Raw genomic sequence first — 56,988 nt, forward strand, 5'->3', positions numbered from 1 at the left:
TGGTCCCCGCCATGCAGGCCGGGCCGCTGATCAGTGGCGGCAGACTGGTGGCGCTCGCCCCTGGGCACGACCTGATGATCGATCTTTACTGGCATCACTGGGCGCAGGAGCCCGAGCCGCTCGCGACAATGAGTGAGCTGGTCATGGCAGCGGCGCGGCGGAGCCTGGTTCAGCCGGTGCCATGGGACGCACGCGCCAGTTGACGGAGCGTTGCGACTCGCCGACGTGATGCTTTGCGTCGACTCTTCCGGTCGCCGTGATCCTACCGCTCGTCGCCGGCATTTTTTAGGAGGCAGTAGACGCGATCAGGATGGTCGCGGCGCCGCCTGCGACTCGCGTGATCCAGGCGGTGATCGCGTCACTGTGAAAATTGCGATCACCGGCGACGTTGTGGGCCGCGGCGTAGCAGGCTTGACGACCGTTTGATGGTGCCGGTCGGTTGCTACATGGCTAACACGCAGGAGCACGATCGGGGCGCGTTCGGGTCGCCAGGCGGTTCTACGACCGAGCGCGCCCGAGTAACGGCGCGAACTGCCATGCGACCGGCACACAGGTGGAGGCGAGCAGCCCTGCGGGAAGCGGGAGCCAGCCGGGCAGATTGCCGATACCGGTCCAGTTCATTGCCGAAACGAGCAGGGAAACGATGGCGCCAGACAGCAACATCGCTGATGCACAGCGCGGGGGGATCTGTCGACCACTCTCGTGGAAGAGGAACAGCAACCCGACGGCCGCAACATAGACGATGTTCAGTGAAACGATGGTCGACACAATCGCCTGACCATCAGTCGCGATTGCGCAACCGATGGCGACGATCAGCAGGCGCGACGCATAGCCGTAGCGACCATCGCCGGCATGCAGGCGCTCAAGTGCCGATGACATCGCGCGCGTGATCGCGGTCCCTGATCCGAGAGCAGAAAGCAGGATGACGCCGATGCAAACGGACCCCATCGTCCCACCCGTTTGCAGCATGATCGACGGGATCGCGCCCGCGGTGTCCGTCAGGCCGGACAGCTTGCCGGCATGAAGCGCTGCGACGACTGTTGCGGCCGGGAGAAACCCGGTCACCATGAGGAAGAGGCTCGCAAGTACGCAGCCTAGCCACGCATCTCGTGGTCGGCGCGCTGAGACGACAAACTGTTGATAGTCCGATCCCGTGATGACCAGAAAGCCGACCCCTGCAATGGTGACCAGAGTGTCGGCTCTTGGCGCAGTGCGTATCTCACCAATGAAGGACGGCCATGCATGGAGGTACACGGTCAGGCCGTGCGATGCGACAAGCGCATGCAGAAGCGCAACGTTCATGGCCAGCAGGCAGCACGCGAAGAGCGTTGCAGCCAAGCCGAGTTCGATGGAGGACATGACCAGCAGGGCCGCGGCGATCACCGCGAGTGCATGGGTTGCCGGCAGTCCCGTCGCGACAAGCACGGCAATACCGCCATGGATCTGGGCCGCCAGCACGCCGGACATCCAGACGAGCGAGAGGAGCGCGACGAGCTTGCGCACGACCGGACCATAGCGCTCGCCCAACACGTCCCAGATCAGTTCGCGTCCCCGCCAGAGCGCTGGTGCGGCCAGCGCGAGCGCGAGCATGCCCAGCGCGGTGACGATCGCATAGAGGCTGCCCGCCATACCGGCATGGAGTGCCATTTCGCCGGAACCGAGCAGGAATGCCACACCGTAGCTTGCCGAGACAAGCAGCGCAGCCACGTGGACCGCCCCGAGATTACGCTGCAACATTGTCGCCTCCATGGACTTCCCATTCACGCACGACTGCATCAGGGCCGCGAAAATACGCGTGGCAGACTCTGGCCGCGCCGGCGAAGACAGGCAATGCCAGCAGCTCGCGTTGCGCGTGTGCGAGGCGGTGATAGGGAATCGACGGCATCAGGTGATGCGTGAGGTGGAAGCCGTTGTTGTGCGGGTGAATGATCCGCCGCCATAGACTGCGGGAAGAAACGTCGCGCGTGTAGCTGAAGATCCCGCCTCGCTCCAGACCAAAGTGGTCGCACAGCTCACGAAACGTCGTGATCGCGTGAAAGGCAGTGGCTCTCGCCAGCATCCATATGCCGAAGAAAAGCGCCGCCGGGTAAACGCCCCATACAAGCGTTATGGCACCCAGTACGGCGGCCCACCATCCGGCCATGCCGAAGCGCTGCATCCAGCTGAGCCTCGACAGATGCAGATGCCCGAACGTCGAGCTCGACCAGGCCGCTGGCGCGAGCAGAACCTTGAAAAACGGCTGCCACCAGCGTTCGCCGGGATTCGGACGAACGGCGATGTAGTCAGGATCGCGCGCCGGGTCGCCGAGCCACGCATGATGGCGGGCGTGGAGCTCACGATAGAGCGCAAGGCTGTTGAAGAGCGCCGGTTCGATGAAGAGGCGCGCGAGGGCATCATTGAGGCGAGATGAGCGGGCAAGATTGCGGTGCGCGGCGTCGTGCAGCAGGTTGCCGAGCGCACGCTGCCGGTTACCGACCCATGCAACGATCGCCGGCGCCGACCACCATCCAAGGCGCTGCAGGATCAGCATGGCGGCGGTGATGCTCATCCAGTCGAATACGATATCGACGACGACATGGATTACGTCGGGCGATGTCATGGCACGGTGAATCATGTTCCACTCTGGAAACGCGGAGCGGATCAGATCCTGGTCCTGGATCACGGCGCGACTATTCATGGATACCTCGCATGGGTCAGTTCGCAAGGAAGACAATCACGTCGTCCGCAGCGGACGCGAACTGCGCGGCAGGCGGACGGGCGAAAACACAACTGAGTTTTGATCTTACGAAAGGAGGGGGCCGGTCGGTCACGCGTTGCGCAAATATTCGTACAGTTGCATTTTCGGCAGCGGCATGCGCGATGGGCCTCCTTCCTTGCCGGCTGTTTCCGGCGGCAAGGAAATGAACGGCGCGAGTGTGAACGGGCAGACACCTGTGCGTTACGCTTCAGGGATATTGGGCGTGTGGGTCAATGCCTGGTAGAACTGCGTAACGTCACGCGATAAGACGCAGTGAGCTTTGAAGAAGCACTGAACAGACAGGCGGTCGGGTGGCGTTGTAGCGTCAATTTGCGTGCTGTGTTGTCACGTGCCCTGTATGGAATCCGCGGCGACGCGGTGCTTGCCTATGACGATGGCCGCAGGCAGTGTTACTGGCAACCGTTGTCATGGTGTCAACAGGATTGCGTCGTGGACTTGGCGAATCAAGGCACCATCACGGGGTGATGCCGTATCGTGCGGAGCATTGATCAAGGGGCCGCAGGATTTTCACGAATCAGCGTGCTGGCCAGGCCCAGAGCCAGGAACGGAACGTACACGGCTATGATGGTCCGCCGTCATCGACCGGTTCCGTCGAGAGGTGGATCTGAAACCCGATGGGTACCTGCTGTGCAATGACGAGTTCGAGACGGATATGTATGTCGGGTGCCGACGGGATTTTTGCGGCATGCCCGCCACGCGCAAGCAGGGCATCCTTCTCGATCTCGGTTGCCAGTTGATCGAGTTCCTTGCTGATTTCTTCCCGGCGTCCCATTCCATTCTCCCGACCGATGGCGATATCGCAGGCGTTTTCACGCATGCGCTAAAAGGCGTTACGTCGGAAGATTAATGTTCGCCCGATGTTGACGGGCGCCGTTGCAGAATTGTTCCCGCTGCTGACCTGGGCGCAATCATCGCGTCAGGCGACCGATGCGTGAATCCTTCAGGATCTGCTCGGCGCTCTCGCCCAGCAACTGGCACTGCTCGTAGAGCAGGCCAATGAGTCGCGCCTTTTTCTTCGCATCGAGTGGCGCCTCTAGACGCTGTTCGATCCGTTCGACGGAGACCAGCACGCTGTCGAGCGTCTTCTGGTCGAGCCGGTACCGCACATCCCGGTCGAGAATCATGCTGCCGTCGCCTGACAGCAGCCAGACGGGATCGACTGAAAACCGCTCGTATAGCCCGCGCAGCAGTTCGATCGGGATCGCACGCTCCCCGCGCTCGTAATTGGCATAGGCGCGCAGAGACAGCCCGAGCTGCCGGGCCATCTTGTCCTGCGACAGGCCGAGATGCTCGCGCACCTGTGCAACCCGCTGATGAGAGTCTTCGTGATCAGTGGTGCTTGACATGTCTGTCTCACATTCCTAGAGTGATCGTGTGCCTTGATTATAGGTACATTCGAGTAATAGACAATCCTGGACGTACCCGAACGAAATGAGCTCTCGCTGGACGGGTGGTGCGTCGAGGTGCCGTGGAGGGAAAGTGACAAGCAGGCGCTTCTACACGCTGGAAGAGATTGCGCGGGAGCTGCATATCGCGCCGGCGACAGCACGCAACCGCCTGACGCTCGGGCTGCCGATGCCACCGTCAATTCGCGTGGGGCGCCGGCGTCTTTTTCCGGTCGACCAGTATGAAAAGTGGATCGCCTCGCAACTGACGCACTCCGGTGGAAACGAGGCCGCCGGAGACGTCACCGAGGACGGCAGTCGCGATCCATACGGGCCGTCTCACGATCCGACGTAGCGACCATATTCTTTTTCATTAACTGAATTTCCACTCAAGCGATGACGCTGTACTGGATCTCCCACCGTGCCGGTAGTTATCTCCTTCGTCTCCACCAAAGGCGGCGTCGGTAAGACGACCGTCGCCGCCAATCTTGGCGGCCTGCTCGCAGCCTTCGGCTTGAAGGTTCTCGCGATCGATGCAGATGTCCAGCCGAGTCTAAGTAAGTTCTTTCCCGTCCATTACCGTTCATCGCAAGGTCTGACAGCAGTCGTGACTTCGGGCGGCAATCCGTCGGCCGACTGTATCAGCCGCACGATTTTCTCCAATCTCGATCTGGTCTATTCCGATACGCCCGATGCTGCACTGCAGGCCTGGCTCAATCGCCGTGAGGATCGCCTGATGATCCTGCGCCGGGCGATGCGCAGTCCGCTTGTCGACCCTTATGACGTAGTGCTGATCGACACGCAGGGTGCGGTGGGTGAATTGCAGAAGTCTGCCGCGATGGCGGCAGACGTGATGGTGTCGCCCGTCAAGCCGGATGCGCTGAGTGCCGGTGAGTTCGCCACGGGCACGATCGCGATGCTCGACGAGCTGAACCGGCTGGCCGACCTCGGCGCATCGTTCCGTTCGGGCGACCTGCTTGCGCTGATCAACGCACACGAGCGCACCACCAATGCGCGGGCGCTCGCGGCAGTACTGCGGCAGCGGTTTGCCGGACACGCGAAGGTCAGGGTGCTCGACACCGTGATCCCGTCAGCGGCCGCGTACGCGGCGGCGGCGACCGCACGCGTCCCGGTACACGACTTCGATCGTCGCCGGCGGTTCGGGAATTCCGCGTGGAACGTCATGCACCGTCTCGCATGGGAATTGTTTCCGTCGCTTGCGAACGTCTATGCCGGTGCGCCGCAATGTTCGACGGGCGAGACCGGGGCCGGCGGCATCCGGCAGGGGGCGGTCGCATGAACGTGTCGGACAAGCCGCTCAGTGAGGCGCGCGAAGCGCTCGCTGCCCAGCGCCTGGACGTGTCCCCGCCGGGCGCTCAGACGCCCGATCCGCAACTCACATCGGTGGTCCGGCTGAAGATCACCGATGTGATGGTCTATGAGCGCAATCCGCGGCGCGCGTCGCACGAGCGCATCGTCGAACTCAAGGAGTCGATCCGGGTGAACGGCATCGAGCAGATCGTGACGGTGACCCGCCGTCCAGGCGAGACGCGCTACGTGGTGGCGAAGGGCGGCAATTCGCGCGTGACGGCAGCGACGGCCCTTCACGATGAAACCCGCGACGAACGCTTCCTTTACTACGACTTTATCTACGTGCTGTATCCCGGTGAGGCGAAGCTGCTGGCGGCGCACCTGCGCGAGAATGACCAGCGCGCCGACCTCTGCTTCTGGGACAAGGCGAATGGCTATCTAGCGCTTAAGACCGATCTCGAAGCCGAACGTAGCGAGACGCTGTCGTTACGTGAATTCTCCCGGCTGCTTGAACAGGAAGGGGCACCGGTGAGCCATGTGCTGCTCTCGCTCTTCCAGTTCGCGGTCGACCGTCTCTCCGGGCTTGGACCTGCGACGGCGTATCTGAGCCGGCGCGCGCTCGTCGATGTGATCCAGCCGGGTATCGGCATGCTGCTGCGCCTCACGAGGCGTCTCGGCTTCGACGATCAGTGGTTGCAGGTGCGGGTGATCGATCCGCAACTGACCGGCATCGCCGCCCGCTGCAATCCGGACAACCCGGATGCGGCCGGCACGCTGGCGCAGCCTGCACCATTTGATGCTGCGCAGCTGGTCGACGGATTGAAACAACGGCTGGCAGGCGAGCTCGGCGTGCCGCGCGACGCGATGGACCGGATGTGTCATCTGCTGGAGCGCACACCGAACGCTGCCGGTGATGACTTACGTGAAGTCGGTGGCATGCCGGGTGAGCGACGTGAATCTTCATCGATCGCATCCGATGTCGACGCGAATCGTGCAGCGACCACACCGGATCCTTCGGCCTCGTCGGGACCCGTGAGGTTGACCCGGTTCGACGAACAGCCTCGCGCCACGCCGGCTGCGGATGGAACCGTGCCACGCCCGACCTGTGTCGGGCAACGGCGTGGCGAGTCAGTCGTGTCGACGGCTGCTCCGCAACGCGCACCGGATAACCCATCCACGGTGGTGACTGACGACGTTCGCCGGGACAGCGCGCTGCACGCTGCGTCTTCTTCAAACCAGGGTGAGCTTTTCCGGGAAGCGGTGCTGACTTTCGCACGAACCTGCGGTCTCGATGGCTGCGTACGCGACGCACCCGCATTGCCCTACGGATTCATGGTCGAGCCACCGCCGCCGGAAAGACCGCGCTTCTCGCCCGGTGTCGCGCCTGGGTTGTCGCCCGGCGTCGGCGCGCAGCGTGACGAAGAGATGCTCAACCGGTATCTCGGCTGGTGGTGGCTCGTGAGCCTGTCACGGCAAAACACCGCAACGGGCATCGCACGCGTTCCCTCCGGGAGCCTCTTCGCACAGATGGCCCGCGATGACGAGACGTGGAACCGCACCTGTGACGCGAGCGTCGGCGAGCCGTTGCTCGCCGACCGCATGGACGTGATGTTCGACGTGATGCTCAATCCGGATCACCCGATCGGTCAGTGGTGGGACGACGTCATTCGCGCGGCGCGCGCATTCCGGGCGGCGTACCCCGAGCGCTTTGCACCGGCGCGCTGGCCTGAACCGGGTGCAGACGAGCGGCTTCAGCGGGGAGGGGCGTGATGGACAATGTCTTCCTGCGGCTGGAGAGCGAAGCGCTCGCGCATTTCGTGCTACTCGAGCTGATTGCGTGTGCTTGCATGACAGATCGGTACGTCATCGCAGGACATGAGGATAACGAAGTTTCATGTGGAACAGCGTCGCCGCATCGGACATCGTTGACAGACCGGCTACCGGGCGCGATCAGGCGTGTGCTCAGTGATGCCCGTTCGCCGGCGCTCGTGCGCGATCTGCTGACCTCGGGTGCATTGCGTGTCTTTGCGGATGCCGGCGCGCTGCAGCGTCGCTGCGAGCTGATTGAGCGGCAGTGGCGCGATCAGGACCTGTTGCGCGCCTTTGTGGAGCGGCAGGCCAGTATTCCGATGATCCGAACGTTTTTCCGCACCACCACGCGCGCAACAATTGCACGGCTGCGCGCCGAACTCAATGTCGCCGCGCCGACGAAACCGCGTGCGCTGTCGCGCTCCGGAATGGATCTGCTGTTCGATGCGTGGGCCAGTCTGAAAGACATCGGCGACCTGCGCGAACGCTATCTGGCGCTGCATGAGCAATGCGACGGGCAATGGTCGCTCGCGACGCTTTTCGCGGCACTCGACGCGGACACCGGAGACCTTGCCCCACCTTCTTCCCATCAGGAGTCTGACCATGTATGACATGCGACTTGATCCGCAGGGCAACCTGCTGCCCGGCAAGACCTGGGATGATTCACCCGGACTGCCGCCTGCCGAAGCCGAAATGGTGCTCTCGATGCTCGATGTGCCGATCGCGATAGACCGCTGTTTCGTCGAGATCTGTGGCGACCTCGCCGCGGCCGCCATGCTCACGGAACTGTCGACGGTTGAGAGCGAGACGGGACGTCACCATGACTGGCTTCAGGTCGCGCCCGACGAGTTCGCGCGCAGACTGGCGCTCACCGAGTCGCAGCAGCGCGCCGCGCGGCGACTGCTCCGGTCGAAAGGCCTGATCGCGCATCGTCGGCGCAAGACGCTGCTGGCGGATGAGTTCCGTATCCTCTGGCCGGCTGTGCTCGCGCTGCTTCAGCGCAAAGCGGAGGAGCGGACCGCGCATATTGTCTGGCCCCCTGTACGTCCCGATCAGCCGCAACAGCTGAACCAGCCAGAGGAGGTCCAGTCATGATGTCCGGTTGCCATCCCTATATCACCGAGTTCGAAACGATGTGGACTCTGCTCAGGCCGTACCGTCCCATCGCTTTCGGGACGCGCATGGCCCGCATCACCGGACATCCGAAGCAGGCGCTGCTGCTCTCGCAGCTCGTGTACTGGACGCGACGCGGACGCGACGTGGAGGTCAACGGCGGCTGGATCCACAAGACCCGCGAACACTGGCTGATCGAGACAGGCCTGTCGCGTGAAGAGCAGGAAAATGCGCGGCGGCGCATGCGGGACCTGAACCTGCTGGCCGAATGGCGTGGCGGTCAGCCTGCGCGCATGCATTACCGGCTGGAGGTGGAAGCCATATCGGCCGCGGTTCGTGCGACCTGTCCAATGGCCGTGCAGCTCCCGGCATCGATCGAAGCAATGCGGGCGGACCCGTTCGCGGGTGACGCGTTGCTGGGGCCGACTGTTGCGTACCGACGCGTTTTTGTTGATCTCGTCGGCAACGTGAATGCCGCGCTGCTGCTCTCGCGCATGGTGCAGTTGCAGCGCCGCGAGGCCGACCGGCAATGTACCTGGTTCACGCACACAGCCGGAGAGTGGCAACGCACGCTGGGACTTAACCGGCGTCAGCTCGATAACGCGAGAGCGCGGCTTGTGCGCCAGGGGCTGATTCGCGAGTTCATGCGCCAGTGCACCGGGCGGCGTGTTTTTACACAGGTCAATGCGGGCGAACTGAAGCGCCAGCTCGAGCGCCTGGTGTCGCGCGGCGATATGCGCGAGCGGCTCGCGACGCGCAAGCGCCTGCTCGCGCAGAGTCTGCACGAAGAAGACGCGCGTGCAGCCGCAGCGACGCTGCCGGATGTTACCCCGGGTAACACCCGGCCGTCCGCCATTGACGTTCATGCGCCACACGCGCGTGCCTGGGCGGTGGAGCGCCCGAAGTCGCCAACCGGAAGTCTCCGGCTGTATGTGGAGCCGCCTGCGGTGCCACTGCAGTCGGCGGGTTTGATCCATTACCGATGGCGGGAAACGGGCGTTCAAGACGCGCGCGTATACGGAAGGATTACATACAGGACTACAACGACCGCCGGTGCAGCGATCTTGACCGGCAAGGGGTCAAACGCGGTTGTGGTGGGAATCGATCCTCGCGCCGATTCTGCTTCGCCGAGCTTGCCATTGCCCGCGGCAGACGACACCAGCGCACTCATCTGGCCCACCATGCTGCCGGTCAACGATCGCGCACTCATCGCCTCGCACCTCGCACGGGTTCCTGCGACCGACCGCCAGATGTTGCTCGACGAGATGGCGGCAGGCCACCGGCGCCAGCCGGTGCAGTTGCCCGTCGCGTACATCGCAGGGCTCGTGCGCCGCTACATCGGCGGCGAGTTCATCCCCGCCAGGGCGCACCTCGAGCGCGCGGTACGCAGGCGGGGGATCGGCGGGGCGGCCGGGAGCGCTGGATCAGTGCTTCCAGGTGATGCGATGGAGCCGGGCGCGTCAACGCCTGAGACGGCCCGCCGGAATCTCGCGGCGATTCGCGATGCACTGCGCGAACGGATCGCACATCGCCCTGCGCGTCATTCGGCATGCGGGGCGGCCAGTCAGGCGGGCACCCATGCGTGACCGGATCCATCGCGTTTGCAGAGCACATGCGCGTACCGGGCCCGTGTTTTCCCATCGCGCGCGCTGTCACCCCGGTTAACACGCAACGGTGCGGGGCCGCCTGCTGTTACCCGGGGTAACAGCGCTGGCGTTTCCCTCACTGTCCAACGAACACCTGTTTCAGGGAGTCTGTTATGGGTACACCGTCCGCCGCTTCGTCTCGCACCATTGATCCGTCTGTCGACGCCTTCGCGCGCTCCAAGTCTTCCCCGTTTGCCGACGGTTATGACGTTGATACTGAACGCGCCGTCCTGGCACACCTGATTGCCGACGGTGATCCCGATCCTGCCGATCCGCTGTTCGGCCGCTACCAGTTGCTTCTCGAACGTGAGGAAGCGCTGAATCGCATGCGCGAGACTCACGCGCTGCGACAGGGCAGCGATCCACTGGTGCGCCCGCACGAGGCTCAGGAGATCAGCCGCATGGGTCAGCTTGGGAGCGACGGAGCGGACCGCATGCGGCTGCACACGCGCGACGCGATGCGGCTGTTTCTTGGCCGGGCCGTAGCTCCAGGGGAGTCGGGACATGCGATGGCGGGCGGCCGCCGTGTGGCTGCGTCGCTGCGCGCGTTGTGGTCTCTGTCGGGCAACGACAACCCCTATGCGGACTGGAAGCTCATCGAGATCGCGGATCGCATCTCCGGCATCCGGCGCGCGAACGAGCTCGAGCAGCAGCATGCCCGCCAGTTGCTGGATGCCGCGCACGAAAAAGGCCTCGAGTATTCGGTGCTGCAATCACGCGAACCTGCGCACGTCTCGCTCGAGTTTGGCTCGCCGTACGGTTACATGATCGTCATGCTGCTGGTCGAGCTCGACTATCTGGTGCGCCTCGTGCGTTCCGCGGTGTTGCGCGACCTGATGTCATCGACAGAGGGCTTCCGGCGCATCGGCTCGGCCAGGCACCGGTGCCTGTCCGTGTTCCACTTCGCCGTGCACTGCCAGCGCGTGCTCACGCGCGCCGAACTGCTGCCGCTTTCGCGCGTCGATTTTTTGCCGAATGCGGATGCTGCCGCACGCGAGCGGGTTGAAGCGGCGCGCGCGCTGCTCGGTGTCTTGCCGCGGGATGTCTTTACCGGCGCGCGTGAACCACGTCACAGCCGGCGGCGCGTGAGCCGCCTGTCGGATGCGGAACTGCGTCTGCTCGACAGTGTGCCGCTGTCCGGGGACGACGCGCTCGCGCAGGCTGCAGCAGACGCCCTGGTGCAATGATGCGAGGACTGTGGCAATGACTGACCGACCTTCGGATCTGGATCGACGTTCAAAGGCCTTTAAGGGTAAGGGAGCCGGCAGCCCTGGGCCAGCGATGGCGCTACCTGTATCGCGGATCGCGGGCGACGCCGGAATACGCGTGCTGCTGCGCTCGTACGAGCACTGGCTGGAGGGCACTGTGACGGAAATGCAGACGCTGGCTCTGGAGAGCACGACCACCGGGCTCGACGTGTCGCTGCGCTGCGTGCGCATTGCACTGGCGAGCGGCGCGACGCGCCATCGTCTCGACTGGTTCGTCCGCGGTGAGCCGCATGCAATCGCCTGGCCGCGCGCGAAGCAATGTTTCAATCGCATTCCGGCGCCGCTGCGCGCGTACCTGCAACAGTGCGATGTGCGCGCGAAGGAGCTCAACGCACTGGAGTCGGTTTTCCGGTATGCGGCGAGTCAGCTCGCGATGTACCTGGAGCACGGCACCGTGAAACTTCGACGGACCAGTGACACCTGAGACGGCCGCAGGCGTCTTGTCGTGGCGTGAACAATGGGACATCAGGCTGACGCAGAGCAGCCATCCAAAAAAGCAGGCAATGGACAGCGCGTTCGTATCGCAGGGGGCAATCCTTGATGAACGGAGTCCGCAATGGGCATCTACGCAGAACTGGTCGGCAACGTGCTGGCGTCGCCGACGATGAAGCAGGTCAACACCGCCAGCGGCACGCGGCGCATCGTCGAACTGCGCGTCATGTCTGCCAGCTACCGGCGTCTTGACGACGGGACACTGGAGCAGCGCGAAGGTCGGACCTTTCCGGTCGACGTGACGGTGTGGAATGAGCGCCTGACCGAGCGCGTGATGCAGCACATCCGCACGGGCGCGAGCGTCGTCGTGCGCGGCGACTTCTACGTGAGTCCATGGATCAACCGCGAGAACGAGGCGGACGCGGGCGCCCATGTTGACGCCGAATCCATTGCCCTGAACCTCGTGCGCATCGACCAGGTGGTGTACCGCCCGCGCCAGACGCGCGAGTCCGATGTCCCAGCACAGGACGAAGGCGCCGGCGAGCCAGCCGGCCAGGCCGATGGCGAAGCGGAAGAGTCCACGTCGGGCGAGGAACCAGGAACGCCGCCGGATCATGCAGACTCCGATGCGGCCACCTCTGACCAGCCTGCAGGCCGGCGTTCGCGTCGGGCGGCGCGAGCCACGGCCGAATAGCTTGCACCTTCGTCGATCTCATGCGCGCGCACCGTTCGCCCTGCATGACTTCTACGCTGGAGTATGGCGGAGGACACGAAAATGATGGACGTCAGTTCGCCGGCCATGCCGGACGTTGAGGAACTGCGGATGTTGCGGGCGCTGGTGTATGAGGGCGTAGCGCTCGCGCGCCACGGGCCGTACGTTGCGCGGTTTCACAGATGGATCGTCCAGGTCTCGCGCGAGGGCCGCTGCAGCGCGGGTTGCCTTGCGCCGGTCACGGTCGAGATCCGCCACCCCCATGGCGCATTACTCGAGCGCACCTGTCTGGTAGTTGACGACCGCGCCGACCGCGAGACAGGACGATGAGGGTGCTTGCGTCATCGCTGGATCGATGTCTTTCGCTCTTGTGATTGCCGCGTTGAGGCAGGCGGCCGTGACCGTCCATATGCGACGCTGCGGCTATTGGCTTGCCATATCGAGTCCGTCGAATCGGTAAGAGGGGGCGAGAGAGGGCTTGTGCGGTCAGCTGTCTTCGCGGTACGGTACGCGGATTGGTTTGCTTTGTGGCCGTCCGCGTAGCCGACCACGCCATATCGTGCCGTCTTATTTTTGCATTGACAGAAGGAGAATTCATGAACAAGCAGGAACTGATTGATGCCGTCGCGTCAGTAACGGGCTCGAGCAAGGCCATCGCGGGCGAGGCCATCGATGCTTTTATCGGCGCGATCAAGGGCGCGGTGGTCAAGGGTGATAGCGTGCAACTGATCGGATTTGGCTCGTTCAGTCAGGGCAAGCGTGCGGCGCGCACGGGCCGCAATCCGGCGACCGGTGAGGAGATCAGCATCGCTGCCGCGAAAACGGTGAAGTTCACCGCAGGCAAGGGGTTCAAGGACGCAGTCAACGGCGGCGAGCGGTAGGAGCGTTATCCCATACCAGGTTAGCCGCACGGCGGTTGCTTCGCGGGGTGCTGCTACCGGAGATGCGGCGCGAGCACGTTGCCGACGAATGCGGAGGCTGCAGTCGGCCCGAACTGTTCCCGAAGTCGCGCGTTGAGAGCATCGCGGGAAGCGCCGCTCACGCAGGCCGCGTCGGTGAGCGCCGCATAGGCATCGAGCACATCTGCCGCCGTGATCTCGTATCCAGCGCCGGCGTCTATCCAGCGCAGAGCGGCCACGCTGCAGGTTATCGCGAACGCCGGCTGCCGCTGCACGAACTCCCGTGCTGCCCGAATCAGGGTACGCGGATCGGTCGGGCTGGTCCGGATGAGCGACGTCGCGAGATCGAAGAGTCCCGCGTCCTTCGCGGCCGCAAACCATTTGCCTTCCGAGCCCGGCTCGCTTTCGATCAGGTCCTGCAGGATTGCTGCCTGCGATCTCCCGGGATACTTTCTCGCGATCGCACGGAAGGTCGCGAGGTACGTCCCTGAGCGGTTAGCCGCGATCGCATACCGCCGGTAGGCCTCGTCCGTCATGCCGCAGGCGAGCAGGATCGTCTCGCAGGCGAGGGCGATCGCACTTTCCGGCGCATGGGCGTCACGCGACTGCTCGGCGTAACATAGCGCCTCTTCGGGCCGGCCGAGTGCCACGAGCGCCTTTACACCCCATTGCCGGTACACCCACCATGTCAAGCGCGCCGAGTCGACCAGTGCGAGCAGTTCGTCGAACCGGTGCGCGACGTAAAGCGCACTCATGCACGCGGTAGTACCGACAAAAAATCCACCCTGGCCGTCGGGGCCGATCACATGCGCCGTGATGGGCAACAGCCTGTCCGCCCATGCGGATGCCATATCTGGCGTCGCAGCAAGTTCTCCCCACACATCGGCGAGGCGTTCGATATACGGCATCTGGTCTTCCTGCAACGCCTCAAAGAGACGTTCCAGCCACGCCTGTCTGATTGTGGAATCAACTTTGGCTGCGGCAATCAGGGGAGCCAGTGCATCGATGGCACGATTGACTGCGGTGCCCATCGCGCCGGACGAACTGTCGACCTGTTCCAGTGCCGGAGACAGTCTTTCGAGCAGGAGCACTGCGCCTTCGGCGGGAAGGACGGCATCGGAGCGCGCCACCTGCCGGATCTCGACGACCGCTTCCTTCAGCCGCTGGATCGGCAGCGCTGATTTCCAGCCGAAGGCGTTACGCCGGAAACGGGCGGCAAAGGTCCATCGATGTGAGCTCGTGTGTGACATCCCGGTTTTCAGCATTCAGCGCGTTTTCATGTAGTGCCGGTAGAGCGCATCGTGCAGATCACGCAGATCGCGGCGGCTTTCTATCAATTCGTGGTGACGGCCCCCGCGCTCGAGCGCGAGCAGCCGAAGCACGAGTCTTGCTGCCCGTTCGGGGTCGGTGTCACGGCAGGGTTGCGCCTGCTTCAGCAACGGTGCGAGTCCGGTTTTCTGGATCAGCGCCCAGGCCGGAAACCACGCGAGGTCGGCGATATCGCCGCCTCCCTCAAAGGACGCATCGAATGTCCTGCGCAGCGTGTCCAGCGAGCTGTCCTCGAGATGGCGGAGCAGGCCATCGAAACGGGGGGGTGCAAGCCATGCGAGTTCGGCCAGAAGCGGCCAGGCGGCCTCGAGACCATCGAGCCGGTATCGGCATTCGGCCATCCACATCAGCGGTGCGGGAATGCGTCGCCAGGATTCGAGGCGCGTGACGGCGGCTTCGGCGGCTTTCCAGTCGCCCGCATGCAGGTAGAGCGCGGCGCCGTGTGCATCGGGTTGGGCCGCACGGAACGCCAGACCCGCGGCGCGTTGCGCGAGTTCGTTCCAGAACGGCGCGAGCCAGGCGATGGCGGCCCGTTCGCCCATCAGCTGGTTCGCCGAGGGTCGGACGCGGGTCAGTAGCGTCTCCCGCGCGCCAAGCGCGGCGTCATGGTTCGCAAAGGGTAGGCTGCAACGCGCTTCGAGGGCGGTCACGAGCGTGTCAAGCGCCACGAGCGCCGCATCGTCCGGATATTCATGCCCGAGGATCTGCAGCGCACGACGGGCGCCGGAGGCATCGTGGTGTTGCAATGCCGACAGGACATCGTTGCGCAGCATCACATCACGGCTGTCGTCAAAAATATCGAGTTGCATGGGTCGGACTCAGAAGAGCTGGTCGCCAGGATTCACAAGGTTATGCCACTTCACCACGCTCCTCAACTGGCGTCCGTCTTCAAGGATGGACTCGATAATGGCGCGCTGGCCGCTCGCCTCGGCAACCAGGCGCACCATCCTGTCCCGGTAGCGCATCAGCACACCGATCGGCGGGCAAACGGGGCGCTTTCGTCTTCGGTCGGCATCCGGCATTGCGGCATCAGGACAGCGGGAGCGGGAACGTGGCGGATAATCCCACGCCTGCCCGGACCAACGGCGGCTACCGGTTCACCGCACGAAGCAATGGCACACCGGATAGTCGGGCGATTGCGGCGACACCCTGGCGCTGGATGTGTGCGAGCGGGAGGTCCGCATCGAACCAGCTGTTGGACAGGCTGACGAGCACGTCGGGCGATTGCTGCAGGATGCGCCAGTGCGGCCACCACAATAGGTCTTCGTAGCAGATCGAGAAGGCCACGCTCTTGCCTGCGACCGTGACGTAGGGCTGGCTGAGACTCCCGCGGATCGCGCTGACGGCCGCACTGGGGCGCCACAGCGCCGCCGGCACCGGCTGGCGACTGTCCAGGCGACCGTGGTCCGCGCCGACGACGACCGCGCTGTCGGTGTAACGCAACGGCGTGCGGGACGCGGTCAGGTCCATGCCGACGATCAATGTTCGCCTGGCCGCGGCGAATGCCTGGATATCGTTACGCCACCAGTAGCCCATCGCCGGGCGCCACAGCCCCACGATTTCCTCGGGAAGGACCACAACGGTGGCGCCTTCGCTGAACGCACGCTGTGCGCTCGTCTGGACCTGTTGCGTCCGGGCATAGAGCGACGCATAACTGGACTGATCGAACCGGCCAAGGCGTGTGTCGAGTGCTGTCCACCGGGACGGTACAACTGGCGCGCTCGCCACACCGCGCGCGAGAAGGGATAGGATCACCAGCACCGTTGCAACCTGTCGGGCGAAGCGACCGCGCGAGACGGAGGCCGCGCACGCGATGGCGGTTATGCCGAGCACCAGGCCTGGCGCCTTCCAACCGGGAAAGAGGGTGCTGGCGACATATGCCGGCGATAACCATCCAATGATCCCGAGTGGTGGTACGGTCACGAGCACCGTCGCGACGGCGGCGCACAAGGCGTGGCGTGTGGCGCTCGCGTCCGACTCAGGTTTGAGCACGGCCCACGGTGTCGCCAGCACGCACGCCTGCGCGATCCAGAACGAGACGCCGAGCATCAGCGCTTCTGGTCGCGTCAGATCTCCATAGCCGGAAAAGAAGCGCATGCACACGAGGGGAATATCTCGTGCGCCAGCAAGGTAATAGCCGATCCAGATCGCGACCGCCGAGGCGCGTCCCCGCGCGCGCGACCATACGGCTGGCAGGAGCAACAGGAGCACCTGACAGTGCCCCGGGTACCATGTGGCGAGCGCCACGAGTGCGCCGGTGGCGATCAACGCCACGCATGCGAGGCTGCGCGCGAGAGACCGGACAGGAGCCCGCGTCGATGGAAGAAGTGGAGGCAGCGCAAACATGGGTCCAGAGGGAGGCAGCAGTTAGCGGCACGGTCGATGCCGGCCGGACTTTCCCAGTGATGCGCGCTGCACTGTCAAGCATAGGACAGCTTTTTCGTTCGCGCTACGTCGAGAGATCCGCGTCGAGAGAAAAGACACCAACACAAAAACCTCTTCGCGGAATAGCGGGGAACGCAGAGAGAACTGTCGGCCAGAAAGCGACCTTCGCCCGACGCCTACAACTCGGCGTGCAAGGCTAAAAACTCAATGGGCACTTCTTGCCGAAGATAGCCACCTTTGCCTTTGACCCGAAATCTGAGCTCTACAGTGCCGCGCTTCGGAGGCGGCGGGAGCGGCTCTGCCGTGTAGGACTTGTCAACGAAGCGAATTTCGAGCGCGGGTGGAATTCGCATCGGCACTGCGCACACTATCCGATACTCGCCCCTTGCATTGGGTGAATACAGTATCAAGCTCTGTGTTTGATTGATCTGTTGGTGAAAGCGCGCAAAAGCCGTCGGCTCGTCAAGCAACGGCGTGGAAAACCCCTCTTTGACCGCGCAAGTAGTTACGTGCTGCGCCAACTCTCTAGGTAATTCGATTGCGGGCTCACCGATTTCGACGACAAGTGCAAATAAGTTGTGAAACCGAATCGCGCCGTGATTGACCAGCGGCACATGCTGCCATGGCGTCACACAAAATGAAAACTGCAAACGGCCGTCCGTTTCGAGGTCGAAAACGAAATCGCTCTCGCGAGCTGCCTCCAACATATCCAACTTCTGCACAGACGGAATGATGTAAGCGACAATTGGGTTGACAGTGCACACAGCGCACAACGGCTCACGGTATACGTTCCGATGATCAGCGTTGTGATACCTAATGAGGCCTGATGCATGGTACGAGATTTTTTTCGTCTTTGGTCGCTGTCCTTTGAAATCGACCCTCGTCGGTTCGTCTCGCCCAAGCTCATGCAATAGACTATGGTCGTTAGTACCTTCTCGAACCAAAAATAGGTATAACGATCCATCGTCTCCAAGCGCGTATGACGCAAGATGACGAAGCTCGTCATCGACTTTTAGTACCAGGCGTCCCTCAATCATCGCACCCCACCGCTTGGAATCGGAAGAGTCACAATTATGCCTGCACGCGATGTTGCTGCGCTCATGGTTAATCAGCCGATTGACATATTCGGGGCACAAAAGTCAGCTCCCTGAGTGGAGCGGTCGGTGGAGCGGCCCTCAAAACATGAGAGTCAATGGCTGAATCTGGCCGACTGTACGCGTTCGCTCAAGCCGCCACTAAGCTGCCAGCCGGAAGAATTCGTCTGGCGCCAACGACGGCTCTGTGGCACCGCGTTCAGCGGGTGTAATCGGCCACAACCGGCCATTCAACACAGCGCCTGGATCGTCAGCGATCAGAAAATTTCTCTGAAGAATTTCCGAGCTACCAGCCGAGATTTATAGGACTCGCCGCTAATTTTTTGCATTTACGAAATCCGTTCTTGCACTATGCGGTGCGCGAAAATCGATGCCCCAGTTCGCGCAACCACGTCATAAAGATATTGATGGCCTGATCCTCGATGCGTGAATTGTGGACATAGCTGCAGTAGCGCCACGCCGGCAATGCTGGGCCATCGAGCGGAAACACGAGACGGCCCTCTTCAACATCAAGCGCTACAAGTGCGGTCGGGCCCATCGCAATACCCAGGCCATCAATGGCGGCCTGAAGGGTCAAATAAAAATGATCCAGTTGCTGGGAGTTGTGTGCAACAAGCTCAGGGTTACCGCACGCCGCAAACCATTCGGCCCAAAGCCCGGGATAGGTCGCCGTATGCAGCAGGGTGTGATGCGCCAGATCAGAGACCTGGTGTATCGGACGAGAGTTCAACACCTTGGGCGAGCACACCGGTAGTCGGACTTCCGACAAAAATTCGTTGACTACGTAACCCACCGATTTCTGCGCGCTGCCGCGAATCGCTACATCGCATTCGTCGCGGAGCCTTTCAATCGGTTCATCCGAAGTAACCAATCGAACTTCAACTGCCGGATTGGTCAGCTGGAAGTTAGAAAGATGCGGCAATAGCCATCGCAACGCGAAGGTGGTCGGTGCATTAACTCTGATGATCTGCTGTCGCGTAGCCCGAAGCTGTTCATTTGTGGCCAGCGCGATGCGGTCAAGCGCCGCCGATATCTCGGACAGGTACGCGCGCCCCGGCGCCGTCAGTACGACCCTCCGCCCACGTCGTTCAAACAGACCGAGTCCAAGCCAGGCTTCCAGTTGCCCCACTTGCCGGCTGACGGCCCCGTGCGTGACGCAAAGCTCGTCGGCTGCCGCGGAAAAACTCTCGAACCTGGCGGCGGCTTCGAATACGCGTAGCGCGTTCAGCGGTGGTAGTCGACGCGACATAGGGCCTCTATGTGACTTTTTCTGACAGATACGGTGAGTTTATATCGTTTATCGCGGCTGCGATAACCCATTACAGTGCGCCAGATGGCGGTAGATCTGCTTCGCGGTTCGTTCGATTAAGTCACTAGGGATACAAACATATGACGAATGTGGTTGTGGTGGGTGCGCAGTGGGGCGATGAGGGAAAAGGCCGAATCGTGGATTGGCTTGCCGAAAAGGCGGACATCGTCGTCCGCTACAACGGCGGCCACAACGCCGGTCACACGCTCGTGGTGAACGGCCAGACATACAAACTGGCGCTGCTTCCCAGCGGCGTAGTCCGCGGGAAGCTTGGCCTGATCGGCAATGGCGTAGCCCTCGACCCCGAGGCGCTACTGGCGGAGATTGACCGCATGGCCGCAATGGGCATCCGCATAACGCCAGAGCTGTTGCAAATCGCAGAGACGACAACGCTTGTCCTTCCGGTCCATCGCGCGGTCGACGCCGCTCAGGAACGCCTGCGCGCAAAGCCGATCGGTACCACGCTACGCGGCATTGGTCCTGCATACGAAGACAAGGTTGGGCGTCGAGGCTTGCGCGTCTGCGACCTGGCTGAGCCTGAGTTGCTTGGTCTGAAGCTCGACGTATTGCTTGAGCACCATAATGCGTGGTTCCGTGGCCTGGGTCTGGACACTTTCTCGCGAGACCAGATGTTGGGTGACCTGCTTGTCATGGCGCCACGAATCCTGCCGTTCATGAGACGTGTCTGGGAACAACTCGACAACGCTTATTCATCGGGCAAGCGCACGGTATTCGAAGGCTCGCAAGCTGTGATGCTGGACGTTGACTGGGGTAGCTATCCCTATGTAACGTCGTCGACCACCATTGCTGCCGGTGCAGCCAGTGGCGCCGGCATCGCCCCGTCGCGACTGGGGCAGGTACTTGGCGTAAGCAAGGTCTATGCAACCCGTGTCGGCGAAGGTCCCTTCATGTCTGAAGTGGGCGGGACATCCGGCGACACGCTCAGGCAACGCGGCGGCGAGTATGGAGTCAACACGGGCCGGCCGCGTCGCTGTGGTTGGCTGGACACTGTGCAACTGCGGCAGGGCTGCAAGGTATCCGGCATCAACTCGCTCGCACTGACCAAGCTCGATGTGCTCGATGGCTTCGAGTCGGTCTACGTGTGCGTGGGTTACGAGCTTGATGGGAAGCGCATCGACTACATGCCGTCCACAAACGCCGAACAGCAGCGCCTGCAGGCGATTCTCAAGCGCTTTGACGGGTGGGACGGTGCGACCCGAGGCATCCGGTCTTATGACGAACTGCCCGGCCAAGCAACGGCGCTGATCGAAGCGATTCAGCGCGAAGTCGGCATTCCGGTATCAATGGTCACCACTGGTCCTGAACGTGATGACGCGATTGTCCTGCGATGTCCATTCGCAGATGCAGACGACATGGCAATCCGATTAGTCCATGCTAGCAAGCGGGAAGATTAAGGTGAGCCTTGGCGTGAAACGGGCGATATAGGGAAGCGTTGGCGAGCGGCCGTTATCGAGAAGGCTGGGGGGCCGTTGCGGGTCGAGAAGAATCATTCGCCAATAACTAAAGCTGACATTCGCCGACACGTAGTCGCGCATGTCGGTAAAGCGACCTCGAACGGCCACACACTCCTTATCGGCCACTGTAGGCAATGGCCGAATTCCAGTCTCGCAATGCGAGTCAACGAACGTCCGTAGGACCTTGAAAGCCGCCCTATATGTCGCGCCGGGTCGACGGGCGGTAGTGGGTAGTCGGCGGCATCCACGGAAATCCGCGATGAACCAAAAAAAAGCGCCCGGCCCCGAAGGGATCAGGCGCTTTGAATGGGAGCGAAAAGGAGGCAGACCTTTAGGACCGCGGGGCGACAGCGTTGATGTAGAGGTAACCGGTATCGGCTTCGATCTGGAGATCGAAGCCTTCGACGATCACGCGGTCGAAGACCGCATCGTTGCGATCGAGATACTTGACGAAATCATCGCCACCGAATTCTGCCCGGGCGCGCTCCCGCCAGTCGTCGAATGGCACCGTATCGGGATTGCATTCGACGGCCCACGCGATGATGCTGCGTCGGCCGTTTTCCATTTCGCCTCTCTCCGCGAGCATGTAGACGCCGTGATCCTTGACCAGCACGATTCGACATTGCTGTTTTCGGGCTTCGGAGATGACGGGGCGGAGATCCGCTGCAATGAAGTGGATCATGATGAATTCCTCCATGAGGGGATGGGTTAGGAGATGAGGTTCCGGCTATTCCTGACTCACCAGTTGCCGCGCGAGCGCAACTTCGATGCCCTCTCCGCCCTGATTGAGGATGTCGAGACCGGACTCTGGCATGTCGCCGGAGGTAGACTGCGAGACGGCAATCTTCTGTCCCATCAGCTTCAGACACCGCATCTGCGTTGTGCCCTCGTAAGCGAGAAATCGCACGGTGACGTCATGCGTCTGACCGATACGCCAGCTCCGGCGTGCAGACTGTTGAAGCGTGTAGGTGTTAAAGCCCGACTGAAGAAATGCAATCGTCGGAAACTCAAGCAGATCGAGGCCGGTTTTGACCAGCTCGGGGTTCGTGATGATGACTTCGGCGCCACGCTCCAGCTGATCGGCGACCCAGTCCTCACGCTTTTCCGCAGGTACACTCGCCCGAAGCACGGATGCCCTGACACCCACCGCATCGAGAAGATTCTTCAGTCGCACCGACGTGTCACGCGTGCCGGTATAGGTCGTATAGACCAGCGTGCGCCGGCGGTTCAGCAGTTCGCCGCGCACGAGTCGCAGCAGCGCTTCTTCCTTGGGACCGGGTTGATCGTCGCGCAGCAATGCAGGCACGCTGGCCAGGATCCGCTTCGTGCGAGGGTGACGCACGATTTCAGGACGGAAACAACATTCCGGCCACGCGAGCAGCGCATTGAGCACCACGCCAAGCAGACTCTTGTCGCCGCAGCGTAACGCGGCGCGCAATTCTGATGTCAGTGTCGATTCGAGCGTGCGATAGGCGGCCGCCATTTCCTCAGTCAGCGCGACTGGCAGCAGGGATTCGTCATAGGGCGGCAGGACGTTCTGACCGATCTGCGAGAGCTTCAGGAAGGCCGTATACGGCACGACATACCGCATGATGCCCTTGGGACCGAAGCCAGGACCCTTCACCGTCGAGACGCTCTTGCGGTCGCCTTTCGCAGTGCGGTGCGAGCCTTCGTCGACCTGCTTGTGGATGTCGACAAGCACGCCATGCTCGCGCATGAACGCCATTGTTGCGGCCGCCATTGAGCCGTTGCTGTTGTAGTTAAACCCGTCGTCGATCAGCATGGTCGGGTTCAGGCGATAGAGCAGGTGATAGAGGTCGTCGGCGTAGCCGCCCATCAACGTCCCGGTGAGCAGCAACGTTTTCGACGCCTTCCGGGCGAGTACGCCCATTGCCTGGCCCTGGGCGGAGTTTTCGATCTTGTATTCGTGGCCTTCGTCGGCGATCAGCAGACCGAAGTAGCCCTGTGGCAGATACCGTTTAACGAACTCTGAGGCTTGATAACCGCCTTGTCCGAACGATATTTCCGTGTGAGCGAGCGCGCGTTCCATACGCTTCGCCTGCCGGTCCGAGAACACGAGTTCACCGCTGTCGTCCATCAGGTTGATGAACTCGAACACGTTGTCCTGCAGCATGTCGGCGAGCATCGATTCGCCGAAGCGGAAAAGCAGGCGCTCGGCGGTTTTCTCGCCGACGGTTGGCATCTGCAGCAAAGCTCCCTTTACGAGCTCACGCATCGACCGCGTGCCTTGGCCTTTCGGCGCCAGGGTCCACAGACGTTCGCCGCAACCGCACGCACGGCGCTTCTCGTTGAGCGCGGGCCGAGCCTGGGTAGGTGTTAGCGGATTGCCGTCTTCGTCGCACACGAACTCGCCGCAGGCAGGGCAGCAGGCAAACACGCGCGTGATTGCGTCAGTCTCCATATCGAGCGTTGCGACGCGGCGCGCGAAGGCAGGCTTCCAGTCGAATCCCATGCGCATGCGCACGCGGCCGAGAATGAAAAACTCGGGTACCGTTGGCCTCGAACGCATGATACGGAGCTGTAGGAGCTTGCGTAGTGTGTCTGGGCCATTGAGGATCCAGACGCGTGCATCCGGCACCGTCGTTCTGATTTCGCGGCGCCACTTGTAGACGAGATGCGGCGGTGCGATGACGAGCGTGCGCGGATAGCCGCAATGGTGGAGCAGGACGGCAACGCCGATGCCCATCAGCGTCTTACCGGTACCCATTTCGGCATTGAGGACACCACCCGGTGCGTGTTGCGTCAATAGGGTCGTGATCGCGTGAATGACTTCCCGTTGCGCCGGGAACGGTTGTCGCGACAGTTCGTCGAGCAGTGCGTCCCATCGTGAGGGGCGCTGCCCATCGTAGATCGACGGGTTTTGCTGGCGGACGGCGTCGAGCAGTCCGGCGCCAAAGTTTGAGATGAAGTCCGGCAGGGCGATCACGTCGCCGGCGTTGTCGTCGGCTGTGATGTCGTCGTGTGCGGCATCGCCGTCTACGACGGCGGATTGCAGATCTTCCATGATGCGTCTCCAGAAGATGCGGGCCACGTACCCCCGGAACGGGGCGCAGGTCCCGCAGATTAGGAAAATAAAGAGAGGGCCGCCAGCGCATCCAGGGGCGGCAAGACCGGCGGAGGGGTTAGTCGATTGCGAGCGCACCGCTGCGGACCAAGCTGGAAATCGCCTCGGTGAACGAGCCAGGGAGTGCGATCCGGAAAGCGTGGATGCGTCCGACGGGTGAGTAAGGTGTCTGGTCGAGCCTGCTGACCATTTGCGCTCCGAGGCTGGCGAGGACCAGGGAGCGCCAATGCGGCAGCAGCGGTATCGGACTGAGCTGTTCAATCAGCGACCACACGCGTGCTTCCAGCGATGCTTCGTTGTGTGTCTGGGTTTCCCGGTCAACCAGCAGCCATGCCGAGCCGGTGGCTTTTGACGGTGTCAGCAGCGACTCGTCGAAGATCCACGTATGCACGAGGTTGCCGAAGAGGTTGTCCTTCGGCAGACGACCGCTGTATTTATCCAGCTGCCGCGGATCGCCGATAGATACTGTGGCGATCGGCTGGCTGTTGTCGGGGTCAAGCAGGGTGATCTGACGGATACCTCCCTCCTGGACGCCCAGATGTAGCGAGGCGTAAAGCTGCTGAACGGCGCCATCGCGACCGAAGACGGACAAGAAGGCGAGCTCGCCATCGGGTGCACGCACGCATGCATCGATGAAGATGTCCTGCAGTTCCTTGATGGGATATAGCATGGGGTGCTCCAGCGTGAATGCCCGGCGCACCCACCGGGCGCTGACCCGGGTGGGTTAAGGAAAATTCCGGGGCTTCCGCAAGGGAGCCGCCGCTGCGCAGACAAAGGCGCCGGAAAGAAGCGGCTGGGGTACGGCTGAAGGTGTCGCGTCACGGGCGACAACGGGTCTGCTACCGGCAGACCAGCGGGAAACCGCGCAGCGCGAAGCGCTTTCCTTGAGCGTCCTGGTGAACGGTCGGGGAAAGCGCCCTGGAGACAGGGCGCACAGAGGTGTAGAAGGAACGGCCGCGGTCAGCAGTCAGTCAGCGTTCCGAGCAAGGCGCGAAGTTCACGGACCTGTCCGGTCGTGAGGGTCATCGACACCAAAGCTTCGGGATGCCAGGTCTCGATCGCTGCTGCTTGAGGCAACCGTTCGTCGACGAGTCGTGCGAACGCGAGGAGTTGGTGTGCGGCTGCGTGCAGTCGCACCGCACGGACGGAGACGTCGGCGGCCGGCCATGCCGTGACGCCCGTCGCATCGAAACTGAGGACCTGTCCGTCGAGTTCCTCATAGTCGTCGTAGAGCAGCGGCATGTTCGGCGCGTCATCCCACAACGTACCGGCGTCGAATGCCGCACGCGCGATGGCGCAGGCCGCCTCGGCGCTGGCGGCCCGGATGCCGACGACGACCCGGTGCGTATGGTCGAGGCTATAGCCGACCAGGTAAGCAGGCAGTGGCTGGTTCGTGGGGCTTGTATCAGTCATGATTCGGGTGTCCTTGCGGGGGGAACCTGCCCGTGCGGGGGCACGGCCCCGCGGGGTTGAAGACGTGACCCGCGCTAGCGGATCGTGACAACGCGGCCGAGATTCGGGCCGGGCGTGAAGTCAATGCCGGCGATCGTGGGAACGAACCGGTCGCGCATCAGGATCGTGGTCCGGATATCGCCCTTGTCCGTTTCCTCGATCTGGACTTCCTGCTCTTTCTGCTTGACGGTGTCGCCGCGGATGAGCAGACGTGTGCCATCAACGCCGGTAACCACACCGGTAATCTGGCCGGCCGCAAGCGCGAGGGCGAGGTGCCAGTCGGACAGGTCGCGCAGGGGACGGCGAGGCGTGACCGCCTTTGCTGCGAACATCGCAGCGAACTGCGGCCAGAGCGTGGCGTGCTGCAGGCGTTTCAGTTCGTGCTCGAGCTGCGGCGCATCGATCCGTGTGGACATGAAGACCTGTTCACCGGCGGCCAATGGAATGCAGTACGGCTGTGCCGTCCAGGTCTCAGGCTGTTCAGGTGGCAGTTCGCCGTCGCTGATGCGGGCGAGACGTGCGGCGAGTGCAGTGTCGACACCATCCGCCCGACGCTTGACGCCGAAGATGACGAGCTGTTTGAACGTCTGGTCGGGGGCGAGAAACACTTCGACGCGTGTGAAATTGCGGGCGATCATCGTGGCGAACTCGCGGTCCATCACGTAGTACGGCACGATCAGCACGAGCACGCCACCGAACGCGAGCCAGGGAACCGCCTTCAGATAGAAGAGCTTCTCCAGACGGTCCGGCTGACGCTCGCCAGTCTGGGCCTTGTCCGATACGACGTCGCCATACGGCGGATTCAGGAACAGGAGTCCCATGCTGCGGGCGGTGATAAACATGTCCTGGATGTCGGTGTGTGCCACGGTTTCCAGGACATCCTTCGCGTGCCATGCACGCTCGCGGTCATACTCGACGCCAAATGCGCGGATCGCATCAGGTGTTGCGGACTGCCTTCCAAGTGCGTCCTTTAGCTCGTGCAGCGCGGCGCCTTCGCCGCAACATGGATCGAGCAGCCGTACGGGGCGGTCTGGATCGGCCAGCGCGAGCGCCGGGATGATCCGTCCGAGCGTGACGGCATCGGTCGGGAAGTAGCCGTTTTTCACGAAATTTCGGGCGAGGCGGGGAAAGATCAAAGCCATGTCGATCTCCAACGAATCGTGGCGTGCCGCTTGCCGGAAGGCCCGGCACGCAGCAAGTGGAAGGAATCAGGCTTTCAGCCAGGTCTGGCTGGAGGCCTGGAAGGCGTAACCGAATGCGCGAAGCTGGTCGCGTTGCTGACGGAACACGCCGCGCTCGACGGTTGGATCGAGCTTCACTGGCTGGCCGGCGACAATCGCATCGGCCAGCTCGGTTCCGAACAGGTCGGACAGATACAGCTCGCCAGAATCGCCTTCGGTTGGCGCGGGGGATGGCCCCTGGTCAGCATGGGCGGGGGCTGCGGTACTGGGTATGCGTTCCTCGTCGGCCGGATCCGGCTCGGTCGAGGACGGTGCCTGACCGGTCTCGCTGAACGGCTCGTCGTTGTCGAGCTGCACATCGGCGAGCCTCGCGCGGATCTCGACGGTGACCTTGCCGTACCAGACGTAGCTGTGCGGATAGATCTTGTCGATCAGGAAGGTACCGGTATAGGCGCCGGGCTCGAACTGTTCGAGCACCTTGTCCTTGACCTTGAATTCGCCGACAGACGTGGTCAGTTCGCCGACCTGGAACGGGCCGTTGCTGCCCTTGATGGTGCGCACGTCGAGCGTGCCGGAAAGAGAGATCACGATGCCTCCAGAAAGTGAGGCGGGACGCACCCTCGCGGGCATGGTGTCCCGCGGGGTGGGTTGAAGAGATACGGATCGATTCTGTCTGCCAGCGTGACGGGCAGGTGACCGATGAGCGCGCCGGAAGAGGCTGTAGCTTTCACATGAAGCGGCGACGCACGGATCCGCATCGAACGGATCGAGAGCAATGGGTTTTCACCGAAGCGCCACCGGTGCCGCGCTTCAGAAATGACCCGGCAACCAGGCCACGCGCCCATGCGGCATTGACGAACCTAGCTAGTGGGTTGCCGGGCAGGTTCGCCGGAGCGTCGTTGCTGGACGATGTGATGAAAGAGCCGGGGTGGAAAGCGGAACAGCTGACCGCCACTTTCGACGATCCACGTGCGATGACGCTGGCTGACGACGACAGCCTCGGTGATCGACAGCCCTTTGAGCGTTAGCCTGTCGCCAGGCCCCAACACACGCGAGCGCGCCGCATGCCCCGCGCGAACTTTTTCGCGCCATGCAACTGAAGCGGGCGGGACCATCTCGAGATACGCGAGCGGGCACGAGTAATAGAACGGCTCCATTTCCTCGCACAGGTCCTTGTAGCCCCAGCCGGCGCAGCCTTTGTCCCAGGCGAGCAGGTCGCAGCCGATGTAACGCAACGGCGTGTCGCCGGGGCGTTCAATTTCCCAAACCGTCCAGAGCACGTTGCCACTGCTACAGTGGCGCAGGCAGCGACGTGCACAGTCATCGTGCTCCTCATTGCGTGTTAGGCGTGCAATCAGTTGCGCACGCGTCTGTCCATGACTAAAGAGCCGTCCCATGGTGTACCTCGCACAGTGATTCGAGGCATTGCTCCCAGAGCGGGTGTGATGCCCCGCGCGGAATGCACCGCTGATCTGGTGCAGTTGGAAGAATGAGGTGATGCGGTGACAAGTCTCTGGTCACATGCGCCGTTGTGAGCGAAGGTCGCGACCGATGACGGTACGCACCGAGCTGATAACGAAGACTGTCCAGTCGGCAAAATACCGTCCGTCGAAAACGATCGCGCCCGCGTTCAGCACGAGCTCGATCGGCATCGTGATCCTGCCGGTAGGCGTTTGCCCGTCGCGTCCGGCTATGTGCTCCATGTCGGGGAAGAACCGATAACCCTCGAACGGATCGAGGAATTCGAGCTTGAGGTCGCGGGCCTCGACGGTGTGGCAATAACGCAGCCGGCCGATCAGCGGTCCATCAAACCCTGTAACGAGCGGGGACCCAAGCGGATCGTCGCGTCCATTGAAGAGCCCGAGGTAGAGGCCGTCAGGAAGATCGACGCTCTGCGCCATATAGCGCGGCAATGTGCGCCCGTCGCGGCACTGAAAAACCTGCTGCGACGGATCGACGTCATCATCGGGCTGGTCGGCGGCATGAAGCTGTGATGCTGGTCTGCGTTGGAAGCCGTTCTCGCGTGCCAGTGACCCGCAGCGCGTGCTCGTATAGAAGCCGCTGATGGCGGGGCGGGAAGGGGTGATGGAAGTGCAGATTGACATCGTTGTCTCCGGGAGTGTTGCGGAGACGCGCCCTGCGGGCCGCGTTCCGCAAGACGTGAAGGGTGGGCTGGGTGTCAGTCCATCAATCGATTGCCGCAAAGATCTCGCGCGCTTCAGGGTGAGATGGAACGAAGGCGAGCAGCCGGTGATAAAGCTCCGTGAAATGCGCGTCTTCTGTCGACCACGCCATGGCGTTCAGTGCGAAGAGGCTGGCAACAATACCGGCGGCGTCACTGCTCATTTCGCCGTCGTATCCGTTGCCGTCGCAGGTGATGGGCAGCGGGCCATCCAGACGAGGCGTCATGTAGAACGCGCCGTTTGACAGCTCGACGTAGTCCCAGAATCCGCCATGGTAGGTCGGGCACAACGACGACATTGCGGCGTAAACAGCGGCTTCGGCGCGGATCATATGCTTGCCGAAGTATCGCGGCAGGATTTCCATACGACGGTCCTCGGGCACGATGGTGGCCACGATGCCGTGCGTTTCAGTGGTCTCGTTCATGACATCCTCCGGAAAAGGAGCGGAGGACGGCTGCCCCGGCGGGGAAGCGCATTCCCCGCGAGGGTTGAACAAACGAACTACTTGAGAGCGGGGAAGCGAGCTATTCCGGACCCGGCATCATGGCGACGCGGGTACAGCCGTGCAGACAATGGCACCGGAAGAGGGCTGTGAAGGTGTCGCCTGACGCGGCGGCAGACGGACCTGCAACTGGCAGGTCGGCAGTGAACACGTTATGCCTCATTGGCCCTCATTGGCGCTGACTTGCAGTGAGGGCGAATGACGCATAACGCCTGGCAGTTAACTCCCTGCCAGGCGCGTGTCTGGGCCGGAACGATCGGTCCGGCGCAAACGGCACGGCGTAGTGGAGCCACCGTGGACCCGGTCGACGATCTGCGGGACGGTACCGGCTTTCCGGAGCGGGCTCGAGGAGTGTCGCCCTGGAAAACCGGCAGTCCGGTGATGCGCGAGAGGAAGCCCCCGCACGAGGCGGGGACCGAGGGGCGCCGGTCATTCAGCGTTGGCGGACGGGCGACGGGCGCTCCCGCTCGCATGACGGCGCAGCGGCGGATAGCGGTTGCTGCGCGCGTGGGTGCGTTCGGCGGTGCGGTCGGCCGCTGCCGCATCGTTGCTTGAGGCTCCGATGTCGCGGCTGTTGGCCGGTTCGTCCGCAGAAGGCGTATCGCGGTGATCGCTATTGCCCGTCGACGGTTCATGCCCGTTGACGGTCTCCGAAGAAGTGTCGGCGCTTGCTTCAGCGTCGTCGTCTTCGCGGTCGCCTTCGTCACGGTAGACTTCCTGGCCGTCGACCTTGATCCAGAAGAGCTTGAGCAAGCGCCCCTTGAGGACAGCACCGGTCTCACCCGCGCGGTTGCCGGTACGCTCGAACGTACGGATGTAATGATCACCAGCGCGGAAGGAGACGAGGACTTTCACGTCCGGATCGTTGGCGTCGTTCATCACGGCGCGCACAGCTTCCTTCGCCTTCTCGCCCGAGACGATCAGGTCCAGCGGAAGATACACGACGCCATTCTCGACGTTCGGATCGCCGTGAAACGCGGAGATGGCGCAGGCGAGGAAGGGCCTGGCCTTGCTGCGGCCATTGCTTTTGGCCGTAACATCGCGGACACGGGACAGATACCCGAGGCCGCGCAGATGAAGGTCGAAATACTTGCGGGGTTCGACAGACTGATTCATGACGATTCTCCAGAACGAAAAAGGGGAATCGCCAAGGCCCGTGTTGGGGAATGACAATTCCCCGACACGGGCAAGAAAGGAAAGCTTCCGGTCAAAAGACCTGCGGTGGTCCAGACAGTGGGACGAAGCGAACCGCGAAAGGTATCGCACGAGCGACGGTACTGCAAAAGATGCTGGACGGGCTCCAGCGGGCAACTTCAATCGCGAATCATAGTCGGTGACATCGAAAATTCAAGCAATTCTGCTCGATATTTAATTCGCACATCTTAGTGATATAACGGCATGCGATTCAATCTCACGGCCGGTCACGTGAGTGTTGGTCAGGAATCCGGTAGGGAATGCCTCGTGTCTGCCGGATCATTTCCGGCGAATGCGGATAGCAGGCGATAAAAGCGGACCGGGAGCCAGTCAAGCCCAACGTTCAGGCATGGCCCGGTCTGCATTGGAATACTGCATTACGTACCCGCGAACCGGCAGGGGGGCCGGTTGACGCCACATATAGAAAGAAGACCCAATGGCAGTCAGCAGCCATTCGAGGACAATGCCGTGCAGCCCGGTCACGCAGTCAGGGGCTCTGTTTGCGCAAGCGGCGTTTGGCGGCGGGGCGTGCGTTTGTTGCCAGAGCGATGGCCTCATCCATCAGGCGTTCCAGCGCATCCTGCTGTATCGGGCTGAGGCCCGAGAGCTTCTGATGGATACGGCTCGCACGGTCGGCCGGACCGGTGCCGGTCTCACCGAGAAAGTCTGAAAGACGGCATTCAAGAATGCCTGCGAGCTGCGCCAGGCGCTCGATGCTGGGCGAGGTAACGCCGCGTTCAATGTGGGAGAGCGACGCCTGGGCGAGACCTGCGGTTTCAGATAGCTTTTCCTGGGTCAGGCCGAGCGCCTTGCGCCGACGCGCAATAGTCTTCCCGATTGCCCGGACCAGATGTTCGTGCTCGTCTTGCTGCCGTGTCACCGCTGCTCCCGCCCTCAAATGCGCCAAGTGTGCGGTGAGGGCGGGAAGCAAAGAAGGACTTGAAATTTAAAAACATGTGTAATACGTTATGTTCTGACCAATTTGCATCTATTCTGTCGCGTAAGTCTTGCGTTCCGTCGCATCGGCGATCCTAAGACCGCATGGAGGGGCGGCGAGGAGGGGTAATTCGCCTTTGGACATTGGATTTTTGTCTGCGAAGGTGTGGCCATTATCTTAGGGTTGGGACCTTGGGGGGGGGACACGATCACCTCAACGACGTCTGGGACGCGCCTTCAATAACGTCTTGTTCGCTGGATCCGGTCACTATAGATTCGATATGCAACGTGGCTACGGCTTGCGATGGCGCGGCCGGTATACCTAGCCCAATTCATCCTCTTCTTGTACAGGGAGCATAGTGAGCCAACCCGTTTCGGATCTCGAACAGCTGCTCGCGTCAATGCGGCCAGAGCTGAATGAAGGCGCCTATGTCTTTTCGTCCGTGCTGGCAGACAGGGACGTGTCGCAGCTCGCTCCCCTGGCGACGTTTCGTGAGCGCGAGGGGCTGACCGTCATCGTCGATGAACCGACGGCGCTGCGCGAAGGGTTACCTGTTCTTTTCCGGGCAGCCTGGATCACGCTGAACGTCCATTCCGATCTGGAGGCTGTGGGACTCACGGCTGCAGTGGCTGAAGCGCTGACCAGGGCCCGCATCAGTTGCAACGTCGTTGCTGCCGCATTTCACGATCACATTTTTGTGCCTGTGGAGCGCGCGCGGGATGCGCTTGCTCAGTTGACGGACCTCCAGGCGCGGGCAGGACAGGGCGTGCCGGGCTAGCCGAACACCGGTCGGGAATGCTTCCTGCCCGGGTCGGTCAAGTCCCGCTTCCTCGCTGCACCGCCGCGACAAATTCCTGGCGAAACGCGTCAAAGAGCTGATTGATCCGTTCAGCCGTATCGCCGCCAGGAATCCGTGTGCGGCTTGCCATCATGTGCGTCAGTATCAGGGGCGATGGATCGTCCGGCGCAATGACCGCGAGGATCCGATCGCGCACTTCCGGCGTGACGATACCCGCCATGTCGCGGCCAAGGAGGGCCGCACCGCCGATATCGGGATCGTGCTCGTGCCGTTCGATCAGGTCGAAGGCGTCGTCGGCATACAGCCTCTCGAGATTTCCCGCCTCGCCGTACCACGCCAGCAGGAAAAGCAGATCGGTTGCGTCCTTGCGATCGACCGCGTGACGATCTTTCCAGGCAATAATCTTGAGCATTGCCTGCGCCGGAAGGGAAGCGACCGGCACCACGAGATTGGCATCCATGCGTACCGGCACAGCGACCTGCAGCGCCTGTTCGAAGCCGGCGACGTTCATGCGGATAACCTGATCGGGCGGCCAGGCGATTTCGCCACCATCGTCTGCGATGCCCCCGAACGGTACGATATCGAGCCAGGTTCTGGCGCCGGTCTCAGGGGCCTGGTAGTGCAGCCGGTGGGTTGCACTGCCTCGCTGCTCGAAGTGGCCGGATGTGAGCAGCGCCGTTCTCAGTGTTTCATGGCCGGCCCAGCTTTCGATGGAAATGCCGATGTCAACGTCTGCAGTGGCCCGTGTCGGTTCGATATCGTAGACGTGCGTCAGTACGACGTCGCGTGCGCTCGCCCCACCGACAAACCACTCGATGCTCTTTTCGGAAGCAGCGGCAGCTACTTCACGCAAAAGGGCCACCATTTCGGGTGGAAAAGGGCGATGGGGGCGAGGCTCAAGCGGGGAGATATTGTTCACGCACTAACCGGGCCGTTTCGAGATTGCGCGAGTCGCCACTCGCTACGAGATCAGCGTAGACGAGCAGGGGCGGCGCGATGTTCTGCGGAAGTCCAGCCGCAGGCTGGAGCTGGATCGGGGACCTCAGGAATTCAATGTTGCCGTCGCGATCAGGCCGCAGGCGGGCCTTCGCGATCCACTCCCTCGGGACCTCGCTGGCACAGTATACGGTGAATGTGGCTGGTTTCAGGTATTGCGTGAGGATGGCTGCTGCCGGCTCGCCACCAAACTGGCACCGGCCGGGAAGCTCGGGAACGCTTCTCCACCAGTCGGGGATGTCGGTGCGGAAGTAGCCGAGCTGAAGTGATCCACGCAACAGTGTCGGGTACAACGTGGTCCATTCATCGATGAGCCGGCCTGCGTCGGCGAACTGCATGCCGTGTCCGCCGGGCTGCTCGATGAGGTCGCGCCGGGCCAGCATGCCGTGAATGGCATTCTGGACCGTGCCATGGCTGACGCCGGCAACCTGTGCGATATCGCGATAGGTTTTTTCCAGCAGCGAAGGGACCGCGAGCAGGGCGAGCGCAACGCGCAGTGCCGATCTGGTCCAGGTGCGGCCGCGTGCCTGCGTGCTGCTATCCGGGCGCGGGCGCCCAGACACGAGAATGACGCTATCGCCTAGAAGGAGACTGGCGTTACCGGCCAGATCAAGCGCATCAACCTGCATGTCGCGGCACGCATTGATCATCTTAGGCGATAGATACGATGTCACGAGCAGGAGCCGGTCATCGCCCGGCGCGGCCTGCGCGCGGAGAGCGGCCAAGGTGCCGTAGCGGTCGATCGTCCGCTTGACATGCGCGAGGCGTTTGTAGCGCCGGGTGCCTAGATGGAACTCCAGTACTGCATCCGCGCCGGATCGGGGTGGCGCCTTGCGCAGATGGACAGGAACGCCGGTCGCATCGCCGAACGCGGTGGCGGCAGCTTCCAGCAGAGGAGGCAGATCGTGGTCGGCCGGATGCATGGCAAGGTCTGCGGTTGTCCAAATTTGTTCATAGTACACGTTCCGTGGACGGCCTGAAGTTTTTGGATACGATTCATTTTGTCCAAAAAAAATTCCTGTCCACGGGACGTGGACAGCCGCGATTTCTGGACGCGAGACTCTTTCTACTGGGATGCCTCGTCGCGAGGATTGACGCTGCCGGCAGGGGCGCCTTTTGCCGCCCTGGTTGAAGTAACCGGCGTTTGCTCCGATGGCCGAGCTAGCCGGAAGTGTGAGTGAACGTCGCTGATCGACCCCGCACTGCCCTTTGATGCTGAGCAGACTCGGTGGCAGTTTTCCAAAGTACGGAGGACATTCGAGTGCTTGACCCGGTTGCCCGTCGTGCCCGAACCTCCTGGAAAGTCTACAAAGGTCACAACCGGCACGATCCTCATTCCCGAGACAGGAGCGAGATAAAGCGGTATGTCCCCGGCTATTTCTCGCGACGATGGTGTTTTCAACTGGCTGCGCATGGTGCGTTGGCTGCCGCGTTAGCCGCGCGGGGCCGGTTATCGTGACGCTTCGCGCAAGGCCCGCGTCCAGCCCCCAGTGAATGCGAAGCGAGGAAAGGTCACCCATTGCTCGAGGAGAATGCGGACCACGGCTTCGGCCGGTCCGGAGAACGGCTCGGGCCGCTCGCGTTCGCCGCGATGGCAGCGACCCTGCCAGGCAAGCGATGCTGCCATGACGGCCAGTGAGAGCGTCGCCGCTATCCACATGCCGAGCAGCAGGGCGACGACCAGCGCCGTATTGGCGGCGACGAACGCCGGTACAGCCGCGAGGTGTACGAGCAGGTTGCGGCGAGAGCGGTGGGTCCGCACGTAATCCAACCACTGCCGTTTGACGAGTTGCACGAGGGGCATTTGCGTATATCCTTTGCAGTGCGCGATGCATAGGCATCTCGACACAGCCTAAGCGCGGGATCGCGTCCTGTCTTGAACGTTCTGGCTGTCAAGAATCCAGTCATGCTCATTGCACCCAATTCCGGCGCATTCCCGTGGCCCACTGCGATGATCGTGTGGGGAGCGGGAGACGTTTCCAGCGAACATCGGCACCACAGCGTTCAGCTCATCCTGGCGCTGACCGAGAGCTTGCGCATTCGTCGCGGCGAGGGCGAGCCTTGGCACCTCTGCGACGCCGCGCTGGTGCGCGCGGACGCGCCGCACGAAGTGGACGCGCGCGGTGCCACGGTGCTGATCGCCTTCATCGAGCCGGAAAGCCCGCTGGGCGCGGCTCTGGCAGTACGCATCCCTGCGGACATCGCCCACATCCCAGCGGCCGAGGCGGCACGCTGGCGCGGCGCGGTCTGCGCGACCGGTTCGCCGAGCGACGCGGGAATCAGGAGGTGGCTGGAGGCGGATCTGCTTGGCGGTCGTCCCCCGCCTACCCTGCACCCAGGGGTGCGGCGCGTGCTGCGCCACGTTCGCAACCACCTGCAGGAGCCCGATGCGCTGTCGCTGCGTGCGCTGGCCGTCGTGGCCGGCCTGTCGCCATCGCGGCTGATGCACGCCTTTACCGGCTCGATGGGCATCGCGCTGCGCCCCTACTTGCTCTGGTTGCGCCTGCAACTAGCCTGCGCCGAACTTACGCGCGGCGCCAGCGCGACCGAGGCGGCGCTGCAGGCCGGATTCGCCGATGCTGCCCACTTGAGCCGTACCTGCCGGCGTATGCTCGGAACCACGCCGACGGCGATTGCCGCAAGCAAGGCACGCTGCAAAATTGAATAAGCGACTTCTATTCGAATGACTGCTCGTTCATGCAGAGCAGGCCCTGAAGTGTCCACGGAACGAAGAATCCGAATGACGCTCCTTGGCCGGCGACTGCCACATGCGAGCGGCATATATCTCAGTGATCGGTCATTCAAATGTTAGCGTTCTATGCCGAATTCATCGCCGAGAGGAGATACGAATTCGACGAGTTATGGAGTTATGAGCTACCAGTTGGGGAGCGACTTTATGTGATCGAGACCCGGTTCCTCGCTGCAGTGTGATGTACGCATTCAGATCAGCTTGCCCACCTCGAATCATGAATAGGTCCGATTCCGGCGCAAATTGAGGGCACGAGGCACTCTCGTCGCCCCATCCGCCCTCGTAGCAAAGTCGAGCGTGCAGTTGGCCGTTGCGCCCCGCACCCCTTATCATGCCGGATCAGGCGCTCTTAGTCGTGCCCTCGCTCCATGTACCTGTCACCACGTGTTCGCTTTCCGTGAGGTGTAATTGCGCGCCATTAAAGGGAGTCCCACCGTCGTCTAATTCGGGGTACGTTCAATCGCCATCGAACCCGTCCGAGGCAAATGCTGCAGTCGGAGCTACGACGAGAATTTGCATATCGCCGTGCATGGCGCACTTTCCAGGGACGTGGCCGTTATGGTGACTGAAGCCGGGAAGGCTGCCCTCACGATGCGCGAGTTGCTTTCGAAAGGAATTGATCCGCTTGAGGCACCCCCGCGCCTTGACGGCAGCCAGCCGAACTCATCCACGACCTTTTCTGAATGACTGCACCTACCTACCGCTGGCGATTCCTGCCAGACGAATTCAGCGTACGCCTCGAAGGCCCACTGTCGCGCCCGTCGAATGCTCAACGGCGTGTGACGGTGTCGCTTGCCGACAGCCCACAGCAGGTGATGACGTGCTTGGCATCGCCGGATACGTATCCACTGGAGAACACCACACAGTCGGTCGAAGTCACACTCGGCAAACGCACATTCAACATCATCGGGACTGCACCCAACGCCGGCTATATCGTTGATCTGTCTCCGATACTGCGCCGTCTGGCCAGAGCACAGCAATACGCGCGACTGATGGAGGAAGGTATCAACGCGTTGCCTGAGGGCTATGTGCTCTACGACAACCAGGACCGCTTGCTGATCGCCAATCCGCAGTATTCCGCGCTCTACCCCACCATCTCAGATATCGTACGGCCCGGCGTAAGCTTCAGCGAAATTGTGAACACGTCGATTGCACGCGGTCAGATGCAGCTCAATGGCGAGACCGCGACCGACTGGATCCGTCGCCGACTTGACTTCCATCGCAAAGGTGTTGGCTTCTTCGAGCAGCATCTCGACGACGGCCGTTGGCTAAGTGTCAGCGAACGGCGCACCGCGTCCGGCGGCATCACGAGCGTGCGCTCGGACATCACTGTGCTCAAGCAGCGCGAACAGGAACTGCGTTTTGCTTCGGAAACCGCGCAATCGCGCTCCAACTCGATCACGCGCTTCCTCGCGATCTTCAGTCACGAAGTCCGTAACGGTTTGAACGGCATCGTTGGTCTCGCGCAGATCCTCGCCTTCAACGCGCGTGTCGACGGCGAACACGGAAAATCGAAGTTGCTGCTCGAATCGACGCAGCGGCTCTCGACGGTCCTCTCCGATCTGCTCGAATACCTGAAGAGCGAAGCGACCGATTTCAGCGTCACGCTGAGCGACGTCGATCCCCGCTTCCTGATGGAGGCGATCAGCATGCAATTCGCACCGCGCGCGCTGGAGCGCGGCTCCGCGCTGGTGATCCGGGTCGCCCCCGATGTGCCGGCTGTCGTGCGCGGCGATCCGACGCGCATCCAGCAGGTCGTGGCAAACTTGGTGAGCAACGCGATCAAGTACTCGACGCAGGGTATGGTCGCCGTCGCGGTGACGTGCGAAGGCAATCACTTGCGCTACGAGGTGACCGACGAAGGCATCGGCATCGCTGCGGACGACGTGCCGGGCCTGTTCGAATTCTTCTCTCGCTCCGCACCGGACAATCCGCTGAGCACGGGGCTGGGTCTCGCGATCTCGAAGAAGCTGGTCGCGGCCATGGGTGGCGAGATCGGCGTGCAAAGCCGCCTGGGCGTTGGCAGCCGGTTCTGGTTCGATCTGCCGTTGATTGCCGTGCGGACGCCGACGCCGAGTGAGCTGGCCGTCGTACCGTGCGGCCCGTCGCGACGGCTGTCGGTCGGGGTCATCGACGATGATCTGCTCAATCGTGCGATCGCGGAGGATCTGCTGCGTCAGATGGGACACACGCCGCACGTCTTCATCGATGGCGACGCGCTGCTGCGGCACATGGCGGCGCATCCGCTCGACGCTGTGCTGCTCGATCTGATGATGCCGAACGAGACGGGCCAGCAGATCGCCGGCCGGATTCGCGCGACGATTGGCCCGGCATACGAGCAACTGGCCATTCTGCTGGTCACAGGCAATGTTCTGTCGGACGTGCTGGTCGACGTCGGCATGAGCGGCATCGACGCGGTGCTGCCCAAACCGTTGCTTCTGGAGATACTGGGGGCGGCGCTGCAATCGGCCGTCTCGCGCCGCTTGCAGGGCCTGCGAGGCCGCACCGCACCGGCGGCTGTCACCGAAGCTGAATCCCAACTAGAGCGCTTGCGCCTCGCCATCGGCGAGCGCCGTTTCGATCAGAGTTTGCGGTCGGCAGATCGCCTGCTGTCGGACACGCTGGCGGCCATCGAAGCGAACGCATTGGATACGCTGACCGACCTCGTCCACCGGATCGCCGGCAATGCCGCAGCATTGGGTTTCGCGTCATTGGGCGCTGCTGCGAGCGCGTTGGAAAATCAGTTGCGAAAACCGGCATCGACGGATGTCCAACGCAGATCCCTGCTCGACGCCACCGAACGCCAGGCCCGCGTCGCACGGCAGGTGTTGCGCGATAAACTGGCGATGTACCGCCCCGCTCGCCGTAGGCCGAGAAGCCGCTGACGCGCGCTTTCAGCCCCCACGATTCGACGCAGAGATCTCAACCACCGTACTGTCGTCCACCGGCAGCCGATACCCCGTGCCGCGCACGGTCACCAAGCGGGCTTCGCTGCCGCGTCCGTCGCTCGCCAGCTTTTTCCGCAGACGGCTCACAAGGATATCGATCGCACGATCCGACTCCGGATCCGACACGCCGGTCACCGCATCGATCAGCTGCGCCCGCGAGAACACCCGTCCGCCGCCGCGCAGCAGAACGGCGAGCAGGTCGAACTCGGTTCGCGTCAATCCGGCAGACTTGCCCGTGCGCGTCGAATGAATCGTGTGCGCATGCAGATGAATGCGCCATGACCCCAGGACATACTCGCGCGGTGGCTCCGGCGCGCGCACGTGCCGGGCGATCACATTGAGCGCGCGATACCGCAATTCGCGCGGATCGAACGGTTTGGTCAGCACATCCTGCGCGCCCAGCTCGAACGCCGCGAGGCGGGCGTCGATGCTGTTGCGCGCCGTCACCACCATCACAGGGATATCGAGCCTGCCGCGCAGCTTGCGCAGCAGACTTAAGCCGTCCTCATCCGGCAAGCCAAGGTCGAGCAACACCAGCGCATAGGCGCGTGTGCGCAAACGACGCATCATCTCGCGCCCGTTCGACACGACTTCCGACTTGAAGCCTTCGGATTCGAGATAACCCGCGGTGATCGTGGCGATCGTCGTGTCGTCCTCGACGATCAGAATGGGTGGTGGCATCGGTGTCTCGCCTGGAAACAACCTGGAAAATATACAGCAACAAAATAGAAATATGTCATGGAGATACTTGGAGTCATCCGAACTGCTGACCTAACCTATCACGGGCTATCGACATGACAACGAAGACGGATAACAGCTGGTCTCGCCGGCATTTCCTGCAAACGATGGCTGCGGGGACGACTGTCCTCGGGGGTTCGGCCTTCAGCAGTATTGCCCGCGCGCAGGATGCAGGCGAGCTGGTCGTGAGCAACTGGGGCGGCGACTGGAGCAACAACTGCATGAAGGCGCTGGAAACACCGGTGCTCGAAGCGAGCGGCGTGCGCATCCGGCGCGATCTTGCATCGGCCCCGGTGCGCAAGGCGAAACTGCTGGCCGAGCGCGCCCTGCCGCGCGGCACCATCGACGTGGCACATTTCACCGACGCCGACGCCTACGAGCTGCAGATCCAGGGCGCGCTCGAACCGCTCGACTACTCTAAGATCCCGAATGCGGCGCACTTGCTGCCAGGCATGCGCAATCCGTACTTTGTGCCGTGGATGTACAGCGGCGTCGAGCTGATCTACAACCCGGACAAGATCAAGACCCCGCCGACCTCGTTCGCGGATCTGTTGAACCCGGCCTACGCCGGCAAGGTCGGCCTGATCGACCAGATCTACTTCAACTATCTGTACGCCTATGCGCTTCTCGCCGGCGGCTCTATGCAGAACGTGACGCCGGGGCTCGCGAAACTGCTCGACTTGAAGAAGGCCGTGCAGCCGCGCGTCTACCCGTCGCACGAACAGATTGCGGCAGCGATGTCGTCGGGCGACGTGTGGATCTCGGCCAACTACAAGGCACGTGCGGCACAGTGGACCGCCGCCAGACTGCCGATTCGCGGCGCCTACCCGTCCGAGGGCGGCATCGCAATCCAGTTCGGCGTGGTCATCCCGAAGCGGGCGCGCAACAAGGAGCTGGCCTACCGCTACCTGAACGAAATGCTTGCGCCGGCCGCCGCGCGTTCGATCTCGACGCTGACCTACTACGCGCCATCGGTCGACAACGCGGCGCTGCCGACCGACCTGCTGCGAGAAATCGCTTTCACCGACGCGCAACGCAAGCAATTGCACTACGTCGACTATGCCTACGCGGCGAAGAACCAGGCGCAATGGCTCGAATGGTGGAACAAGGAGATCAAGGTTTGAACGCGCCCGCGCTCGAGGCCCCGGCTTCGACGGCGCCCGCGATCGAAGTCCTGGCACATCACGGACTGTTACGGCCGACGGGCAAGCTGACGGCGGCGCTGCTGGCGCCGGCGCTGCTCACCATCGTGCTACTGCTCGGCATCCCGTTGCTCCTGCTGATGCGCTACAGCCTGAACCGCTTCGTGCCGGGCGAATTCATGGTGCAGGCGGTCACGCTCGAGAACTACCACAAGTTCCTGGGCGATCCGTTCTATCGCGGCATCCTTGGCCGCACCGTGTACGTCGGCGTCGTCAGTACGCTGGCGGCCGTGGTGTTGGGCTTCCTGCCGGCGTATCACATTGCCCGCACTCAATCGCGCCGGGCAAAGAGCGTGCTGATCATCGCCGTCATCCTGCCGCTGCTGATGGGCAACGCCGTTCGCGTGGCTGGCTGGCTTGTGCTGCTCGGCGACCGGGGGCTTGTGAACGCGGCCTTGCAGGCCGTCGGCATGACGACGGCGCCCGTCGAGCTGCTCTACACCGAGAACGCTGTGCTGATCGGTACGATCTCGGTGCTGCTGCCCTATATGATCATCACGCTGCACAGCACTATCGAAAGCATCAGTCCCGCGCTCGAAGAGGCGGCGCTCGGACTCGGCGCCGGTCATTGGCGCATGTTCCTGCGCGTGCTGCTGCCGCTGTCGATGCCGGGCATCGTGGTCGGCGGCGTGCTGTGCTTCATTCTCGCGATGAACGCGTACGCAACGCCGATCCTGATCGGCGGCTCGACTTTCCACATGATGGCGCCCGAGGTCTACACTCAGATCAGCCAGGCGAACAACTGGCCCTTCGGCGCAGCGCTGGCCTTCGTGCTGATGTTCACGACGCTGGTGCTCACGCTCGTGTCGACGTGGTTTCTCTCCCGACGCGGCTCCGCCGTGCATGGAGCCTGATCATGCGCGCCGTTTCCTTGCGTACGTGCGCATATCACGTCTGTCTCTGGAGCACGCTCGGCTTCGTGGTGCTGCCTCTGGTGATCGTTGTATGGGTGAGTTTCTTCGCCAACAAGATCGTGGGCTTTCCGGCGACCGGCTACACGCTGCACTGGTATGGCCACGCGTGGGCGCAGGACCCGTTTCGCGAGGGCTTCGTGACCAGTGTGCAGGTGGGGCTGTGCGCAACTGTCATCGCACTCCTGATCGGCGTGCCCGCGGCGCTCGCGCTCGCCCGTGCCACCTTCCCGGGCAAGGGCGTCATCAACACGATGCTGCTTTCGCCGATGCTGGTGCCGGGCATCGTGGCCGGCTGCGCGGTCTATGTCTATTACATCCAGATCGAGATCTTTACCGAGTGGCAAGTGGCGGCCACGCTGCCCGGCCTGATCGCTGCGCACACGCTGCTGGCGGTGCCCTGGGTGGTGCGACTCGTCACGGCGTCGCTGCAATCGGTGGGCAGTGGCGTCGAAGAGGCCGCGCTCAATCTCGGCGCCACGCCGTGGACCACGTTCCGCCGCGTGACGCTGCCGCTCGCCCGCCCCGGGCTGGTGGCAGGTGGATTATTCAGCTTCATCGTGTCGTTTACCGATGTCGAAAAATCGCTGTTCCTCGTCGGTCCGGGCCGCACGACGCTGCCGATCGGCATCATCAACTATCTGGAATGGAACCTCGATCCGACCATCACGGCGGTCGCCACGGTGCAGATCGTGATCATCGGCATCGCGCTCGTCGTTTCAAATCGATATGTCAAGCTCAGCCACGTCTTCTGACGCAGGTTTCCCCAGGCAATTCGGATCCATCGAACATGGCATACATCGAGTTTTCCGGCGTCGAGAAGCGCTACGGTAATTTCCAGGCGGTGTCGCGCTTCGACCTCACGGTCGAGAAGGGCGAGATGATCGCGTTGCTTGGGCCCAGCGGCTGCGGCAAGACGACCACGCTGCGCATGCTGGCCGGCTTCGTGCCGGTGAGCGCGGGCACGATGCGTGTCGACGGGCGCGACATTACGCGCGAGCCACCGTATCGCCGCAATATGGGCATGGTCTTCCAGGGCTACGCGCTGTTTCCTCATATGACCGTCGCGCGCAACATCGCCTTTGGTCTCGAGATGCGCGGCGTGCCCGCAAGCGAGATCACCGCGCGCGTCATCGAGGCGCTCGATCGCGTGCGTCTGCACGACTTTGCCGAGCGGCTCCCGCGTCAACTCTCCGGCGGCCAACAGCAACGCGTGGCTCTCGCACGGGCGATGGCGATCAACCCCGACGTACTGCTGCTCGACGAACCGCTGTCCGCACTCGACGCGCGCCTGCGCCACGAAGTGCGGGCCGAGATCCGCCAGTTGCAACGCGCAACAGGTCTCACCACGCTGATCGTCACGCACGATCAGGACGAAGCGCTCAGTATGGCCGATCGCCTTGTCGTGATGAGCAAGGGCTGCATTGAGCAGATCGGCTCGCCGGCGGATCTGTACGAGCGTCCGTGCAATCGGTTCGTCGCCGACTTCATGGGCCGCTCGAATTTCCTCGGCGGCAAGCTCGATGGCGACGGCCGCTTCCTGACCGATCACGGCGTCGCACTGAATTTCGACGGTGCCATACCGAACGATGCGAGCACGCTGAGCTTCCGCCCGGAGCGCACGCGTCTGGTGGCACCCGATGCGCTCGGCGCATCGGCCACGGACGGCAGCACCAATACCCTCGCGGGCACCATCGTGTCGTTCGCGTATCTGGGACCGGTCATCGAATGCCAGGTGCAGGTCGACGATGGCCCAACCGTGATGGCACTGCTGACGAACACCGTTGACCCGGCCAGGCTCGGCATGCACGAAGGCAGCCGGATCGGCGTGCAGTGGTCGCGTCGCGACACCACCCTGTTGGCGTGAGCGCCGCGATGCTGATCCTCCATGACTGAGTTCCCGGGTTATTGCACGTTGTGTCGCTCGCGATGCGGATCGGTGAACCATGTCGAAGACGGCAAGCTGATCAAGGTCACGCCGCTCGCGCAGCATCCGACCGGTGGCGCCCTGTGCGCGAAGGGACGCGCTGCGCCGGAGCTGCTCGCGAGCCCAAAACGGCTGACTACACCGATGCGTCGCACGGCGCCGCGTGACGCGGCCGATCCCGGCTGGATCAAAATCTCGTGGGACGAGGCGCTCGAGGAAATCACGCGGCAACTGCTCTCGATTCGCGCAAGCGATGGTGCCGAGGCGGTCGCCTTCGCCGTCACGACACCGAGTGGCACCCCGATGGTGGACAGCTTCGAATGGGTCGAGCGACTGGTGCGCTGTTTCGGCAGTCCCAACATGATCTACGCGATCGAGGTCTGCGGCTGGCACAAGGACTACGCGCAAAAGCTGACGTTCGGACGCGGTATCGGCGTGCCCGACTGGGACCACACCGACGTCATTGTGCTGTGGGGCCACAATCCCGCCCGCACGTGGCTGGCACAAGCGTCGCGTGTGGCACAGGCGAAACAGCGTGGCGCGCGCGTGATCGTCATCGACCCGAAGCAGGATGGCAGCGGCCAGCAGGCCGACCTTTGGCTGCGCATTCGTCCCGGTGCGGACGGCGCACTCGCGATCGGTGCGATCCGACACCTGATCGAAACGCACCGCTACGATGCCGATTTCGTTCGGCGCTGGACGAATGCGCCGTGCCTGGTGGATATCGATACGCGACGTCTGCTGCATGCGAATGAGCTATGGCCGGAGGCTGTCGACGGTGCGCTGGTCGTCATCGACAGTGACGGACTACCGCATCCCTACGACACCCGTCGCGCGATGGAGGATGCGCACGCAGTGGACCTGCACGCACGTTCGGCGTTGTGTGATCGTCGAGGAGAACAGCGTCGATTCGCCACGGTCTTCTCGCTGCTTGCCGACGCTGTCGCCATCCATACGACAGAGCACGTCGCGGCACTGACATGGATCGACGCGTCATCGATCGAGCAGTTCAACGCCCTGTTCGAAGGTGGGCCAAGGCTCAGCTATCACTCGTGGACCGGCGTCGGCCAACATACCAACGCGAGCGCTACCGAGCGGGCCATCGGCACGCTCTATGCGTTGACCGGTGCGTGCGATGCGCAGGGAGGCAACGTTTGGACGGTGCCGCCGTCAACGCGCAGGGTCAACGACTACGACCTGCTGGCGCCCGAGCAACAGGCCAAGGCACTGGGCCTGGAGGATTTGCCGCTCGGCCCGCCGTCGCTGGGATGGATCACCGCGCGCGACTTTGCCGGTGCCGTGCTGCGGCGCACGCCGTATGCTGTGCGTGCGCTGGTGAGCTTCGGCAGCAATCTGCTGGTCTCGCAGGCCGATTCGGCGCGCAACCGGCAGGCGTTGCAAGCGCTTGACTTCCATGTGCACATCGACCCGTTCATGAACCCGACGGCGCAGAGTGCCGACATCGTGTTGCCGTCGACATTACCTTGGGAGCACGAAGCACTGAAGATCGGCTTCGAGATATCGCAGGCGGCCGTCGAGCACGTGCAGTTGCGTCCGCGGATGCTCACGCCGCTCGCATCGGCGCGCACCGACTACGAGATCGCCCTCGATCTCGCAGTGCGCATGGGCATGGGCGACCGATTCTTCGGTGGCGATATCGTCGCAGGCTGGAATTATCAGCTCGAGCCGCTCGGCGTCACCGTCGACACCTTGCGTGCGGCACCGACGGGCATGCGTTTTCCGCAAGCATTCGGCTATCGCAAATATGCCGCACCGGCAGCAGACGGTAGCGATGAAGTCAAAGGCTTCGATACGCCCAGCCGCCGCGTCGAGCTGTATTCAGAGTCGCTGCTCGACTGCGGTCAATCGCCACTGGCGACCTTCGTCGAACCAGCACAAAGCCCGTTGCGCGACGACGCGGACGCGCGCTATCCGTTGGTTCTTACGACGGCGAAGACCGGCTGGTATGTGCACAGTTCGCATCGTCATATCGCGTCACTGCGCAAGAAGGCCATCGACCCGATGGTGCAGATCGGCGCTGGCCTTGCCGCAGCGAGAGGCATTGCGGCAGGCGACTGGACTCAGTTGTCGACGCCGTATGGCCACGTAGTGATGCGCGCGAAGATCGACGACAAACTCGACGACCGCACGGCAATCGCCGACTTCGGCTGGTGGCAAGGCGCGACCGCGTTCGGTCGCGAAGACACGCCGCTCGTCGGCGCGAGGTCGGCGAACATCAACGGCATCTTGAGCGATTGCGACCGAGACCCTGTGAGCGGTTCGGTGCCGCTGCGTGCGACGCTATGCAACGTGCAACGACACGCAACAATGAACCGTGGCCGATGGACAGACTGGCGCACGTTCCGCATCGTCGCGCATGAGGCGATGGCCAGGAACATCGCGCGTTTTGAATTCGCGCCGGTGGATGGCGGCGAGCTGCCCGACTTCCAGCCCGGACAACATCTCACGATCCACGACGCAGGGCTTGGCATTACGCGCGCGTATTCGCTGGTGAGCGGCGGCAAAGCACCTCGTACGCTGTCGATTGCCGTGAAACGCGATGGCCGGATGTCGAGCCATCTGCATGGCCTCGCGCCCGGGGCGCTCGTCGAGCTCGGACCGCCCGGTGGCACGTTTGCAATGCCGACGCGCGGCGACCGGCCGCTGATCCTGCTGGGCAGCGGCATTGGCATCACACCGTTCATCAGTTATCTGGAAGCCATCGATGCCGAAGGGGGCGATGCGTATCCCGGCACCACGCTACACTACGTGTGCCGCGACAGCGGCGGTCATGCCTTCGCGGCGCGCATTCGTGAGATCGCATCGAAGCTGCCGCGTGTGCGCGTGGTGACGTATTATCGTGCACCGCGGTCGACCGACACGCTCGGTGTCGACTACGATCGCACCGGCGATCTGGCCTTCGACCTGATCGACGACGACACGCTCGCGCGTCGACCGTTGGCGTATCTGTGCGGATCGGGAGGCTTTCTCGAGACGGCGACCCGGGGTTTGGTCTGGCGAGGCATGCCGGCATTCGATGTCTTCGCCGAGATGTTCAAGTCGGAGGTAACGGTGCCGACGAATCTCGTGCCGCAGCGGGTGACGGTGAGCGGCACGGGCAAAACCTTTGCGTGGCGGCCGGACCTCGGTACCATTCTCGAGGCAGCCGATGCTGCCTCAGTCCCGATGCCGAGCGGTTGCCGTGTCGGTCAGTGCGAAAGTTGCCTGGTGCGTGTGGTCAGGGGCACGGTGTTGCACCTGCAGCCCTACGACGGCCCTGCCGACGGCTGCCTGACGTGTCAGGCGGTGCCGCTCGACGAGGTCGAACTGGCGCCCTGAGCGATCGTATGCGTGAAATACGCTGGCGGCGCAAGTCGCTCTCGGGCGAATCAGCGGTTCGCGCGATGTCGAGCGGCACATAACCTCGTTTTGCAATTTGCCCGTGATCTGCTGTAGGGCGCCAGAGAAAGCGCGACGTTGCACGCTGAAAATCAAGGACTTACGTGACAGTCGCGCCACGGGCGCCCGGGCGGGTGCGTCAAAGTGCGTGCGAATGGCCTACTTTCGCGCCAAAGTTGTAGCATTTTGCCTGACGCGATTGGCCGTAGACGACCGAGCCCGTGTGAAAACGCACGCCGAATACGGCTTGCGCGAAAATCGACCCTTCAGATCGCGCTGTATTGGCTTCGCAGCAACTCGGGAAGGGTAAAGCGACACCCGAAAACCGAGTACTTTTACGTTTTCACACGACCTCGGCCCATTGCTGCCGTTCGGACAAAATCTGTGAAGGTCTCAAGTTCAACCCAATCCAGACCATCGAGAGTCACGCATGCCCCAACCCGCTATTGCATCTCGCCCACGTCTGAGCGCCGCCGCCATGGCCATTTCCGGGCTCTTGTTCGTTCTGTATCCGGCTATCCGCCCCTTCTCCGACGAGACCTCCCTGCAAGGGGCTACCGCTTTCGCGACCGGTCAGTGGCTGGTGGCGCACATGCTGGCTATGGTGGCTTTTACTTTGCTTCCACTGGGGCTGCTCGGCCTGCACAGTTCCCTACAACGGACGGCGGTCGAACGCGGCGGGTATTGGGCAGTCGTGCTGAGCCTGATCGGGACGGGACTTACCTTGCCGTTCTATGGTGGGGAGGCCTACGGTCTTCACGCCATCGGGCAGCAGGCCCTGATCCAACGGAGCGCCGCAGTACTTCGTCTCGCCGCCGATGTCCGCTCCGGCCCGGGCGTCGCCATGTTCATTGTCGGGCTGTTGTTGCTTGCCATAGCGGCGATCATCGTCGCCATTACGATCTGGCGTTCGGTCACTTACCCGAGATGGAGCGGCGTCCCCTTGGCCGTTGGCCTCGCGCTCTACATCCCGCAGTTCCTTGGAACGCAGCCGCTCCGCCTCGCCCACGGGCTGCTTGTCGGTATCGGATGCTGGTGGATTGCAGCAGGCATATGGAACCGGGGCGCGAGGCAATGCTCCCAGGCTACGCAAGTCAACCCCTAAAGTTGATCGCTATGCACCGCGTGAACGTCCCAATCAGACCCGTAACCAGTCAACCGCCTGCCAGAGCCAACCGACCGAAACTTGGCCGCGTGCTGCCCGAAGCGCTTCCGCCCATGTCGCTCGGCAAGAACCGCTGGCGGAGCCTTAGCGGGACGATTCCTTGTGCGCCACAGCAGCTCGTTTGAGTTCGCCCCCCTCGCGGCCAATGTTTCTTCGCGGATGAACTAGCGCAACGGCGGGGCACGCCCGAATTTGCTGGGTGCAGGATTCAGACTTCAAAGTTAAGCGAATCTCGACACGAGGATCAGCAAAGCTGCAGAAAGCGCGGTGATTGAATGTTTCATCGATTGCAACTCCCGTCAGTGACGTTGGGCGGCAACATCATGTCCCGCTGTGTGATGAACGTGATGCGTTGACCGGGCTCCAGCTTCAGGGTCGGCTGGATGTTCATGTTGCGCTGGAGAATGGTCTGGGTCGTTTGCGACAGGGACTGTGCTGCCGCTTCCGACAGATCGGTCGACGCGCCTCCGTTGATGTTGATCGTGGTGCCGCTCTGTTGACCTTGGTTGTGGCCGATCCAGGCGGCGACGCCGGCGATCAGGAAGGTCGACCCGAAGATCCTGAAGAAGTGGTTATTGACCTCGGCGGTGACGCCCGCCTCGCCGTCCGGGTCATTGCCCGTGAGCCCGTCGAGACGCATGGTCGCGTGCCGGAAGATCATCCGGGTGGCAGCCATGAGCATCAGGTCCTGGCTGATTGCCACGTCGTTGTTCGTCCGCCCAAGAATCCGGGTTCCCTTCGGGATCAGCTTGCAGCTCCCGTCGATGCTGTCATAGATGTCGCGGTCGACCATCGCGCGGAAGGTACCGGGCATGTCGCTTTTCGCGCCCTGCAGGATCACCGTGGGAATCGGTGTGCCGCCCATCACCATGTACGGCGAATCGATGGGGACCGGAACCAGCGGCTTCGCATCGTCAGTCGCGTCGCCCTGCTGTCTGACCCAGTCGCCGTTGCGCCGGTCGGTGGCGCTCGATACATTGGCGGGTGAGGGACCTGACGCGGTCGTCTGCGAGGAACCACCACCCGGTGACGGGCTGCCTGGCGCTGCCTGCAAGTCGGAGAGGTGCGCCAGGCTGCCCGCGATGCGGTCGGGCGACAGCCCATTCCCCGCGGACGGGTTGCCGTTGCCCGCACTCGTGTCCTCGTAAGCGACGAGCGACTGGCTCTGCATGGCGTCGATCTGCCGTTGGAGCGCGAGTCGATCGGCGTCGCGATCGGCGGCGCCTGGGCCAGACGTCCGGTAGTTTCGGGGCAGCGGGCCGGCATCGTCTCCGGGCACGCCCTTGGGGATGCCGTCGAGCGGTGTGCCGCCGAGCGGAGCGCTGGCTGCCGACGCGGCATCGCCCGCGCGTGCCAGCGCCAGGTTCCGCTGGTCTTCGAGGCGCTTGCGGATCGCATCCGGTGAGGCCTTCGGTTGCCGCGCATCCGCCGCGATCCGCTCGCGCTCGCGCCGCTCGGCCGCGGTCTCGTGCGGATGGGACAGCGCGTGCACCAGGACGATCGCGAGCAGTGCGGAGCACAGCGCGATGAGCAGCGTTTTCGCGAGATTCCGGCGGATGCGTGTGAGCCTGGCTGGCTCAGGTGTGAGCGGGGTGCCGCTTTTTTCCGGGGCGGCCATGTTCACGGTTTCCCGTAGATGTTCTTCATGCGGGCCGAGTCACAGCCGAACAGTCCGCAGCCTTTGCCCCGACCGTTAAAGACCCGCACTTCCTCTTTGCCGCGTTTGAGCAGCAGGCCGTATGGGGCGATCTGCTGCACCTCGAACAGGTCGTTGCGGAGCGGCACGAAGCTGGCGATCTCAGCATGGCCCTTGTCGTCCATCAGCAGGATCGCGGGCAGTTCGGCGTGGTGGGGAAACTGCAGATACGTGAACCTTCCGTCGTCAAAAACGGTCACTGGCGTGAACGATGCATCTCCCTCCAGGCGATAGTCGAAGTTCGCCTGGTCGAGTGCGATGCGCGGGCCGCCTGAGCGCGCATCGCCAGGCGACCCCGCCTGCGCGCTTCCGTTCGCCTGTTCGCCCGTGCGTTGCGCAGGAGCGTTGCCCGGGTACTCGATGCCGAAGGGCGAGACCTGTCCCGCTGTCATTTGCGCATCGGTATCGAGGTAGTACCACGAGACGCGGTGATAGACCGTCCCATTGTCCGATGAGCGCAGGTCCAGTTCGTAACGCCGGCGCGACGTGATGATCGTCGCGGCATTGTCGAGCCCGGGCAGGCGTGCCTCGATGAACACGTCGCGCTTGGTGAGCGCCGTATGCTCGAGCCAGCGCTTGCCCGTATCGGACAGGTAGACGCCGGTGACTTCCTCGTCGGGGCCGAACACCAGGTGCGTTTCCTCGTTGGTGCGCACAAGTACGGGATAGAGGTAGTCCGGGTCATAGTCGTACACGACGAGCGACGAATCGTCGGGCGCCGGATATGGACCGTTGACGTGCGCGCGGGACGCGGGCGCGTGTCGGGCGCGGGGCTGCGGCGTCGGCGTGCGAACGGCATTCTCCGTGGGCTGCGCCGGGACTGTCGTCACCATACTTGCGGGCAGCGGCGCGGACGGCGCAGGCGATGATGCTGCGCCCTGGGCCCGGGCCGTCGCGGCGCACATCGCAAGGAGCACCGTGACGCACGCAGTCGAAAGAAGAAGCTTCATTGCGTGGCTCCGGGATTGACACCCAGATAGGGTGTAAGGCTGAAGTGGGTGATACGAAGCCCGATCGGGTTGTCCTTCTCTTCGCCAGATTTCAGCGTTTCAGGCGCGAGAAGGAAACTGACCGTGAGCAGCATCTGTTTCGGCCGGGACGGCTTGCCGTTCACGCTCTCGATCAACGTGAAGATCAGGTAGGCGACCTGTCCATCGGGTGAGAACGAGGTGGAGTTCTCGATGAATTCGCGGGTGAGGCCGGGCGTCTGCACGACGCGCTGCGCGACCGGATCGGTCGCGGTAATGTACGTTTCCAGCTCTTGCGTGGCGGAGCCCGAGGTCCAGCCGAATGCAGCCGGGATCTGGCGCGTGAGCGTATCCTGGCTGTCCGCTTCGATCGTGAAGACGCGCGACGCCCATTTCACGAGGAAATAGCGCTTGTTCGCCGCGGTGACCGAGTAGGTTTCGGCGTATCGGTCAGAGACCCATACGGCGCCACTCTTCTCGTCGTGTTCGACAAAATACGGACGCGGGCCGCTGTGCACACTCTGCACGATCAGTGCAGCGCATTCACCGGCAGCAATCAGCGCGAACACGGCGGCCACCTTGATTGCGAGCCGTTTTTCCCAGAGGGGTCGCTGGAAGGCGGCGAACCAGGCCGCGACCGTCTCGCCCGTATTGGGCGGCGACGGAAGGTCAACGGCGGGTGCCTGGGTGCGGGAAGACACGCGAAAGTGCAAGCGTTTGCGCATGACTCAACCCTTTCGGCAAACGCATGCCCACGGTGCTACACTGGGCTCCAGTTCACCTGCTGCAAGGGTGCAGCCATGGCCAAGCTCAAGATCATTCTGCTGTATTTCGTACTGCCGATCCTGCTGTTCGCGGCATTCGTCCTGTATCAGGTCGGTGCGCAGCATTTCGGCGTGGCGATGATGCTGGCCGGAGCGGTCGCATTCATCGCCTGGTCGTGGATCAGGACCACACCGAAAGAGCGTGCGGAGGCGCAGCGCATCGATCAAGAGGTGCGGTACCAGCAGGATCAGGAATGGGCGTCGTACTACGCGTCGCACCAGCAAGATAATCATCACTGACCTCATTTGAAGATCCCCGGTGTGATCTGGCGACCGATCGCGCCCTTCCCAAAGCCCTTTACTGCTCCTCCGCCGCCCCCGGTAACAAGCGCTCTGGCAATCTCGGGCACCTGCCACATCATGAAAGCCCCCACTCCACAGACGAGCGCGAGCGCCAGCATCGCGAGGTAGTTCGTTGCGTAGTACGCGTCGCTGTTGGTGCCGCTCTGCGTCGCAGTCTGCTGCACGAGACTCTGGATGCCCGGCAACACGCCGCTATAGACGATCGCCATCATCAGCCACGCGACGACCTTGAAGAGCCCTGCGGAAATCGTGAAGCGCAGCCAGCCATCGAAGAGGAATTCGCCGGCGGGCAGGACGTACCAGGGGATGAGTACGGGCCCGAGGCAGAAGGCGATGTCGAGCAGAAACGAGCCGAATTGCACGACGACCACGAAGATCATCGTCATCAGCGTGATCGCAATGACCGCGAGCGCTTTGGCAAGGAACGCGAGCAGGACGAGCGGCAGGTTCTTGATGAGCGTCCAGATCGAGCTCAGGCCCGCCGAATTCGCCCCGGCATCGCTCGCGGTCCCGCATTCCTGATGCTCCGTGTTCGGTATCACCACGCCATCGGGCGTCACGTCCGGCACCTGCTGGCAGACCTGGGCCGCTTCGGTCCGCACGCCCTGCATGATGGTCGAGGCGGCGTTGACCAGCGCTCGCAGCAGGTCACCGGGGTTGCCTTCGCCACCGGACACGCGCGAGGCCATGGTCTGCATGTTGTCGACGAAGTAGCTATGCACCGTGCCGGACCAGGCCGTGAGCATCACGAGGATGACGGCGCACTTGATCAGGTGGCGGAAGAGGTTCGCGAAGAAGCCGGGGAAGTCCCCTTCGAGCAGCCACAGGAACACGTGCCATGTCGCCATGACGAGGCCCAGCGCGGCGAGCAGGTCGATGCCGTCGGACAGGAAGAGCGTCTGCAGGCTCGTGCCCTTCGCCTGCATCGCGGCGAAGAGGGTGTTGAGCACGGAGATGACGTCGTTCATGACCTGGTCCAGTTGAAAATGGGATGCCGCTACCGCAGACCGCCGGCAAGGCGCAGCAGCCCGAGCAGCAGGGCGAGCGGCAGGGCGAGCGGCAGTGCGATCCAGGCTGCCGCAAAAACCTGCGGGTTTTCCGCGTGCACGACCAGCAGCCCGACGAGCAGCGACAGCCGGACGCTGCGGGTAATGCGCCGGTCGAACGTCCAGCCAGGATCGCGCTGATCGAACGGAATAACGCTGCGAAGCTGGTATTCGCGGATGGCGTGCAGCACCACACGTAGCTCGGCGGGGGTCCTACACAGGTGGCGGATCAGCCAGCGCAAGAGCACGGTCCACTCCCTACTGGTCCTGCAGCAGGTCGAAGTCGGGCGCGCCCGTTGTCGTCTGCTGTTCCTGCTGGTTGACCTGGCCGAGCGCCGCGGCGCGCGCGGCGGCGAGTTTGGCCGCGTTACCCTGAGCCTGCGACTGCCCGATGTGGTCCTGCATCTGCTGCGCGACCTGCCGCTGCATGAGCGCATGCAGGTCGACCATCTCGCCAGCGAGCACGTTCGACTGCTGGTTCAGCATCTGCAGCCCCTGCACGGCGCCCGTGACGTTCGGAATCTGCGACTGAATCTGCTGCAGGTTCTGCGCGCGGTCAGCGAGCGTGTCGAGGTTCTGCATGTCCTGCGTCAGTTGCTGCTGGTAGATGCCGCCGCGCGTCGACGCCAGCGACGTGTAAGCCGACAGCCACTGGGCAGGCGACATGCCCGTCGCATTCATCTCGGTGAGGCTGCGGCCGAACAGGCTGTTCGTGGCGCTCGCCGCCTGCTCGAGCTGCGTGATGGTCGTGGAGAGCGACTGGAAGTTCGTGATCTGCGTGCGGTAGGGGGCGAGGGTCTGGTCGATCAGCGACGCCGGAACCTGCTTCAGGTTCTGGGCCATCGTGACGTACTGCTGCAGGCGGGTGATCTGCGCCTGAACGTTCTGCTCCACCATCTGCGCCTGCTGGGCGACCGACGAAACGAGCTCGGCGTGGTTCAACAACTGCGTGATTTCTGTTGCGCCGCCCGTCATCCCGCCGCCGGCACGTACAGTGCCCGAGTGAAGGACCAGGGCGAGGGCAGCGGCCATGCCGGCTCGACGAAGTACGGGCTCACGCATGACCGGCCTCCGGCTCGGCCGATGCCGCCGTGTCCATGCCGGGCTGTGCCATGGCCTCCTCGATGTACCGTGCCTCCCAGTCCGGATGACCGGAATGCAGGTGCCGGTCGAACATCAGCTGCGCGCTCAACTCCGACCGGAGGATGGCGATTGATGCCGGATCGAGCGGCACCGAAATTCGGCGCGATGCACCGCCCTGTTCGGTAATGAAGTAGTCGCGCTTCGCGATGAGCTGCTGGATCGTGCGGATCTGTCCGTCGGAAAGACCGAAATCGCGCTGATAGGCGGTTTTCGCGGACGGCGTGAAATTCTCGACCGGCACGAATACGCGTACGAGCACGTTGTCCCGGATCTGCGGCCAGATCTTCGAGGTCGAGACCTGCTCGGGCGACTGCGCATCCATCCAGACGCAGCCGAGCTTCTTGCGCATCGTGACGATCCAGTTGCCGATCTGCGCTGCGAACGCGTCGTCGTCGAGCAGGTTCCAGATCTCGGGCAGCATTACGAGCGTCGGGCCGATAACGCCCCTGGCACGCCGCCGTTCCATCGAATCCTGGATGCGGTACGTCACATACGACAGGAACGGCCGCGCGATCACAGGGTTCGCGAGAATCCGGTCGGTCGCCATCGACACCCATCGCGTGTCGTCGAAACTGTCGTTAAGGTTGTCGAAGTAATGCGCGTGTACGGCGGAGCCCACCCACAGGGCCAGCTCGTCGGCAAGCGGCCCCGCAGGTAGTGACGCGTGGACCGTACGCAGCCGCCACAGGCGCCGGTCGCGCCGGCTGCGCGTCGCGGCGAGCGCCTTCTCCAGTTCGCGGTGGTCGCCCGCGGTCACGCGGTAGGTGCCACGCTGCTGCGCCAGCATCACGATCCATTCGGCGAGGAACTCGATGTGGCGCGGGTCCGCGAGCAACACGAGCGGGTTCATTTGCGCCTGCTCGTCCGCCGAAGCGCCGGCTGCGCCATGATCGAACTGCAGGTAGCGGCCGCCCTGCAGGATGGTCGGGATTCGCATCGACAGGTCCTTGTCGAATCCGTACAGCCAGGCGTTCGGGTACTTGCGAAAGAGCGTCGCGCACAGCAGCATGAAGATCGTCTTGCCGAATCCGGTGCGGCCACAGACCAGCATGTGCCCGACATCGGCGAGGAAGGCGGTGAACCAGTAGGGCGTGCCGAACTCGGTCGGAAACGCGGCGAGCGCCGGGCAGCGCGTGCCGGTTTCCTTCGTCAGGTGCGCGTTGATCGGGTGCCCTTCGGAGACGCCGCGCAGCGGCAGCAGGCGGGCAAGCGCCGCGGTATCGATGAACGACCAGCGCGCGCATTCGCGCCACATGCCGGGGATGCTCGTCGCGAAGGCCGAGAACGCGTGAAGCGTTTCGCGCACGGGCGCGAAGTGCGCGGCTCGCAGCGCTTCCTCGACGGCGCGGTGGGTCATGACCACCTGCGCCCACGCGGCTTCGACGGCCGTGCCGTCATCGAACGGTGCCGTCTCGAAAACGGGCGAGAAGGAAAGCGCGGACAGGTTGTAGTACCCGTACATCTCCTCGGCCATCTCGACCTTGCCCACGCGCCGGTTCGCGTCGTCTGCGGCGGCGGAGCGAGACTGGTTCTGTCGCGCGCCGGACGTGTCGCCGCCGCGCAGCGTAGCGGCGAGCAGTGAACGCGTATCGAGCCGGCGGCCCTCATGATAGCGGCGCACGCTGTCGATGAAACGCATCGCGGCGTTGGGCGTGGTGAGACGGAAGCAGTGGCTGACCGTGAGTTCCCCGGGCACCTTCAGCAGGCCGTCCAGGCTCGTGGGCAACACCGTGTCTGGCCAGAAGTCACGGCGGGCAGGAATCCCCGCCGCGATAGCGAAGCGCTGGCGGCCATGCGAATAGAAGTGCAGGTAGTCGTGACCTGGGCGGACCTCCGTATCGCACATCGCGAGGTCGAGTGCAGGGATGTCCGGTATGGGCACGGCCGATACCTGATCGCTCGGCGGGGAGCAGCACGCGTGCATGAACTCACCGAGTGCCGGACCACTCAGGCGCCGGCAGGCCAGGCGCGGGTTGCCCGCGACGAAGCCGAACAGGATGTTCTCGAAGGTCTCGACGACGGCGGCCAGCTCTGACGCCGTATACGCGAACAGGTACTGGTCGGAGAACGTGCCGCGCACGGCCTGTATCAGCGACTCTGCGATCGACAGCCCGTCATGTGTCATGCCATGCGTGATCTTGCCGGCGAACCGGTCGATGCCGACGTCCGGGGCCAGCGTGAACGTCACGAAATGACGGTTCGTGTAGTTGGCGCCGCGCTCGAACGTTTCGCGCCGGGCATCATCGACCCGTTGCGCCACCGGATCTGGCATCGGTACGGTGAGATAGCGCGCGCTGCGACGGCGGTGAATCGTCCACCACATCGTGACGGGCCGACGGGCGATGTCACGCAGTGACGTGATCAGGTTCTCCATCAGTTCGAGGACATTGCCGGTCGACAACGCATCGGCATCCGGTCCGGAGAACTCATAGGTTGCCATCACCGACGAGTCCTTGTTGACGATGAGCATGTCGCTGAAGCGAAAGAGCCACGGCACCATCTCGGCGGTGGAACGGCGATCGCCATCGGTGCGCTGCGCGACCTGTGCGAGCGACTCGGCGTCAAACGGCGAGCGGGTGGGCTTCAGCACGGCATCCCCCGGGCGAAGCCTTTCGGGCGGGCATTGATCTTCTGGCGCAGCAGCTGACGCGGCTCGTAGTAGTCGCCCTGTCGGCTGTATTTCGCATAGCAGCGGATCTGGTCGGGATCGCGCCG

The 56,988-nt window shown here is 63.1% G+C and carries 55 protein-coding genes and 1 pseudogene (1 of these 56 only partly in view); 23 read left to right on the top strand and 33 right to left on the bottom strand.

Features of this window, described 5'->3' with window-relative positions; translation table 11 throughout:
• Positions 1-203: pseudogene (locus F6X42_RS22170) on the top strand (HTH-type transcriptional regulator ArgP); the annotation flags it as partial.
• Between the two features lie 295 nt (positions 204-498).
• Here the strand turns inward: F6X42_RS22170 and F6X42_RS22175 are convergent.
• From F6X42_RS22175 to F6X42_RS22190, 4 genes are all read right to left on the bottom strand, one after another.
• The gene (locus tag F6X42_RS22175) at positions 499-1,737 is read right to left on the bottom strand and encodes an SLC5/6 family protein (RefSeq protein ID WP_187636253.1); all 1,239 of its coding nucleotides are present in this window, start codon (positions 1,735-1,737) and stop codon (positions 499-501) included.
• Positions 1,724-2,677 carry a fatty acid desaturase family protein gene (locus F6X42_RS22180; RefSeq protein WP_187636254.1) on the bottom strand — a complete coding sequence of 318 codons (954 nt, stop codon included), beginning with the start codon at positions 2,675-2,677 and terminating at the stop codon, positions 1,724-1,726. Before F6X42_RS22180 ends, F6X42_RS22175 begins: the two co-directional genes overlap by 14 nt.
• Before the next feature lie 640 nt (positions 2,678-3,317).
• Positions 3,318-3,575 (bottom strand): hypothetical protein, encoded by a 258-nt coding sequence (locus F6X42_RS22185; RefSeq protein WP_244201164.1) that lies wholly within the window; start codon positions 3,573-3,575, stop codon positions 3,318-3,320.
• Between the two features lie 91 nt (positions 3,576-3,666).
• On the bottom strand, positions 3,667-4,104 hold the full coding sequence (locus F6X42_RS22190) for a helix-turn-helix domain-containing protein (RefSeq protein WP_102630922.1): 438 nt from the start codon (positions 4,102-4,104) through the stop codon (positions 3,667-3,669).
• A gap of 133 nt (positions 4,105-4,237) precedes the next feature.
• On the opposite strand from F6X42_RS22190, the gene F6X42_RS22195 reads away from it, so the two are divergent.
• From F6X42_RS22195 to F6X42_RS22245, 11 genes are all read left to right on the top strand, one after another.
• Positions 4,238-4,498, top strand: a complete 261-nt coding sequence (locus F6X42_RS22195; RefSeq protein ID WP_102630923.1) for a helix-turn-helix domain-containing protein — start codon at positions 4,238-4,240, stop codon at positions 4,496-4,498.
• 66 nt (positions 4,499-4,564) lie between these two features.
• Positions 4,565-5,443 (top strand): ParA family protein, encoded by an 879-nt coding sequence (locus F6X42_RS22200; RefSeq protein ID WP_187636255.1) that lies wholly within the window; start codon positions 4,565-4,567, stop codon positions 5,441-5,443.
• Positions 5,440-7,224, top strand: coding sequence for a ParB N-terminal domain-containing protein (locus tag F6X42_RS22205; RefSeq protein WP_187636256.1), 1,785 nt, complete (start codon positions 5,440-5,442; stop codon positions 7,222-7,224). Before F6X42_RS22200 ends, F6X42_RS22205 begins: the two co-directional genes overlap by 4 nt.
• Before the next feature lie 218 nt (positions 7,225-7,442).
• Positions 7,443-7,874 carry a hypothetical protein gene (locus F6X42_RS22210; protein ID WP_246530173.1) on the top strand — a complete coding sequence of 144 codons (432 nt, stop codon included), beginning with the start codon at positions 7,443-7,445 and terminating at the stop codon, positions 7,872-7,874.
• Positions 7,867-8,358 (top strand): hypothetical protein, encoded by a 492-nt coding sequence (locus F6X42_RS22215; protein ID WP_187636258.1) that lies wholly within the window; start codon positions 7,867-7,869, stop codon positions 8,356-8,358. Before F6X42_RS22210 ends, F6X42_RS22215 begins: the two co-directional genes overlap by 8 nt.
• Before the next feature lie 86 nt (positions 8,359-8,444).
• Entirely contained in the window at positions 8,445-9,962 is a 1,518-nt protein-coding gene (locus F6X42_RS22220; protein ID WP_246530174.1) for a hypothetical protein, read from the top strand.
• A gap of 173 nt (positions 9,963-10,135) precedes the next feature.
• A complete protein-coding gene (locus F6X42_RS22225; protein WP_187636260.1) occupies positions 10,136-11,209 on the top strand; it encodes a PFL_4669 family integrating conjugative element protein in 1,074 nt (357 codons plus the stop codon).
• A 16-nt stretch (positions 11,210-11,225) separates the two neighbouring features.
• Positions 11,226-11,714 (top strand): hypothetical protein, encoded by a 489-nt coding sequence (locus F6X42_RS22230; protein ID WP_187636261.1) that lies wholly within the window; start codon positions 11,226-11,228, stop codon positions 11,712-11,714.
• A gap of 132 nt (positions 11,715-11,846) precedes the next feature.
• Positions 11,847-12,416 carry a single-stranded DNA-binding protein gene (locus F6X42_RS22235; protein WP_187636262.1) on the top strand — a complete coding sequence of 190 codons (570 nt, stop codon included), beginning with the start codon at positions 11,847-11,849 and terminating at the stop codon, positions 12,414-12,416.
• Between the two features lie 81 nt (positions 12,417-12,497).
• Positions 12,498-12,764, top strand: coding sequence for a hypothetical protein (locus F6X42_RS22240; RefSeq protein ID WP_246530175.1), 267 nt, complete (start codon positions 12,498-12,500; stop codon positions 12,762-12,764).
• A gap of 266 nt (positions 12,765-13,030) precedes the next feature.
• Positions 13,031-13,315 carry an HU family DNA-binding protein gene (locus tag F6X42_RS22245; protein WP_187636264.1) on the top strand — a complete coding sequence of 95 codons (285 nt, stop codon included), beginning with the start codon at positions 13,031-13,033 and terminating at the stop codon, positions 13,313-13,315.
• A 53-nt stretch (positions 13,316-13,368) separates the two neighbouring features.
• Here F6X42_RS22245 and F6X42_RS22250 read toward each other — a convergent pair whose 3' ends face one another.
• From F6X42_RS22250 to gcvA, 6 genes are all read right to left on the bottom strand, one after another.
• Positions 13,369-14,598, bottom strand: a complete 1,230-nt coding sequence (locus F6X42_RS22250; RefSeq protein WP_187636265.1) for a hypothetical protein — start codon at positions 14,596-14,598, stop codon at positions 13,369-13,371.
• Positions 14,599-15,471: a hypothetical protein gene (locus F6X42_RS22255; protein WP_187636266.1), complete on the bottom strand. Its 873-nt coding sequence runs from the start codon at positions 15,469-15,471 to the stop codon at positions 14,599-14,601. It lies immediately after the preceding gene.
• Positions 15,472-15,480: 9 nt separating this feature from the next.
• The gene (locus tag F6X42_RS22260; protein WP_187636376.1) at positions 15,481-15,684 is read right to left on the bottom strand and encodes a hypothetical protein; all 204 of its coding nucleotides are present in this window, start codon (positions 15,682-15,684) and stop codon (positions 15,481-15,483) included.
• 67 nt (positions 15,685-15,751) lie between these two features.
• The gene (locus tag F6X42_RS22265) at positions 15,752-17,008 is read right to left on the bottom strand and encodes a carbon-nitrogen hydrolase family protein (protein ID WP_187636267.1); all 1,257 of its coding nucleotides are present in this window, start codon (positions 17,006-17,008) and stop codon (positions 15,752-15,754) included.
• A 215-nt stretch (positions 17,009-17,223) separates the two neighbouring features.
• Positions 17,224-17,754 carry a hypothetical protein gene (locus F6X42_RS22270; protein WP_187636268.1) on the bottom strand — a complete coding sequence of 177 codons (531 nt, stop codon included), beginning with the start codon at positions 17,752-17,754 and terminating at the stop codon, positions 17,224-17,226.
• Between the two features lie 736 nt (positions 17,755-18,490).
• Positions 18,491-19,390 (bottom strand): transcriptional regulator GcvA, encoded by a 900-nt coding sequence (gcvA, locus tag F6X42_RS22275; RefSeq protein ID WP_187636269.1) that lies wholly within the window; start codon positions 19,388-19,390, stop codon positions 18,491-18,493.
• A 140-nt stretch (positions 19,391-19,530) separates the two neighbouring features.
• On the opposite strand from gcvA, the gene F6X42_RS22280 reads away from it, so the two are divergent.
• Positions 19,531-20,865: an adenylosuccinate synthase gene (locus F6X42_RS22280; protein ID WP_187636270.1), complete on the top strand. Its 1,335-nt coding sequence runs from the start codon at positions 19,531-19,533 to the stop codon at positions 20,863-20,865.
• A gap of 391 nt (positions 20,866-21,256) precedes the next feature.
• Here the strand turns inward: F6X42_RS22280 and F6X42_RS22285 are convergent, their stop codons facing one another.
• The 11 genes from F6X42_RS22285 to F6X42_RS22335 all read right to left on the bottom strand — a co-directional run bounded on the left by F6X42_RS22285 (position 21,257) and on the right by F6X42_RS22335 (position 31,402).
• Entirely contained in the window at positions 21,257-21,607 is a 351-nt protein-coding gene (locus F6X42_RS22285) for a DUF3085 domain-containing protein (RefSeq protein ID WP_187636271.1), read from the bottom strand.
• A 45-nt stretch (positions 21,608-21,652) separates the two neighbouring features.
• The gene (locus F6X42_RS22290; protein ID WP_187636272.1) at positions 21,653-23,950 is read right to left on the bottom strand and encodes an SNF2-related protein; all 2,298 of its coding nucleotides are present in this window, start codon (positions 23,948-23,950) and stop codon (positions 21,653-21,655) included.
• Between the two features lie 118 nt (positions 23,951-24,068).
• Complete coding sequence (locus F6X42_RS22295; protein WP_187636273.1) at positions 24,069-24,680, bottom strand: hypothetical protein; 612 nt, start codon at positions 24,678-24,680, stop codon at positions 24,069-24,071.
• A 290-nt stretch (positions 24,681-24,970) separates the two neighbouring features.
• Complete coding sequence (locus F6X42_RS22300) at positions 24,971-25,423, bottom strand: hypothetical protein (RefSeq protein WP_187636274.1); 453 nt, start codon at positions 25,421-25,423, stop codon at positions 24,971-24,973.
• Between the two features lie 74 nt (positions 25,424-25,497).
• On the bottom strand, positions 25,498-26,604 hold the full coding sequence (locus F6X42_RS22305) for a DUF6094 domain-containing protein (protein WP_187636275.1): 1,107 nt from the start codon (positions 26,602-26,604) through the stop codon (positions 25,498-25,500).
• Positions 26,605-26,670: 66 nt separating this feature from the next.
• Positions 26,671-27,231 carry a DUF3275 family protein gene (locus tag F6X42_RS22310; protein ID WP_187636276.1) on the bottom strand — a complete coding sequence of 187 codons (561 nt, stop codon included), beginning with the start codon at positions 27,229-27,231 and terminating at the stop codon, positions 26,671-26,673.
• A gap of 272 nt (positions 27,232-27,503) precedes the next feature.
• Entirely contained in the window at positions 27,504-27,923 is a 420-nt protein-coding gene (locus tag F6X42_RS22315; RefSeq protein WP_246530176.1) for a hypothetical protein, read from the bottom strand.
• Between the two features lie 237 nt (positions 27,924-28,160).
• The gene (locus F6X42_RS22320) at positions 28,161-28,748 is read right to left on the bottom strand and encodes a hypothetical protein (RefSeq protein WP_187636278.1); all 588 of its coding nucleotides are present in this window, start codon (positions 28,746-28,748) and stop codon (positions 28,161-28,163) included.
• Between the two features lie 82 nt (positions 28,749-28,830).
• Complete coding sequence (locus F6X42_RS22325; RefSeq protein ID WP_187636279.1) at positions 28,831-29,250, bottom strand: antirestriction protein; 420 nt, start codon at positions 29,248-29,250, stop codon at positions 28,831-28,833.
• A gap of 507 nt (positions 29,251-29,757) precedes the next feature.
• Positions 29,758-30,444: a DUF3577 domain-containing protein gene (locus F6X42_RS22330; protein ID WP_187636280.1), complete on the bottom strand. Its 687-nt coding sequence runs from the start codon at positions 30,442-30,444 to the stop codon at positions 29,758-29,760.
• Between the two features lie 565 nt (positions 30,445-31,009).
• A complete protein-coding gene (locus F6X42_RS22335) occupies positions 31,010-31,402 on the bottom strand; it encodes a helix-turn-helix domain-containing protein (protein WP_187636281.1) in 393 nt (130 codons plus the stop codon).
• 415 nt (positions 31,403-31,817) lie between these two features.
• On the opposite strand from F6X42_RS22335, the gene F6X42_RS22340 reads away from it, so the two are divergent.
• A complete protein-coding gene (locus F6X42_RS22340) occupies positions 31,818-32,237 on the top strand; it encodes an ACT domain-containing protein (protein ID WP_187636282.1) in 420 nt (139 codons plus the stop codon).
• A gap of 37 nt (positions 32,238-32,274) precedes the next feature.
• Here F6X42_RS22340 and F6X42_RS22345 read toward each other — a convergent pair whose 3' ends face one another.
• The 3 genes from F6X42_RS22345 to F6X42_RS22355 all read right to left on the bottom strand — a co-directional run bounded on the left by F6X42_RS22345 (position 32,275) and on the right by F6X42_RS22355 (position 35,058).
• Positions 32,275-33,123, bottom strand: a complete 849-nt coding sequence (locus F6X42_RS22345) for a nucleotidyl transferase AbiEii/AbiGii toxin family protein (RefSeq protein WP_187636372.1) — start codon at positions 33,121-33,123, stop codon at positions 32,275-32,277.
• Between the two features lie 31 nt (positions 33,124-33,154).
• The gene (locus F6X42_RS22350; protein ID WP_187636283.1) at positions 33,155-34,177 is read right to left on the bottom strand and encodes a type IV toxin-antitoxin system AbiEi family antitoxin; all 1,023 of its coding nucleotides are present in this window, start codon (positions 34,175-34,177) and stop codon (positions 33,155-33,157) included.
• Positions 34,178-34,704: 527 nt separating this feature from the next.
• Positions 34,705-35,058 (bottom strand): Mpo1-like protein, encoded by a 354-nt coding sequence (locus tag F6X42_RS22355; protein WP_187636284.1) that lies wholly within the window; start codon positions 35,056-35,058, stop codon positions 34,705-34,707.
• Between the two features lie 102 nt (positions 35,059-35,160).
• Between F6X42_RS22355 and F6X42_RS22360 the strand changes: the two genes are divergently transcribed.
• Together F6X42_RS22360 and F6X42_RS22365 are read left to right on the top strand one after the other, a co-directional pair.
• On the top strand, positions 35,161-35,922 hold the full coding sequence (locus F6X42_RS22360; RefSeq protein ID WP_187636285.1) for a helix-turn-helix domain-containing protein: 762 nt from the start codon (positions 35,161-35,163) through the stop codon (positions 35,920-35,922).
• A 764-nt stretch (positions 35,923-36,686) separates the two neighbouring features.
• On the top strand, positions 36,687-38,888 hold the full coding sequence (locus tag F6X42_RS22365; protein ID WP_187636286.1) for an ATP-binding response regulator: 2,202 nt from the start codon (positions 36,687-36,689) through the stop codon (positions 38,886-38,888).
• A 9-nt stretch (positions 38,889-38,897) separates the two neighbouring features.
• Here the strand turns inward: F6X42_RS22365 and F6X42_RS22370 are convergent, their stop codons facing one another.
• On the bottom strand, positions 38,898-39,632 hold the full coding sequence (locus F6X42_RS22370) for a response regulator transcription factor (RefSeq protein WP_187636287.1): 735 nt from the start codon (positions 39,630-39,632) through the stop codon (positions 38,898-38,900).
• Positions 39,633-39,745: 113 nt separating this feature from the next.
• Between F6X42_RS22370 and F6X42_RS22375 the strand changes: the two genes are divergently transcribed.
• The 6 genes from F6X42_RS22375 (at position 39,746) to F6X42_RS22400 (ending at position 48,233) form a co-directional block, all read left to right on the top strand.
• Positions 39,746-40,813: an ABC transporter substrate-binding protein gene (locus F6X42_RS22375; protein ID WP_187636288.1), complete on the top strand. Its 1,068-nt coding sequence runs from the start codon at positions 39,746-39,748 to the stop codon at positions 40,811-40,813.
• Complete coding sequence (locus F6X42_RS22380) at positions 40,810-41,745, top strand: ABC transporter permease (protein ID WP_246530177.1); 936 nt, start codon at positions 40,810-40,812, stop codon at positions 41,743-41,745. Before F6X42_RS22375 ends, F6X42_RS22380 begins: the two co-directional genes overlap by 4 nt.
• 2 nt (positions 41,746-41,747) lie before the next feature.
• Positions 41,748-42,557 carry an ABC transporter permease gene (locus tag F6X42_RS22385; protein ID WP_187636290.1) on the top strand — a complete coding sequence of 270 codons (810 nt, stop codon included), beginning with the start codon at positions 41,748-41,750 and terminating at the stop codon, positions 42,555-42,557.
• Between the two features lie 35 nt (positions 42,558-42,592).
• Complete coding sequence (locus tag F6X42_RS22390) at positions 42,593-43,669, top strand: ABC transporter ATP-binding protein (RefSeq protein WP_187636291.1); 1,077 nt, start codon at positions 42,593-42,595, stop codon at positions 43,667-43,669.
• A 21-nt stretch (positions 43,670-43,690) separates the two neighbouring features.
• Positions 43,691-47,068, top strand: coding sequence for a molybdopterin-dependent oxidoreductase (locus F6X42_RS22395; protein ID WP_187636292.1), 3,378 nt, complete (start codon positions 43,691-43,693; stop codon positions 47,066-47,068).
• 490 nt (positions 47,069-47,558) lie between these two features.
• Positions 47,559-48,233 carry a hypothetical protein gene (locus tag F6X42_RS22400; RefSeq protein ID WP_187636293.1) on the top strand — a complete coding sequence of 225 codons (675 nt, stop codon included), beginning with the start codon at positions 47,559-47,561 and terminating at the stop codon, positions 48,231-48,233.
• 340 nt (positions 48,234-48,573) lie between these two features.
• Here F6X42_RS22400 and F6X42_RS22405 read toward each other — a convergent pair whose 3' ends face one another.
• Genes F6X42_RS22405 through F6X42_RS22415 form a run of 3 tightly spaced genes read right to left on the bottom strand, consistent with a single transcriptional unit; the run spans position 48,574 to position 51,682 of the window.
• Complete coding sequence (locus F6X42_RS22405) at positions 48,574-49,911, bottom strand: TraB/TrbI/VirB10 family type IV secretion system protein (RefSeq protein WP_187636294.1); 1,338 nt, start codon at positions 49,909-49,911, stop codon at positions 48,574-48,576.
• A 2-nt stretch (positions 49,912-49,913) separates the two neighbouring features.
• Positions 49,914-50,894 (bottom strand): TrbG/VirB9 family P-type conjugative transfer protein, encoded by a 981-nt coding sequence (locus F6X42_RS22410; protein ID WP_246530178.1) that lies wholly within the window; start codon positions 50,892-50,894, stop codon positions 49,914-49,916.
• A gap of 41 nt (positions 50,895-50,935) precedes the next feature.
• A complete protein-coding gene (locus tag F6X42_RS22415; protein WP_187636296.1) occupies positions 50,936-51,682 on the bottom strand; it encodes a VirB8/TrbF family protein in 747 nt (248 codons plus the stop codon).
• Positions 51,683-51,757: 75 nt separating this feature from the next.
• Between F6X42_RS22415 and F6X42_RS22420 the strand changes: the two genes are divergently transcribed.
• On the top strand, positions 51,758-52,021 hold the full coding sequence (locus F6X42_RS22420; protein WP_187636297.1) for a hypothetical protein: 264 nt from the start codon (positions 51,758-51,760) through the stop codon (positions 52,019-52,021).
• A gap of 2 nt (positions 52,022-52,023) precedes the next feature.
• Here the strand turns inward: F6X42_RS22420 and F6X42_RS22425 are convergent, their stop codons facing one another.
• The 5 genes in view from F6X42_RS22425 to F6X42_RS22445 are tightly spaced (at most 29 nt apart) and all read right to left on the bottom strand, a layout consistent with a single transcriptional unit that may run on beyond the window.
• Positions 52,024-53,052, bottom strand: a complete 1,029-nt coding sequence (locus F6X42_RS22425; RefSeq protein ID WP_187636298.1) for a type IV secretion system protein — start codon at positions 53,050-53,052, stop codon at positions 52,024-52,026.
• Between the two features lie 29 nt (positions 53,053-53,081).
• Entirely contained in the window at positions 53,082-53,378 is a 297-nt protein-coding gene (locus F6X42_RS22430; protein WP_187636299.1) for a hypothetical protein, read from the bottom strand.
• Between the two features lie 10 nt (positions 53,379-53,388).
• Positions 53,389-54,192, bottom strand: a complete 804-nt coding sequence (locus F6X42_RS22435) for a conjugal transfer protein TrbJ (protein WP_246530179.1) — start codon at positions 54,190-54,192, stop codon at positions 53,389-53,391.
• A complete protein-coding gene (locus tag F6X42_RS22440; protein WP_187636300.1) occupies positions 54,185-56,863 on the bottom strand; it encodes a VirB4 family type IV secretion system protein in 2,679 nt (892 codons plus the stop codon). The genes F6X42_RS22435 and F6X42_RS22440 overlap by 8 nt, the downstream gene beginning before the upstream one ends.
• Positions 56,857-56,988 carry the end of a VirB3 family type IV secretion system protein gene (locus F6X42_RS22445; RefSeq protein ID WP_026226266.1) on the bottom strand. It continues 147 nt past the right edge of the window, so the window shows 132 of its 279 coding nt (coding positions 148-279); the start codon falls outside the window, past its right edge; the stop codon is at positions 56,857-56,859. Before F6X42_RS22445 ends, F6X42_RS22440 begins: the two co-directional genes overlap by 7 nt.

The organism is Paraburkholderia podalyriae, assembly GCF_014397785.1.
GTDB classification, from domain to species: Bacteria; Pseudomonadota; Gammaproteobacteria; order Burkholderiales; family Burkholderiaceae; genus Paraburkholderia; species Paraburkholderia podalyriae.

Bases quoted from the DNA above. Each gene is read 5' to 3' on its own strand.
- F6X42_RS22175 (WP_187636253.1), bottom strand. From the start codon at position 1,737: ATGTTGCAGCGTAATCTCGGGGCGGTCCACGTGGCTGCGCTGCTTGTC.
- F6X42_RS22180 (WP_187636254.1), bottom strand. From the start codon at position 2,677: ATGAATAGTCGCGCCGTGATCCAGGACCAGGATCTGATCCGCTCCGCG.
- F6X42_RS22185 (WP_244201164.1), bottom strand. From the start codon at position 3,575: ATGCGTGAAAACGCCTGCGATATCGCCATCGGTCGGGAGAATGGAATG.
- F6X42_RS22190 (WP_102630922.1), bottom strand. From the start codon at position 4,104: ATGTCAAGCACCACTGATCACGAAGACTCTCATCAGCGGGTTGCACAG.
- F6X42_RS22205 (WP_187636256.1), top strand. From the start codon at position 5,440: ATGAACGTGTCGGACAAGCCGCTCAGTGAGGCGCGCGAAGCGCTCGCT.
- F6X42_RS22215 (WP_187636258.1), top strand. From the start codon at position 7,867: ATGTATGACATGCGACTTGATCCGCAGGGCAACCTGCTGCCCGGCAAG.
- F6X42_RS22220 (WP_246530174.1), top strand. From the start codon at position 8,445: ATGGCCCGCATCACCGGACATCCGAAGCAGGCGCTGCTGCTCTCGCAG.
- F6X42_RS22225 (WP_187636260.1), top strand. From the start codon at position 10,136: ATGGGTACACCGTCCGCCGCTTCGTCTCGCACCATTGATCCGTCTGTC.
- F6X42_RS22230 (WP_187636261.1), top strand. From the start codon at position 11,226: ATGACTGACCGACCTTCGGATCTGGATCGACGTTCAAAGGCCTTTAAG.
- F6X42_RS22235 (WP_187636262.1), top strand. From the start codon at position 11,847: ATGGGCATCTACGCAGAACTGGTCGGCAACGTGCTGGCGTCGCCGACG.
- F6X42_RS22240 (WP_246530175.1), top strand. From the start codon at position 12,498: ATGATGGACGTCAGTTCGCCGGCCATGCCGGACGTTGAGGAACTGCGG.
- F6X42_RS22245 (WP_187636264.1), top strand. From the start codon at position 13,031: ATGAACAAGCAGGAACTGATTGATGCCGTCGCGTCAGTAACGGGCTCG.
- F6X42_RS22250 (WP_187636265.1), bottom strand. From the start codon at position 14,598: ATGCTGAAAACCGGGATGTCACACACGAGCTCACATCGATGGACCTTT.
- F6X42_RS22255 (WP_187636266.1), bottom strand. From the start codon at position 15,471: ATGCAACTCGATATTTTTGACGACAGCCGTGATGTGATGCTGCGCAAC.
- F6X42_RS22260 (WP_187636376.1), bottom strand. From the start codon at position 15,684: ATGCCGGATGCCGACCGAAGACGAAAGCGCCCCGTTTGCCCGCCGATC.
- F6X42_RS22265 (WP_187636267.1), bottom strand. From the start codon at position 17,008: ATGTTTGCGCTGCCTCCACTTCTTCCATCGACGCGGGCTCCTGTCCGG.
- F6X42_RS22270 (WP_187636268.1), bottom strand. From the start codon at position 17,754: ATGTTGGAGGCAGCTCGCGAGAGCGATTTCGTTTTCGACCTCGAAACG.
- gcvA (WP_187636269.1), bottom strand. From the start codon at position 19,390: ATGTCGCGTCGACTACCACCGCTGAACGCGCTACGCGTATTCGAAGCC.
- F6X42_RS22280 (WP_187636270.1), top strand. From the start codon at position 19,531: ATGACGAATGTGGTTGTGGTGGGTGCGCAGTGGGGCGATGAGGGAAAA.
- F6X42_RS22285 (WP_187636271.1), bottom strand. From the start codon at position 21,607: ATGATCCACTTCATTGCAGCGGATCTCCGCCCCGTCATCTCCGAAGCC.
- F6X42_RS22290 (WP_187636272.1), bottom strand. From the start codon at position 23,950: ATGGAAGATCTGCAATCCGCCGTCGTAGACGGCGATGCCGCACACGAC.
- F6X42_RS22295 (WP_187636273.1), bottom strand. From the start codon at position 24,680: ATGCTATATCCCATCAAGGAACTGCAGGACATCTTCATCGATGCATGC.
- F6X42_RS22300 (WP_187636274.1), bottom strand. From the start codon at position 25,423: ATGACTGATACAAGCCCCACGAACCAGCCACTGCCTGCTTACCTGGTC.
- F6X42_RS22305 (WP_187636275.1), bottom strand. From the start codon at position 26,604: ATGGCTTTGATCTTTCCCCGCCTCGCCCGAAATTTCGTGAAAAACGGC.
- F6X42_RS22320 (WP_187636278.1), bottom strand. From the start codon at position 28,748: ATGTCAATCTGCACTTCCATCACCCCTTCCCGCCCCGCCATCAGCGGC.
- F6X42_RS22325 (WP_187636279.1), bottom strand. From the start codon at position 29,250: ATGAACGAGACCACTGAAACGCACGGCATCGTGGCCACCATCGTGCCC.
- F6X42_RS22330 (WP_187636280.1), bottom strand. From the start codon at position 30,444: ATGAATCAGTCTGTCGAACCCCGCAAGTATTTCGACCTTCATCTGCGC.
- F6X42_RS22345 (WP_187636372.1), bottom strand. From the start codon at position 33,123: ATGGTGGCCCTTTTGCGTGAAGTAGCTGCCGCTGCTTCCGAAAAGAGC.
- F6X42_RS22350 (WP_187636283.1), bottom strand. From the start codon at position 34,177: ATGCATCCGGCCGACCACGATCTGCCTCCTCTGCTGGAAGCTGCCGCC.
- F6X42_RS22355 (WP_187636284.1), bottom strand. From the start codon at position 35,058: ATGCCCCTCGTGCAACTCGTCAAACGGCAGTGGTTGGATTACGTGCGG.
- F6X42_RS22360 (WP_187636285.1), top strand. From the start codon at position 35,161: ATGCTCATTGCACCCAATTCCGGCGCATTCCCGTGGCCCACTGCGATG.
- F6X42_RS22365 (WP_187636286.1), top strand. From the start codon at position 36,687: ATGACTGCACCTACCTACCGCTGGCGATTCCTGCCAGACGAATTCAGC.
- F6X42_RS22370 (WP_187636287.1), bottom strand. From the start codon at position 39,632: ATGCCACCACCCATTCTGATCGTCGAGGACGACACGACGATCGCCACG.
- F6X42_RS22375 (WP_187636288.1), top strand. From the start codon at position 39,746: ATGACAACGAAGACGGATAACAGCTGGTCTCGCCGGCATTTCCTGCAA.
- F6X42_RS22385 (WP_187636290.1), top strand. From the start codon at position 41,748: ATGCGCGCCGTTTCCTTGCGTACGTGCGCATATCACGTCTGTCTCTGG.
- F6X42_RS22390 (WP_187636291.1), top strand. From the start codon at position 42,593: ATGGCATACATCGAGTTTTCCGGCGTCGAGAAGCGCTACGGTAATTTC.
- F6X42_RS22395 (WP_187636292.1), top strand. From the start codon at position 43,691: ATGACTGAGTTCCCGGGTTATTGCACGTTGTGTCGCTCGCGATGCGGA.
- F6X42_RS22400 (WP_187636293.1), top strand. From the start codon at position 47,559: ATGCCCCAACCCGCTATTGCATCTCGCCCACGTCTGAGCGCCGCCGCC.
- F6X42_RS22405 (WP_187636294.1), bottom strand. From the start codon at position 49,911: ATGGCCGCCCCGGAAAAAAGCGGCACCCCGCTCACACCTGAGCCAGCC.
- F6X42_RS22410 (WP_246530178.1), bottom strand. From the start codon at position 50,894: ATGTGCGCCGCGACGGCCCGGGCCCAGGGCGCAGCATCATCGCCTGCG.
- F6X42_RS22415 (WP_187636296.1), bottom strand. From the start codon at position 51,682: ATGCGCAAACGCTTGCACTTTCGCGTGTCTTCCCGCACCCAGGCACCC.
- F6X42_RS22420 (WP_187636297.1), top strand. From the start codon at position 51,758: ATGGCCAAGCTCAAGATCATTCTGCTGTATTTCGTACTGCCGATCCTG.
- F6X42_RS22425 (WP_187636298.1), bottom strand. From the start codon at position 53,052: ATGAACGACGTCATCTCCGTGCTCAACACCCTCTTCGCCGCGATGCAG.
- F6X42_RS22435 (WP_246530179.1), bottom strand. From the start codon at position 54,192: ATGCGTGAGCCCGTACTTCGTCGAGCCGGCATGGCCGCTGCCCTCGCC.